Below are 57,671 nucleotides of genomic sequence, written 5' to 3'. Positions count from 1 at the left end.
CTTCTGCTTGGAGTGCTCTTGCTGGCATTTCAGTATGGCTTTGGCTATTTTGATCTGAAAATACCGACCATTCTTATTAAGGACGAATTTCCGAGGGAACATTATGATGTCATGACGATTGCTTCTTTCTTAGGGGAAATAGCCATTATCATTCCAATATTGGTGTACTTATTTATCAGGCTGAATGTTGTTTTCAGCTTAATTTTTAAAAATGAATGGCTTGTTCTCGTAATCAGCAGTCTGCTCTTATTTTCCGAAAAGATCTATTTGACAAGGACGTCAAGGGAGTTATTCGGGATTGATATTAGTTTTTTTCCACAGACGTACTTTGATTTTGGAAACGTCATAACCGGTGAAAAGAATTTCCTGCTGAATACGACGACGATGGACTTTACCAGGGGAATTCTTGTATTGCTGATAACTGTTGTTGTCATGGAAGGGATATTGTTTGTCTTGTCCCGCATTATCAACAAACGTCGCTTTTATTCGAACGGATAAGAGGAGGACGAGGAAGGATACACGTATGATTTGGAAGTACATTCAATTTGAAGGAAAGCTTTTATTGCGGAATAAACTGAATTGGCTGCTCGGTGTAGCTTTCATTTTATTTTTTTCGCTCTATTTTTTCCAATACAGCGCGGGTGATATTGAGAGTCTTCGAGATAGAAAGAGCGCAGAAGCGCTGGAATATAACACTATATTCAATTACTTCCCGGAGGAAATGCGGGACACTCCCAAGGGGCAGGAAATATACAATAATCTTACTGAACAATCATCCTTGATCAACAAACAAAGATATTCGCTTTGGAAAAATGATGATTATGAGGAGTACATTGAAGGCGGGTTAAAGCTGAATGAATTGCGCCTTCGTTTGTATGAATTGGGCAATGAAGGCGTGCATCCAGAGTTTATAATACCGAAGGAAGAAATCAGAAAAGAGGATGCATTGTTACGGTATTATCAAAAGAATCAGTTGCCGCTTGAGGCGGACCCTTTTGCCGCAAGCAATTATATACCGGTTGCATTGGAAAAAGTGGACGGCTTGCTTTTTGTGTTATTTGTTTTATTTCTTGGAGGCAACATGCTCCTGCATGATCAGCAAAAACGATCGGTAATGGGCATCTTTCCGATTTCATTCATGCAGCGGGTATTTGTGAAAACCGGCCTCCATTTCATTCAAGCGCTCGCATTTTTGCTAGCCGGCCTGCTGATAGGCGGATGGTTCGTGTCCATCCGGACGGCATGGGGTAATTTCAAGTCACCTCTGTTATTGTTCCAGAACGGTGATTATGTGGCTGTTGGCACTAGCCGCTATATCTTATATATGGTAGTAGCCATGGCGCTCCTCGCGTTGCTGCTCTTATTGCTATCAATCTTAGTGAACGTCATTACGAAGAATATGTATGCGACTGTGCTGCTGATCGTTGTTGTATTTCTAGCTCCGATGCTGCTTCATTTTGCGGGTATTGACGCAAGCTGGCTGCAACCGCTGAGCGTCATGGAAATCAGCCAGGTGTTAAGCGGTGACACGGCAGTCCAATATGGAAAAGACACGATAGATTACAAATGGGCCTTTGTTTGGCTGGCCGTCTTGAACGTGGCTGTCCTTCTTGTGCTCTTTGGCGGGAATCGTGTGATGTATATGAAGAAACATGCGACTCCTTCGTACCAAGTAGGAAAAGGTGGGGGTAATTAAATGCTGAAATTGACGAATGTAACAATCGCCTATAAGGATAAAGTCGTTCTCGACAATCTGAATTTTAGTGCGGAACGAGGAGAAATCATCGGAGTGGCTGCTCCGAATGGAACCGGTAAAACGACGATGTTCAATATTATCGCAAACTTTGTAAAGCCGGATTCCGGTCAGGTGCTGTTTGACGATAAATTCGAATACCGGAACGAAAAAGAAGAATTGCAGATCCATCGGCAGCTCGTCACATTTCCTGAGCAAAAGGATCTTTTTGAAGAACTATCCGGGGTCGACCATTTAAAACTATATGCCAATCTGTGGACGGGCTCAGCCAAGCGGGTACCGGAAATCATCGAACGCTTGCAGATGGGGCATTACGTAAAAAAGAAAGCCAAGACGTACTCATTGGGAATGCGGCAGCGTTTATGCTTCGCAATGATGATGGCTGCCGATACACCAATCATGCTCATGGATGAAGTGATGAATGGATTGGATATCTCGAATGTCGCTCTCATCTCGGATTGTTTAATGGAAATGAAACAACAGGAAAAACTGATATTTGTCGCTTCACACTTACTGGAGAATCTTGATCTATATGCGGATCGTGTTATTTTCTTGAAAAACGGCGGCATAATTCATGAACAAAAGATGTCCGGCGAGCCGGATCTCTTTTTAAAGATTGAAATGAGTCCGGCCGGATATGAAGCAGTGAAAAAGAGAATGACGTTGCCGAAGGATCATCTATATATCGCAGATCATCTACTCTGTATTCCGCTTGAGGGATTGAGCAAGGCGGAACAGACCGATTGGATCGACCGGATGCTGGAGCACAATGAAAAAGAAATCACTGTAGGACCTTTGGGGACGGTGGAGTATTATGAAAAATATTATGCGACAAGCAAGTAAAGGAAACACTGCAGGGATAGCCGGTACGTTTTGCTTGCTGTTGCTTATGGCGGTTGGCATGGCAGGCTGCAGTGAAGTGCCGAAGTCTCCCGAAATCAATTCGGCATATGAGCAAAATTTTGAGATTATCGGCCCTGAGAAGGAGAAAATGCTCGGAGCTGTCAATCCGGGCATTTATCAGATGGTAGATCGCGAAAATAGGAGTGCCGAACCGGTTTCCATTCCAGTCGTCCCGAAAGAGGGAACGGAAGTGAAACTCAAATCGGGAAGATATATGTTCACTGGCTACCCAACAGGAAATATTTTTGTCTATGATGAAAAAGGGGATTTGATCCTTTCTGAGATCGTGGGGAGTTATGCAGGTTCTGGGAGCCTTACAATCGATATTCAATCCAGCTATACGGTCCGGGCGGATGGAGGATACGATTCGGTTGAAATCACCCCAGTGCCGACCGCTTTGGCAACCGATTTGACTACGGGTCTATGGGATGTCGGCCAGGATATTGAGCCGGGAGATTATGAAATTGCTTTAGATTATGGCTATGGATATTTACATGTGTTCGAGGAAGGAAAGGAACCGCGGGTATTTGAATTGATTGGCGGAGAGATTGCGAAATCAGATGGGCATGTGACACTGGAAGAAGGTCAAGTGATCCGTGTGACTGGTACGTCTCTAATCCGTTTTACACGTGCGAAATCTTAAGAAGTTGTCCATAAAATGAATTTCACCTATTTGGCAGACAGGAAGTGCTCTTTAGAAGGGCGCTTTTTTCTTTTTTGTACTACAATCAGAGATAGCGACTTACTTAGAAAGGAACAGGATTGCATTGCAGCTTACGTTGACATTCCTCATTTTAGGCACGACGGTTATTCTCTTCATGACAAATCGGCTGCGAACCGATCTGGTTGCCGTCTTGGCGCTTCTTGCCATGGTTCTCACTGGCATCCTATCGCCGGCAGAAGCATTAACCGGTTTTTCCAATTCTGTCGTCATCATGATTGCAGGGCTATTCATCATTGGTGCCGGGATTTTACGGACAGGGCTTGCTCAGATGGCAGGGTCATTATTGCTCCGTTATTCAGGAGACAGTGAAAAACGTCTCTTCGTATTGCTGCTGCTCATCGTGGCGGCTGTCGGGGCATTCATGAGCAATACGGGAACGGTTGCTCTGATGATGCCGATTGTCGTAAGCATAGCTATCAGCATTCAAAGCAGTCCGTCCAAATACTTGATTCCACTCTCGTATATGGCAAGCTTCTCGGGACTTTTGACGTTGATTGCATCACCTCCGAATTTGATTATCAGTCAAATGCTTGTCGATAACGGCTTCGAAAAACTAGGCTTTTTTCAAATAACTCCGATTGGCATTATCGGCGTCGTTGTCGGTTTGATCTATATGTTTCTCATTCGGAATACGTTATTGCCAGCCAGCCAAACAAGCAATTCGGGTGCCTCCCAACATAAATTATCACCAAAGCAATTGGCGATCGATTACGAACTGGGCGGCAATCTTTACAAAGTGAAAGTGCCCGCAGACTCAGATCTTGCGGGGAAGCGCTTGGCTCAGTTAAAGATTCCGGCTTCCTTTCATTTATGTGTGCTGAAAATTAGCAGGAAGTCTGTGGAAAGCATGAAGCTGTTGCCGATGACGTACCAAGAGATGGCGGGCCCGGATAGTATCATTCAACCGAAGGACCGTCTGTACGTTCAAGGATCGCTAGCCAATGTAGAGAAGTTTGTTGATGCGTATGGGCTGATCATTGAAGAACAGGAGCCCGAAGCCTCTGAGCTGATCTCAAAACAGTTTGGAATCGCTGAAGTTCTATTAACGCCCCATTCGAGTTTTATCAACGAAACCATCCGGGGAATCGGGTTCCGGGAAAAATATAATGTCAACATTATCGGCCTAAATCGGCAAGGAGACTATGTAGTCCGTGATATGACGAAGCAGCGTCTGCGTTTCGGGGATTCACTGTTAATCCAAGGTGCTTGGGACTCCATTGAACTGCTCGCCAAGGAAACGAAAGATGTCGTAGTCATCGGCCAGCCGAAGGAACATGCAGGTGCTGCTGCTGCGAGCGGAAAAGCGATGATTGCAGGGACGATCATGGTCCTCGTTGTCGGTTTGATGATCTTGGAATTGTTCCCTGCTGTCATTTCGGTTTTAATTGGTGCGGTTCTTATGATTGTGACGGGGTGCGTCCGCAATATGGATGATGCTTACGGGCAAATCAACTGGGAAAGCATCGTTCTCATTGCGGCCATGCTTCCGATGGCGACTGCGCTTGAAAAGACAGGGGGCATGGTGATGCTGGCGGAAGGAATTGTGGATCTGCTTGGCCCAATTGGCCCGGTTGGTGTATTAGGGGGAATTTTCCTGCTGACCATGTTGTTTGGCCAGTTTATCAGCAACACGGCGACAGCGGTTTTATTCGCGCCAATCGGGTTAAGCGCCGCGCTCAGTATGGGAGTCAGTCCCTATCCATACTTGATTGCCGTTGCAGTAGGCGCGAGTATGGCCTTCTCGACTCCTGTCGCTTCACCGACAAATGCGCTCGTCATGACAGCGGGCAATTATCGTTTTAAAGATTTCGTCCGGGCTGGTGTTCCGCTGCAATTGATCATGTTTGTTGTCATGCTGATTGCCATTCCACTTCTCTTTCCGTTATGATGAAATTATATGAAAGGAGTGGCTTATTATGGCAGTCGATATCTATTTGACGTTCAACGGCAATTGCAAGGAAGCAATCGAATTCTATTCTGAAGTGTTCAACACAGAGACACCCCATTTAATGACGTTTGGGGAAGCGCCGCCGAATCCTGAATATCCTTTGCCGGACGAGGCGAAAGACTTGATCATGCATGGCAGATTGATGATTAACGGAAGTACGATCATGTTTTCCGATACGTTTCCGGGTTCTCAAGTGGTGGAAGGATCGAATATCAGCTTAGCAATCGAAAGTAGTGACCAGAATTTCATTCAAGACTCCTTTGAAAAGCTGAAGCAGGGCGGAAACGTGAAAATGGAACTCCAGGAAACTTTCTTCAGCAAATGCTACGGCAGTGTCAAAGATCGTTTCGGTATCGAATGGCAATTAAGCTACGAAGAAAAATAACAAAACGGGCGGCGCAATTAGCGCTTCGCCCGTTTTTTAATGGATCGCCGATTTAAACGTCGCCCCGTGTGTCTCTTGAGTATTCATAATTGTGACGAAGGCAGTCGAATCGACATCGCGAACAATTTGTTTCAATTTGGAAATCTCCAACCTGGTGACCACGACATAAATGACATCCTTTTCGTTATCGCTAATGCCACCTTTACCATGTAGTTTTGTTACACTCCGTCCAAGCCTCTGTACAATCGCATCACTTAACTCCTCGTATTCATCAGAAACAATGATGATCGCTTTTGTTTCATCCAATCCTTGAATGACCATATCGATCATTTTAGACGCGATATAGTAAGTCAAAATGGAATACATCGCTTTTTCCCACGTCAAGACGAAACCAGCCCAGCCGAAAATGAAAATATTTAAGAACATGACAAATTCACCTACCGAGAAAGGTATGCGTCTTGTCAATAAAATGCCGAGAATTTCCGTTCCATCCAGCGCACCGCCGTTTCGTATGACTAACCCTACACCCGCTCCGAGGATTAATCCGCCAAATACAGTAGCGAGCAATGGGTCGGTTACAAACGGGCCGACGGATTTCAACGGAAACTCGATAATGGCCAATAACGCAATGGCGAGTACCGACGATATGAAGAAGCTTTTGCCGATATGTTTAAATCCGAAGAAAAGGAATGGCAAGTTGATGAGGAGAATCAAAATACCGAAGGGAATACCGGTGATGATATTCAATAATAGGGAAATACCGATAATGCCGCCATCGATGACGGAATTCGGTATGAGAAATAGTTCCAATGCAACAGCTGCCAAGGTGGCGCCAATTGTAATCAGTAAATAACGTTTCATTTGGTCACTGAATTTTTCTTTTTTATGCTCCCTTTTCATGTATGGAAACAGCTCCTTTGGACGTCAGGGTATACGGTTTTTCATATAAGAAAAATTTCGTATATTAACTATAACACTGAAATCGCTTTCAATAAAATATTGACAACTTGCCGAATAAAATATAATATCCTATTATTAACGACTATATAACGACATTTTGGAATCATTTGACAACGTAGAATTGGGGGAATGAAGATGGGTAGAAGAAATGATAAGAAAATTGGCTTTTTCATGGCCATCTTGCCGCTTATTATTATGATCGCGGTCATGCTTGTGACGGTCGTCAAATTGGAGCAGGGACCGCATATGCCTCTTATCGTCGGTACGACGGTGGCAGCGCTCGTTGCATGGCGAGCCGGCTATAGCTGGAAAGAAATTGAGGAAATGATGTACAAAGGGATCCGCTTGGCGCTTCCTGCCGTTGTCATCATTATGCTCGTCGGCCTTACGATTGGTTCCTGGATGGGCGGCGGTATTGTTGCTACCATGATTTATTACGGGCTGCAAATCATTTCCCCTTCATGGTTCCTTGTCGCCATCGCCATCATTTGTGCTATCGTTTCACTAGCCATCGGCAGCTCGTGGTCGACTATGGGAACAATTGGTGTGGCAGGTATGGGAATCGGGATGAGCATGGGGATTCCGGCTGGCATGGTCGCTGGAGCCATCATCTCGGGAGCCTACTTTGGAGATAAAATGTCACCGCTTTCAGATACAACCAACTTGGCATCCGGTCTGACAGGGACGGATTTATTCGACCATATTAAACATATGATGTACACGACTATTCCTGGTTTGCTTATCGCATTAGGTGTTTACGGTTTTCTTGGAAGAAAGTTTGCCGATGGGAACATGAAGTTGGATGAGATTGCCCAGACAGCAAGTGTGCTGAAGGAGAGTTTTCTCATTTCTCCTTGGCTATTGCTCGTTCCACTTGCGGTCATCGTTCTTGTCGCTGTCAAAGTACCTGCTGTACCCGCATTGCTCATCGGAATTATTTTAGGCTTCCTGTCTCATATCTTTATACAAGGAGGATCGGTTGCTAGTGCACTTGCTGCGCTGCAAAGTGGTTTCTCCATTGAAACAGGCAACACGATGGTGGACAACCTCTTCAATGGCGGCGGTTTAGATAATATGATGTATACCGTTTCCATGACGATTGTAGCGATGACATTTGGAGGTATCCTTGAGTACTCCGGCATGTTGCAAGCGATCATGAACCAATTATTAAAGGTGATCAAATCGACGTTTAGCCTTGTTTCGTCTACGATTGCCGCTTGTATCCTGACGAATGCGTCTTGTTCGGAGCAATATATTTCAATTGTCGTTCCATCAAGAATGTTTACAAAGGCTTACAAAGAAAAAGGCCTTCATTCCAAAAACTTATCGAGAGCATTGGAAGATGGCGGAACACTCACTTCGGTATTTATTCCATGGAATACTTGCGGTGTCTTCATACTCGGGACTCTTGGAGTAGGAGTGGTGGAATACGGGCCATATGCTATTTTAAACTTCATTGTTCCGATCTTGTCGATCATTTTTGCGGCAACTGGCTTCTCAATAGTTAAATTAACTAAGGAAGAAATAGCGAAAGCAAAAGAAGCAGAAGCTGATTCAGCACTTGAGGAAGAGAAAGAGCTTCAAATGGAAAGGTAATACAACAAATAGAGCATCACTAAAAGAGGAAAGTCCATTACAGGGCTTTCCTCTTTACCATAGCGGGAAGTTCAGCTCATACAGTGCTCGGGGACGTCCTTGTTTATAGGTCATCTCTTCGCCGGCTATCTTTATATATCCGCATTCGCTCATTTTTTTAATAATCCTTTCGGCTGTCCGTCTTGTCACATTCATATAGAGAGCCAGGTCGTTTGCGGAGAATTGCTTGGCATTCCGAAATTTCCCGAACTGCATCACTTTAGATAGGTTGGCGGGACTTAGCTTCGTTTTCTCCGCCATTTCCTGCATGATCGGATTCTGCACTTGCATGTCGATTCGATCATCCATATGATCTGGGAGAGGGCCCCGTAATTGCTTGGATCCATCCAACACATAAAACTCATCAGGACGACGACTTAGAGACAGGGCTTGCTCGGCGTGTTGGGAAGCCTCAATCGTCGATTCTCCAGCTCCAAATGCCAAGTGGGCTTTGGAGGACAGCCTTTGAAAAAGCTTCTGAAAAGCAGTAGTGGAAACAACCTTATCGATGTTGCCTAATGTAGTAAATACACTATGCCCATTCTCGGAGGCAATCGCATGTCCGTGCAGCAAGCCTGCTAATTCTGCCGCTTCTTCCTCAGCAGAGTTCAACATTGTCAAAGGACGGATCAAACCTACCGCGATCTGGGAAGACTTGCTGCGTACGTAAAGTGCTTTCTGCTTTGCTTCTTCAAGCGTTTGTAGAATATTGCTTTCCGGATCAATCATCTTCATAGCGGGCACTTGCTGCTCAACCAGCCGTTCATAGATAGCGTGTATACTTGTGACGGCCATAACTGTTTTACCGTCACGGTATAAAGAAAGATGAAAGTCCGTAATCGTTTCAATGGTTTCCTCAGGATGAATCGGATGAATATAAGGCATAGTAACCGTTTGTCCCAAGTCATTTAATACATGCGTCATGTGAATCGGTTCGCGAATATCAATTGAGATAGCATCCAGCTGTACATGTCTTGTTGTGGATAAATATAGCAGTGTCATCGCAATTGCTGTCTCATTCTGTTTTAAATAAACAGCAGGAATTTGAAGCTTCTCTAGCTCATCCAGCGATACATGGTAAGGCAAGGAACCTGAAAATAGAATGGCATCACAAGGCGTTAATGTCGGGATTATCGATTTTGCCTCTTTTGGATGCTCATATATATAAGAAACCAGGGAAATATCCGAATTCGGATCAAGCAGCCTGGCAGTTCTCTCACAGAAATCCTTTGAGCCAATCATAGCAATTTTTATCATAAATCCTCCTGAAAATATAGCGACTATTTAACGACAATGATACAATATTTAGTAGAGAAAAGCCAACTGGAAAGGAAAATATTTATGAAAATTACAAGTATTGATGTATATGGAATTCAACTTCCGTTATTTGAACCCTTTGTTATTAGCTATGCGTCTTACGACAGTATGCCGTCCATCATTGTGAAAATCACAACTGACAAAGGACATGTCGGCTATGGAGAGGGTGTGGCAGACGAGCATGTCACAGGCGAAAGCTGGGAGAGCACATTTGCCGTTCTGCAGCATACATTGGCTCCAAAATTGATCGGAGAAAATCCTGCGAATTTTGAAAAGATCCATGAGGTTATGGATAAGGAAATCTATGGAGTACCGACAGCTAAAGCGGCTATCGACATCGCTTGCTATGATCTAGTAGGTAAAGCGCTTGGTGTCCCTGTCTATCAACTGCTCGGCGGGCGATACCATGAGGAATTTCCGATTACCCATGTGCTAAGTATTGCTTCTCCAGAAGAGATGGCCAATGAAGCTGAGAATCGAGTATTTGAAGGGTACCGGTCGTTAAAAATGAAAGTCGGCACGGATATGAGGAAGGATGTCGAACGAATTCAAGCGGTGCGTGAGCGGGTAGGAGACGAAATAGCTATCCGCGTCGATGTGAACCAAGGATGGAAGAATAGTTCCACGACCTTGCAAGCTTTAGGAAGGCTGGAGCAATGCGGCTTAGACTGGCTAGAGCAGCCTGTCCTGGCGGATGATATTGATGCAATGGTTGAAATTAAATCTAAGACATCCGTTCCGACTATGATCGATGAAGGATTGCGTGGGCCACGTGAAATGAGAGAGATCATCGCAAAGAGGGCCGCGGATAAAGTAAATATCAAGTTAATGAAGTGCGGAGGAATCTATCCCGCGATGAAATTGGCTCATATGGCTGAAATGGCTGGAATCGAGTGTCAAATCGGTTCGATGGTTGAATCGTCTGTTGGATCGGCCGCTGGTTTCCATGTCGCTTTCTCAAAACGCATTATGACCAGTGTAGAATTGACCGGCCCATTAAAATTTAGCGAGGATATTGGAGATTTGAAATATGACGTGCCATTTATCCGATTAACGGAGCAGCCAGGCCTAGGAGTTACTGTTGATGAAAGGGTGCTGGAAAAATTGACAGTCATGAGGGAGAGGATTGCCAAATGAGACGGGAGCTTACATTACGGAATGGTCAAAGGGTAGAAGTGCGCCAACTCGGGATGGAACAGCTGCCGGAGATTTTATCGCTTCAGGAAAGAGTATATGCCGCCCTTGAAACGAAAGAATTGCTTGAACCGCTCACCGAAGAACAGATTGCCTACATATTCGGAGGAAAAGGCATTATGCTCGGTGTGTATCTGGATGAAAAACTGATCGCGTTTCGTGCCATGATGGAACCGGATGAAAACGAAGAAGAGCATCTTGGATTGGATGTAGGCCTTGCGAAAGAAGAACTTCCAACAGTACTTTATTCCGAAATTACAAATGTCGATCCAGATCAAAGAGGAAATAGTTTGCAGCGGATTCTAGGCAAGATGCTTCTCAATGAAATTGATCAGGAAAAGCACCGGTATATCTGTACGACGGTAGCTCCTTTCAATATTGCGAGCTTGAAGGATAAATTTGATCTAGGGATGCATATCGTATCCTTGAAACAAAAATACGGAACGAAGATGCGTTATATTTTAATGAAAGATTTGACCGCGCGGCCAGTTTATCGTGCCGCAGCAGTCTTCATCAATATGGGGAATATCGAGCGCCAGCAAGAGATGCTGGAGAAGGGCTGGGTTGGAGTCGGCCTCCTGTTGGATGAGGATGAGTGGAAAGTAGAATTTCGGAAAATATAGTAGTAAAGGCTTCCATCGAGTACGGTGGAAGCTTTTTTATGTAGGTAAAAAGTTGATTGGTATTTATGTAATAAAAGTACTATCTAATTATATTAGTCTGAATTATAATAGAACTATATTATACTTCAAAGGGGTTAGGGGTCATGAAACGTTCTGTAGGTAAAAAGATTTGGGGTGGCTTTCTCACAGTATTACTGATCATGGTTGTCATTGGAGCCTCAAGTCTATGGTCGCTGTTTAAAGTGAGCGATGAATATCGTTTTCTCATCGACGATCGGATGAAAAAAATAGTTCTTCTCGAAAAATTGTCTGCTATTCAAAATGAAATATCAAACAACATTCGGGGCTATATGATTTACAAGGAATCGACTTTTTTAGAAAACCGGGATCAATTGAACTCCGAAGCTACTGAGGTCTTGCTGGAACTTGATTCACTTGTGAAAAGTGAAGATGCCCGCAATGTGCTGGCTGATGTGACAGACCGAATCAATACATATGAAAGTATGTCTGGCTTTATCCTGGAGGATTTCCAAAAAGGGAATGAGAAAAATGCGATGGGGCTCGCCTATGAAGCCTCCGGCCAGCTTAAGAAAGCGAAGGATGGCATCGCACAATTAATAGAACATCAGAACAAACAGCGCGATACAACTGAAAAAGCACTTCATAGTTTATTGCAAACAACCCGTATTCTGACGATTGGCCTTATCGCGCTTGCAATTATTGTGAGCATCATTGTGGCACGGGTAATTAGCAATAGCATTGCAAGGCCAGTGGCTTCATTGACAACGATTATTAAACAGATGGCGGAAGGGAATTTTGCTTCCGAGCCGATTCAAATCAAAAATAAAGATGAGATCGGAGAAATGGCTTCTGCCTTTAATGTGATGGCTACTGACATTCGCCAGGTCATCTCCAGCACGAGGGAATCCGCTGTTCAACTCGCCGTTCAAGCGGAAGAACTATCAGCCAGTTCCGAAGAAAGTTTGGCGGCTTCTGAAATGGTCGCTGAAATTGCGGAGAAAAACATTATGGCGAGTGATGCTCAAGTCGCCATCGTACAAGAGTCGAATGCCTCGATGAAAGAAATGGCATCCGGCATTGACCGGATTTCGGCTGTAAATGAAAATATGTTGAAATCGACAGGAGAAGTGACGCATTTGGTTACGGACGGTGCGGCACTGATGACAGAATTCACGGTACAAATGAAATCAATCAACACGACGATGGAAGAATCGGTTGAGGCAATTTCCGAAATGGCATCCCAATCGGAACAGATTCGCAACGTTACTTCGTTGATCACCGCCATTGCAGAGCAAACGAACCTGCTTGCATTGAATGCTGCAATTGAAGCCGCGCGTGCCGGGGAGCATGGAAAAGGCTTTGCGGTCGTAGCAGAAGAGGTGCGCAATTTAGCAGAGCAATCGAAGCGATCCGCTGAGGAAATTGGCAGAATGGTCGAAAATATGATTGATAATGTCCATAATGCCGTAGCAAGAACCGAAGATGGAAGCCGACGGGTTGCGGACGGATTAACGGTGACAGGAAAGACGAACGAAGTGTTTGAGCAGATAGAAAAGGCTGCAGTCGAAGTTGCTGATAAAGTAAATAATGTCTCTGCAGCAATTGTGCAAATGACTTCTATGGTGAATGAAGTGGCGGTAGGAGCATCTGAAGTGGAAAAACTGGCTGTCCAGGGAGCGGCAGAAGCGCAATCCACCAGTGCGGCGACGGAACAGCAACTGGCAGCTAACGAGGAGATTTCATCCAGCGCCCAGCAGCTCGCCATGCTTGCTGAAAAACTTCAAAGTGATTTGTCGCATTTCAATGTGTAATAGGGCGTGACCATAGCAAAAAACAATAGATGGCTTCCTTAGGGGCCATCTATTTTTTGGATAAGTGGAGTTATTTTGAACTAGTAGCTAGTCGATTTTTATAATTAGAAAGAAATAGGTACTATTTAAGTTTAATGACCTTCCTAATCTAAATGATATAGTCTATACTATTTATGGTTTGATAGTATAGGAGGATAATAATGAAATTTTCTGTAAGCAAAAAATTGTGGGCAGGATTCTTAGGATTAGTGTTGTTACTCATTGTCTCTGGCGTGTTGAACTATTTGACCATACCTGATATCAAAGAGCGATATACATACTTAATAGAGGATCGAATGGAAAACGTCATCACTCTTGAGCAGCTGGCAACCAATCAAAACGAACTTTCCAATGATCTGCGGGGTTATTTACTATATAAGCAAGTCAGTTACTTGAAAAATCGCAGAGAGCTGCTTGAGAACCTTGATGGAACGATTGAAAAGTTGTCTACTCAATTAAACGATGAGGCGGCACTGGCTTTATTGGAAGAAATCAAAGTTGCTGCGGCAAGTTATGAAGAGTTAACGACGAAGGCAGTTAACACATTTAATAATGGAAATGATGTAGAAGCGTTGCGATTAGCAGGCGAAGCAGAGCCGTTTCAAACGCTCATTTCAAAGAAAGCGAAAGAATTAACAAAACTCCAGAGGGAACAAGTAGCGTCAACTCAAAAACAGCTGAATGACCGAATGAAAGTGACGGGCCTGTTTATTCTGGGAGTGATCATAGTAGCCGCGCTCCTCAGCATGGTCATAGCAACAATCATCAGCAGAAGTATTACGAGACCTGTAAAGAGAGTGACGTCGTCATTGAAACAGCTTGCTTCCGGCGACTTTTCCATGGAGCCATTGCATATTAAAAACAGGGATGAAATTGGTGAAATGGCGGATGCATTTAATGAAATGGCTTCCGATCTTCGAACCATTATCAGTTCGACGCGCCAGACAGCACATGAGCTGGCAGCGCAGGCAGAGGAATTGTCCGCAAGCTCCGAAGAAAGTTTGGCAGCATCTGAAATGGTCGCGGAAATTGCCGAAAAGAACTTGATTTCCAGTGATACACAAACAAACCTTGTTTCAGAATCAGTTTCGGCCATGTCTGAAATGGCGGACGGCATCGACCAGATTACACACCATAATGAAGCAATGCTGACATCCACTGAAGAGGTAGCTCGTCTAGTGGAAGAAGGAGCATCCCTTATGAAGGATGTGACGGGGCAAATGTCGACCATTTCCTTGTCAATTGAGGAGTCTGCACATGTCATCAGTGAGCTGGCGGAGCACTCCGAAAACATCCGTCAAGTGACACGGCTGATTACAGATATTGCCGAGCAAACGAATCTCTTGGCATTGAACGCGGCAATCGAAGCGGCTCGAGCAGGAGAACACGGAAAAGGCTTCGCCGTTGTCGCAGATGAAGTTCGGAATCTAGCCGAGCAGTCGAAACAATCTGCGACAGATATCGGACGCATGATCGAGACAATAATAAAAAATGTGGCAATGGCAGTTGGCAGTACGGAAGCAGGTACTGAAAAAGTGCAAGAAGGTTTAGGCATTACCGAGCGCACAGGCCGAGTCTTTAAAGACATCGAAGGCGCTGCAACCGAAGTCAAGGAGAAAGTGGAGTCGGTTTCCGCTGCGATTTTGCAAATTCAGCAGATGACCGAGCGCGTGAAAGAAGGGGCTTCCCAAGTACAGCATCTCGCTGTACAAAGCGCGGCAGAGGCACAGTCGACAAGCGCTGCGACCGAAGAGCAGCTCGCTTCCAATGAAGAAATTTCTTCCAGCGCCCAAACCCTTTCTGAAGTAGCCGAACGGCTTCAAAGTGAAATGGCCCGCTTTACAATTTAACAACCCGAGGAATATCGATCAGGAAGAGAAGACAAGTCGTTTTCTCTTCCTGATTTTCATTTGTATTATTGGCACCATAACCGATAAGTTTATGGTTGAGACCGATAACACATGTCATGGGACCGATAAAGTCAGCAGTGACTCAACAACGTGAAAAATTGGTTTTGTACTTTAGGAAACTCCTTCTAATGATAAACACAATCCCCGTCTCAAACCAATCAACCAAAAAAACATATTCATACAAGTTTTCTGTAAAATCGTATTGCCCAAAACATTCCAACATGGTACAATCAAAGTCTTGTTTCATTCCCCAACATCTCAATTACTACATACTGCAGGACGCAAAATATGCAAATTGGAGGATCTGTACTATGCAGAAACACCCTGATTTTGATTTTGAATTAGAGCGTCTCGACTACACGAAGAAATACATGCGAACACTATTGGAAGTGACACAGCGTGATGTGAAATCCTCGCAGGAGCAAATCCGGCATGCTATGGCCGACTTGGATTATTTAGATTCGAGTTTAAGCTACATCAACATTTTGACCAACACCCGATTTTTTGAAATGGCCCGTTCCCAGAAGGAGGGGCTGGAAGCGATCCAGCAGAAGCCTTACTTTGCCCGTATTCACTTCCAGACGGAAGGAGAAAAGGATCAGTTTTTGTATATCGGCAAGACGTCGGTTTTTCATCAGGAAACGCAGGAGCCAATCATCGTAGACTGGCGATCTCCGGTTGCGAATGTCTACTATGATGGCAGACTGGGCGATTTGACGTACCAAGTCCGTGATGAAGAGATCAGCGGACATCTTTTTTCGAAACGACAGTACAAAATCGAAGAAGGCGAACTGCTCGACATTCGAGATATCGACCTGACGACGAATGATGAGTTGCTCCAAGAAGCGCTTTCCGGCAAGGCGGATGTGCGGCTTACTGAAATTGTTTCCACCATTCAGGCGGAGCAGAATGAGATCATCCGCGCCAATTTGCATCAGCCGATCATCGTGCAAGGAGCGGCCGGCAGTGGAAAAACGACGATTGCCCTTCACCGGATTTCGTATTTCCTCTATACAATGACAGATTTTCCTGCGAATAAATTAATGATTTTGGCGCCAAGTAAACTGTTCATGGACTATATCGGAGATGTGTTGCCAGAGTTAGGGGTAGGCAACATCTATCAGTCGACCTTTGACGAATATATTCTCCAGGCAACGGGATTGTCCTTGAAATTGAGTGATCCTAATCGAAAGCTGGAACGATTAACGGCGGCACAGTCCTTGGGAGAAGAATCGTTATTTCTTACCCAGATGAAAGGCTCGTTGCAGTATCGCGAAGTGATGCAGCGCTATATTGAGAAGCTGGAACAGGACACCGCCACTCTGTTTGAAGATGTGTACATTGATAAATACCGGATCATGAGAGCAACGCGATTAAAACGGCTCTTCCTGGAAGATTTCCGCTACATGCCGATCGAGAAACGTCTTGATCGGATTAAACTCGTGATGCAAACCGAAGTGACTCGGAAACGGAAACAGCTATACGCTAACTTATCGGCGAAATATGAGGAGGCACTCGATAAAGCACTCTATGGAATCCGGGATGACGAAAAACGGCGCGCACGGATTACAAGGGTAATGGAAGAGCGGGATACGAGGTTGCCGGCAATTGAGAAGGAAGGCAAATCGAAGGTTGCTTCCTATATGAGGCGATTTAAGAAACAGCATGTGAAGCGGCTGTATCGGAGTTGGCTGACCGACACAGAGTTGCAGGAAGAATTGGCATTTGATTGGAATCCTGAAGAACGCAATCTATTGCTCGAGGCACACCGGAAAGAAACGTGGGAGACGGAGGATTTGGCGGCTCTCTTCTATTTGCATGTCAAAATCAAGGGGCTTGCGGATGAATGGAAAATGCGCGTCGTCTTTATTGACGAGGTGCAAGATTATAGCGAATTTCAGCTGGCAGCTCTGCAAGAGGGACTTGGAACGGATATGTTTACAATGGTAGGCGATCTCGCTCAAGGCATTCATAGCTACCGGGCATTGACCTCTTGGGATCCGATCCGGGACATGTTTCCACGGGCGACGTATACAACATTGCAAAAAAGCTACCGGACGACGATTGAAATTATGGAGTTGGCTAACGAAGTATTGAAGGATATGGAAGAGGAACTTCCACTAGTCGAGCCGGTCGTCCGGCATGGCCGTGAACCTGAATTTTATGATATGAAAGAGTTAGAAGCAGAGAGAATCCAGGCTATTTATGAGGAAATTCAGGGACGCGGACACCGATCAGTTGCTTTGATATGTAAAACAAGAAAGGAAGCACGGGACATTTTCAACGAATTGGAGAATGCCGGCATGCACGTTCAATTGCTGGAGGAGCAGTCCGATATCGATGGCGACCGGATGCTGATCGTTCCAAGCCATTTATCAAAAGGACTAGAGTTCGATGCCGTGATTGTAGCGGCTTTCGATGAGCCATTCCGCGATCAGCCGATTGATCGGAAGCTGATTTATGTGGCGATGACCCGGCCGATGCACGAGTTGCATCTGATCACATCCGCAAGTCCGGAAATCTTGGAAAGCGTAAAAAAGACGAGTCATGTATGATAGAGGAAGAGGTCCTGCAAAGGGCCTCTTTTCTTTAATCTATAAAAATTAACGAAAACGAAAACTTTCTTCGACAAGATTACGAATATAGTTACGAGGGCGGAAAGACTGAGGGAAAGCATGTGGTGAACAAAGATGGATGAACAGCGATGGATTAGGCAAATACAGAAAAAAGCAAGCGAGTCTGCGGCGGACGCACTTGTCTCTAAATACTACAAAGAGATGTACGCGTTTCACTATAAACAGACGATGAATGTGGAGTTGTCGCTCGATTTGACGCAAGAATTGTTTATTGGCGCATTGCAGGCAATCCGCAATTATGACAGTTCCAAAGCCTCCTTCCGTACATGGCTTTATAAACTGGCTTCGAATCGGCTTGTCGATTACTACCGGTCGAAAAGCTACCGGTATGCACAGTTATCGCAGCCGCTTGGCGATTATGAAGTGGAGGATACCCACGATGTGTCAATATCGCTTGAGTATAAGGAGGATGTCGAGCAAGTGATTGGAATTGTGAACAGTTTGGATGCGAAGCTACAGCAAGTCATCCGTTTGAAATTATTCGGTGACTACACGCTGCCTGAAATAGCGGACATGGAATCGATTCCGCTGTCCACAGTCAAAACGAGGTATTATGCCGCGTTGAAGTTCATCCGGAAAGAAATGGAGGCGGTTCACGATGCATAAAGAAAAATTTGAAATTCCAATGCCTGATGAGGAGACAATTCAAAAACAAGTCAATTTGATTGTCTCGCAAGGGGTACAACCAAAAGTCTCTTTTACCTCCTTCTTGCGTGAAATGATGAGCCAAGTGGGATGGCGTCATCTTTTTTCAGATCGTCTTGAATTGGGTTTAATCTTTATGATTGCCCTTTCCATTAACAGTCTGCTCTTTCTAATGCCAGCCGATGTGGACGTTCAAGCCATCTACGGGGCGATTTTCCTAATCTCTCCACTCGTTTTCCTAAGCTTGTCCATCTATGCTTTCGTGAATAAAACGGAGAATGCAACGTACGAAGTGGAGATGGCATGTAAATACAATGTGTATCAGATTGTCGCCTTCCGTATGCTCGTGTTCAGCATTATTGCGATTGTCACCAATACAATTGCAGTCAGTCTAGTCGCTATGCATTTTCCAACCGTCGAGTTCCTGCGTGCTTATATGATATCGACAACATCACTATTTTTATTTTCATTCCTATTCCTTTATGCCTTGATGGGGAGGCATTCGAGGAAGTATGTCATCGGAATGGTCAGTCTTTGGCTCATCGCCAATCTCTCCGTTCAAGTAGTAGATGCGAATTTTTATTCCGCGTTTTTGACAAAAACGCCATTGGTCGTATATGCGCTCGTCAACCTGGGCTGTCTATACGGTTTTGGCAAATCAATGAAGAGATTAGTTCATTTTAAACAAATGGAAGGAGTGTTATTCAAATGATTGTCGTGAAGGATGTCTGCAAACGATATGGGGACTTCACCGCATTGGAAGATATCAGTTTAGAATTCTCCAATGGCCTCTACGGTTTACTTGCGCCGAACGGGGCGGGGAAAACGACGTTGATCAAAATGTTGGCAACGTTAATCAGCCCTTCTTCGGGTGAAATACAGTACAACGGTGAAAATATTGTCGCTATGGATCAACGATACCGTGAGCTGTTAGGATTTTTACCGCAGCAATTCGGTTTTTATAAAAATTACTCACCGGCTCAATATCTCTTCTATTTGGCAGCCTTGAAAGGGATATCAAAGCAACAGGCGCAAGTGAAAATAGACGAGCTCTTGGCAAAGGTGGCCCTCTCTGATGTGAAACATAAAAAAATGAAGAAGTTTTCTGGAGGAATGATTCAACGTGTCGGCATCGCTCAAGCTTTGTTAAACGACCCGAAAATCCTCATTTTAGATGAACCGACAGCAGGACTGGATCCAAAAGAAAGAGCTCGTTTCCGGCATTTGCTTACCGATCTGGCACGAGACCGGCTTGTCATCATTTCGACTCATATCGTTTCAGACATTGAATCGATTGCCAATGAAATCATAATGATTAAAAATAAACGTTTGTTGTATAAAGATTCCGTAGAACAGATTTGCGAAACACTCCGGGATGCTGTCTACGAGACGACCGTGGACTTCAGTCAGTTGGATGAATTCAGAAAGCGATTTGTCCTATTATCTGAAAAGCAGGAGTACGGGAAGATGATCGTCCGTTTTATCCACAAAGGTGAAAAAGAGGAAGGATGGATCCCGGTTCAGCCGCAGCTGGAGGATGTATTTCTGTATGAATATCAAGATGAGATGGTCGAGGAATTGTAATGCGCATTGTCTTGTTAGAGTGTAAAAAGGTCATCATGTCGCCAGTCATCATCGGTTTGTTTTTCCTATTCACCGCTTTCAATTTGCTCGTCATCTTCAATTCATCCGATCACAAAGACGAATTGAAGATTGTGAATGAAATCATAGATACATACGGCAGGGAGATTACGCCATCCTCCTTAGAGCTGTTAAAGAAAGACATTCAAAATGATCTTCTGGAACTAGAGCAGTTGACCGGGAAGCGGTACGACAGTGTGTATGATTTTCTTGAAGGTTTGGATGTGGAAGCGTATGAACGCTATTCCGATAAAGAAAAGACATTCATTACTCAATTGCAGCTGAAGGAAATGTACGAATCGACAGCGAGTTCCATTGACGAGAATTACGCGAAAATCGATGTTGAAAAACTTGGCCACACTTCCTTGGAAATGTATAAAATCAGCGGCCCAGCAGCCAAGACCTATCTTGCGGAAAATGAGAAATTTGCAAAGCGCTTTGATGACATGATTCAAAACGAAGAGCATAAAGAATGGTTTTTCGCAGGAAAGGCGTACAAGATGCATACTTACTTGTTTAATAACATTTTCTTGCAAATGATGATTGAAATCTTGTTACTTGTCGTCCTGTCTACTGCCTTCCTTGCGACTTATGAGTTTGAACAGCGAAGCCATCTTGTCGCATTCTCCACGCGAAGAGGCAGGAAATTGATGAAAGATAAGTTGGCCGCGTCTTTGGCGACGGCAGTTGCTATATCAGCATTGGTCCTCGGCAGTACGCTCGGCGTGTTTTTCATGGTGTTTGATTACTCCCATGTTTGGGAGACTTCCATAAGCAGTGCGTTCAACTGGGAGTATAATTTCCCAAATGTCGCATGGTGGGATATAACAGTCGGCCAATTTTTGCTTGCGTCCATAGGCGTGCTATTCATAGGCGTCCTACTAATCTCTGTGCTGACATTCGCAATCTCCATCCTCATTAAGAATAGTTATGTGACTTTCTTTGTAGTTGCAGCTGGTTTTATCCTGCTCTATATGCTGCCAAGCTTCATGCCACATTCGTCCAATTTGCTTTTTGTTGCCGGGTATACATTGCCGACACTGCTGATGGCGATTTCAGGATTATTCATGGGAAGCAGCGGGATGATCTTTTTCAAAAACTTCGAATGGGTGACAATAGGTGTTTGGACGGCTATTACAATCATTGCTCTATTTATCTCATTTAGACGATTTGCAAAATTGGATATTCAGTAAGGGGGGAGATCATGCGGATTTTATGGAATGAAATGAAGAAGATTTTGACATGGAAGTCGTTGTTGCTGCTTTTAATTATCAATTGCATCCTCTATTTCTTCCTCATCGATTTTTACATTAAACATTTTCCGAATGGACGGCCAGCACTTGATTCTTATCGTATAGGCATCGAGATGATCGAAAAATATGGAACTTCTATGAATGATGAAGAATTTCAGGACTTTAGAAAAGTTTATGAGGCAAGAGTTGAAGAAGCGGACAGATACTTGCAGACGGAAAAAGTGGCCGTGTCAGAAGGAATCGACACGTATGCTAAGTTCAATTCCTATGATTGGAGTAGCGCCTCGAAGGAAGCAGGTGAGCTCCGAGATCGTCTATTTTTCGAGGAAGGTACCGATTTGTTTTGGGAACTGCAGGAAAGGAATCGGCTGATAGGTTTCTATGATGGCAAAAAAATGTATCCGAGTGATATTACGCCTGCTCAAAAACAGCGATATGAGGAATTAGCTAAAGAGGGGATCTTCGGCACCTATCCAGAAGTCGCCATCAGAAATTTTCAAGACTATATTACAAATGTGGCGGTCGCCATTTTGTTCAGCGTCGTGGCTGTCATATCGCCGATGATCTTGGAAGATCGCACAAGACATGTAGTGCCCTTGCAATATACATCGAAAAAAGGAAGAAACGTGCTTAAGACCAAACTGCTTGCCAGCTTCCTATCGACCTTGCTTGTCATCACAAGTTTGCTTGTTATTTATTTGAGCTTATATTCGCTCAATGATACATCCGTGTATTTCAATGTCCGAATCAACTCGTTCATTGGGAATGAATCCTGGTACAATCCGACCTTTTTACAGTACATCTTGTTTACTATAGGAGGCATCTATCTTGTTGGCATCGCCTTTGGGCTGGCCGCAATGGGCTTTTCGACGATTGTGCCTAACACCCTCACATTGCTTGGTGTTCAAATTCCTTTCGTTGCGGGCTTTCTCATTTTCGCCTTGAACCGGATAATCACTTTTCCGATGAATATGTGGTTTCCGAAATGGCAAATGCCAGTCTTCTATGGATTGCTATTATTAAGTAGCATGTTCTTTGTCTGGTATGTAAATCGCCGGGAGAAGAAGATGGATATTACAATATGAAGAAACGAGGGCTTCCCATCGCAGGAGGCCCTCGTTTGTATTACTTCTTATTTGAATCGGCTTGATCCTCATAAAACACACGGAACTTCGGATCCACTGTGCCGATATTCAAGTACCTTGCCTTGTAATCATGCAGCAGGCCGAAGAACTTCTTGCTTAAAATAAGGATAACGACCAAATTGACAAAAGTCGGGATGGCGGTTGTTATGTCCGCGAAATACCAGACAATTTTGCCGGGCAGCTCATAATAAACGGCGTACAGAACCATGAGCAATCCAGGTATCGGATAGAGCCATTTGAAAGCGGTCAATGTGACTTGTTTGATGCGGGAATGGCCTTTGCCGGCAAATAGATGACGAATGATGATTTCATAATACGTATACCAGCCGGTTGTTGTTGTTAAACCGAAAAGGAAGACGGAAATGGTCAACACGATTCGTCCTACTTCACCGACACCCGATTCAAACGCGGCTAGTGTCAATGCAGCACCATCCATACCTGAGGACCAAACGCCTGTAATAATAATCGTTAAGGAAGTCATCGTACAAATGACAATCGTATCAAGAAATACTTCCACAGCTCCCCACATACCTTGCTTAATTGGATGGTCGGTTTTCGCAGTAGAATGAATCATAGGGGAGGTTCCCCAGCCTGCCTCGTTACTGTAGACGGCGCGTGATACACCGATGCGGATGACTTGGGCAATTGCAGCACCAGTAAAACCGCCAACTGCCGCGGTCCCATTGAACGCGCTGTCAAAAATTAAACTGAAAACAGGGAGGATGTCGCTAGCATTCTTGAAAATAATAAACAGGGAGCAGAGTATATAAAAGGCGCCCATAAATGGAATGAGCAGAGCGGCAATTTCTCCGATCCGTTTAATCCCTCCATAAATGATTGCGTAAATCAAAATAACGTAAATGAGCGAAGCGGGAATCATCCCCATTGAAAAGGTGGAACTGACCGCCTCGGAAACTGTATAATTTTGCAACGTGATAATGAAAGTGATGAAGATACCGAAGCCGAAAAGAAAAGCAGGTATTTTCCAGTACTTAAATTTCTTCTCCACGCCAAGGCCTTTTTCCATGTAATATGTAGGACCGCCATATGGATTTCCTTCTTCGTCCGTGTTTCGGTAATGGACGGAGAGTGATACTTCCACCGCTTTTGTAATCATCCCTAATAAGGCCGTAACCCAGAGCCAAAAAACGGCACCCGGCCCGCCAATCGCAATCGCGGTCGCCACCCCTCCAATATTGCCTACACCGATGCTTCCGCCTACCGCTGTACTGACAGCTTGGAAAGGTGTTAAGATTCCTTTAGAGTCTTCCGGCTTGTCCTTTTTTGTGAAAAGTCTTCCGAAGGTAGATTTGAAGATATGAGGCAAGTAGATAATTTGAAAAAACTTGCTTCCGACTGTAAAAAAGACACCGACGAAAAGAACCGTAAAAATAAGCGGCAGTCCCCACAGCCAATCTGCCACACTTTCTAATAATTTCCCCATTAATGCCCCTCCCTTTTATGATATCTTCTTCTGTTCCCTAACTTGCTGACTTGGAAACTACAAAATTATCAAAACAGTCTAAAATGTTACTATTGAACTTAACAAACAATTTACATATTACATTTGTCCTATGCCTTACAATGACATTAGACCAGTTAAGGAGGAGGACACCAGGACATGCGAATGACGATTGGAAGGAAATTGTGGTTTGGCTTTACAGCGATCTTGTTTTTATTATTAATCGCAGGGGGAACCGGCATTTGGGGATTAACGAAAATCAATTCAGAATACGAGTTTCTCATTGAAGATAAAATACGGAAAGTAATCTTGTTTGAGCAATTGCTTTCCGATCAAAATGAAGATGCCAAAAATATTAGAGGATATATTCTGTATGGCGAAGATTCTTATGTGGAGAGAAGAAATGAACTGATGGTTTCCATCAAGGAGAAACTGAAAGAACTAAATCAATTAGTCAAAACGCCGTCAGCCCGAGAATTGCTTGCGGATGTCACCGAAACCTCAAAAAGCTATGAGCAAATCAGCGAACTGATTATCTTGGATGTCCAGCAGGGAAAGATGGACAGTGCCATGAATTTGGCAAAGGAAGGTTCTTATTATCAAGAAGAAATAACGAAGAATCTCTTCTTATTGATTGACCATCAGAAAAGCCAGCAGGCGAAAACAGAGCAGGACGTCAAGCATGTAGTTCAGACGACTCGAATCGTTATCATCCTCTTTATCGTCTTGTCCGTTGCAGTGAGTGCAGTAATTGCTGGTGCAATCAGCCGGTCAATTACAAAACCGGTCAGTACGTTGACAGCAGCTTTTGAAAGAATGGCAACTGGCGATTTCGCAGTAGAACCACTCGATATCCGGAGTAAAGATGAAATGAGTGTCATGGGAAATAGCTTTAACCGGATGATCAAGGATCTGCAACGAATCATTGCAGCTGTCAGAAAGACTTCGACGGAATTATCAATTCAAGCGGAAGAATTATCCGCAAGTGCAGAAGAAAGTCTGGCCGCATCCGAAACCGTCACTTCGATAACAGAGAGGAATTTACATGTGAGCGATAACCAAATCGCAACCGTCGCTGCATCCAATCAAACAATGGAGCAGCTGGCGGAGGGCATTAGCCAGATTACGCAAGATAATGAACGGCTGCAAGCTACTTCCCATTATGTGAAGAACAAAGTGGAGGAAGGGGTCGGCAGTATGGAGTGCTTCCTGAGCCAGATGCAGACGATTCAACAGACTATGGAACAATCTGCTTCCTTCATTACCGAGATGGCAAGCCATTCATCTGAAATCAAAAAAGTAACATCCTTCATTACTTCGATTGCGGAACAGACAAATTTATTAGCGCTAAATGCCGCAATAGAAGCTGCGCGGGCAGGAGAGCACGGAAAAGGATTTGCTGTCGTAGCCGAGGAAGTTCGGCAGTTGGCTGAGCAATCCAAGACATCGGCGGGAGAAATAAGTAGGATTGTAAACAGAATTACGGTTGATATGAACCAAGCAGTAAGCAGGGTGAAAGAGGGCAACAACCATCTGGGGGAAGGGCAGAAAATCGCAGGTCAAACTCAAAAATTGTTAAAACGAATCGAACAAGCAACAGAAGAGATGGAAGACAGGACGGATGCAATTTCGCTTGCAATAAAGCAAACGCATCATTTAAGCGGGCAAGTCATGCAGGCATCAATTACAGTTGGAGATTGGTCGAAACAAGTTGCCGAGGAGGCCCAATCAGCAAGTGCAGCGACAGAGGAGCAGCTTTCAGCAACAGAAGAAATAACAGCGAATGCGCTGCAAGTGGCAGAGCTTGCCGATAGTCTCCAAAGAGAAGTGGAGAAATTTACAATAAAAGATTGCTAGAGCAATGAGTGTATGTGAAGATATTACATTATAGAGAGGAATTCCATTGCGCAGTCGTCACGCATCAATGGACGATGCGCTATCTCCGTAAGGAACGCAGTCTGTCAAATGAAAGCTGGAAGAGCTAGCGGTAGCAATGTACCGTTAGTTTTTTATTTCAACAAAAGGGAGGAAAAGATATGGCACAGTATAAATACTGTTGGGGGTTGCCTGATAAGGAATGGTTAGAGGAAATTCGGCCGCTGCACCAACAGATCTTTCAAAATGCGGATGTGTTTTTTGAAAAAATGAAGGAAAGGGAACATCTGCTGACGATCATTGCTAACGAGGACGACAAAGCGGTCGGTTATAAAGTCGGATATGCCTTATCGGATGAGGCTTATTATAGCTGGTACGGCGGCGTGGAGGAAGCCTACCGGGAGAGAGGAATTGCCGGCAGCTTGATGGATCTCCAGCATGATTTGGTGAAGAAGGCGGGGTATCGGACGATTCAGACGAATACACGCAACAAGTGGAGGGGGATGCTCATCTTGAACATTAAAAAGGGTTTTGACGTGAAAGAAGTGTTTATAGACGATGAAGGGATCCGGCGGATTGTCTTACGAAAACAACTGAACGATAACAAATTCTAATGACTAAAGTTAATAAACATCTAATTTCCTTATGAAGAGAGGGGGCGTATACTAAGGAGAGAAGTAGGGGGTGTTTTCGTTGGATTATATTTTACTCTTTTTCATTGGGATTGCTGCGACGACAATCGGTACATTGGCCGGAGGGGGAGGCTTGATCAGCCTGCCGGCTATGCTGTTATTGGGGGTGCCGATTCATTCAGCGATCGGGGCAAATAAAGTGTCCAATACGGTTAGTTCGTTTTCCAGCTTTTTCGTTCTATTGAAACATAAACGAATCTCTTTGAAGGAATCACTCTGGATTATTCCTGTCAGCTTACTTGGAGGAGTGAGCGGAGGATTTTTAGCGACACGTCTAACGGACCAGCAGCTATCATTTTTTGCTATCGGACTATTGCTCTTTGCGTTTGTAACATCCTTTTTGGGGAAAGGCGACTTTTCCGGAGATAATAAATTGACCATTAATCGGATCAGCGTCCCAGGTCTATATGGAATTGGCATATATGATGGCTTATTTGGCCCAGGACAGGGAACATTAATGCTCTATTTGTTCGGTTATCTCGAAGTTGCCTATATTCGGGCTGTCGGATATGTACGGCTGGCCACGTTTTCCAGCTGTTTTGGAGCAGCCATCACGTATATTGCCGCTGGAAAAATCATCTGGCCGCTTACGATTATGCTATTGCTAGGGTCTGTCACAGGAGCACAACTCGGTGTGCGACTCGCTGAAAAATTGAAACCGGCCTATGTTAAGCCAATTTTGCGTATCGTAACAGTAGCTTTACTTGTACAAATTATGTTGGACAGGTTTTAATGTCAAGCGGTTTTCATAACAAGCAGCTGTTTTTTATTTGATGCCCACAAATATGTGTCGCCAGCCAAAAACATGGCTGGCGATTTGCATTAACGGCGTTTCGTATTCAATGGCTTGATGTTCGCTTCAATTTCAGCGCGCCGGCTCTCCAAAAATGGAGGCAATGCAAGGCTTTCCCCTAATGATTCGATCGGTTCGTCAGTCGTGAAGCCGGGACCGTCCGTAGCAAGTTCAAATAATATCCCGTTCGCTTCTCTAAAATAGAGGGAGCGGAAATAATAACGTTCGACAAATCCGGAGTTCGGCAATCCGGTTTCATTAATCCGTGCGATCCATTGCCTTAACTCATGCTCATCTTTTACCCGAAACGCGACATGATGGACACCGCCATATCCTTGGCGTTCCATCGGCAAGTCTGTTCGCGTTTCTATCCAGATTTCCGCGCCTGTTCCGCCTTCTCCGACTTCCATGACAATCAGATCCTCCTGCCCGGAAACCAAAGGGGCAATTCGTTCTTTCACAGAAAATCCTAAGAATTTCAGTACAGCCATTGTTGATTCAGGACGGCGAACGGTTAATTTTACAGGTCCTAGACCGGTGATCCCGTAGTCAGTTGGAACTGGGCTCCGATCCCAAGGGATTCCTGCTTTCACACCTGTATTGTTTTCATCTGAAATAAGTGCCAATCGCTGTCCTTCCGGATCTTCAAAGAAGAGCACCTGCCTACCTCCAAATTGGGTAATCGGCTCGTAATTTACGCCAAATTTGGTCAGGCGATCTGCCCAGTAGTCCAGTGCCCGGTCATTTTTAACACGAAGGGAGGTAGTTGAAATGCTGCCAACCCCTTTTTGTACTGGGGGAGCGTCTGGGAAATCAAAGAATGTCAGCTCAGTGCCTGGATTGCCAACTTCATCGCCATAAAATAAATGATAAGCCGTCGTATCGTCCTGATTTACAGTCTTCTTAATAAGCCGCATGCCAAGGACCTCTGTATAAAATTGCACATTGTCAGCCGCGTCTTGCGTCATTGCTGTTACGTGATGTATGCCAATTATGTTCATAATAGATGAACCTCTTTTCTTAAGATATCTCGAATTCAAGATAAATTATACGGTAATATTTTTGAATGTCAAGGAAAGGCAAAAACAGTGTACAAATAACGTATATATAGCGAGGAAATGGTATGAGCAAAAGACCTTGAAGGGATTGCCTTCAAGGCCTTTAACAATTAACGTTCAGAGAACATGAAACCGTTCACGCTATTCCTCTTTTAATTCTGAAATGGCAACTTCCGAACGTTCCTCCAATGACTGGCGTAAATGCACAGTGGCCGTCCGATCATCTTCATGCACCTTATCAATCCAGATGGAGACACCATTGTAACTGACTTCAATATCGTCCGGAGAAGAAACGATTTGCCTTGCACGGGTGCTGTCCATATCTATCCCTCCTGTCTTCGACTGTAGTATGGTACGATTATGATTCCAAATACATCACTTGTATGGCAAGCAGATGAATCGGGTATAGGTAAAACAGAAGTATAGGTTCGGAAGTTAAGGTAAAGAAGGTGAAGGCATGATCCGAACAGTAGGTGAAACGTCAGATGGAGAGCTTTTGTTTGATTTTCAATTGGAAGATATGGCGGATCTATCTTTGGAGTGGTATTGGGTGGACTTCGATCAGCCGACAGCTGAGGAAGCTTCCTTGCTGCATTCCCACTTCCACTTCCATCCTCTGGCGATTGAAGACTGTTTAGGCCGATTGCAGCGGCCTAAGCTTGATTATTACGAAGGCTATACGTTTTTTGTGTTGCATTCCATCTGCCACAATGATTTAGTCGCAGAGGAATTAAATCTTTTTCTAGGAGACAGGTTTGTCGTCACCTTCCATTTCGATCGTTTGCAGGAGTTGGACAAGGCACGTGAAATGATCAGCAGAAACCCGAAAAAATGGGAACGGGGCCATGTCTATACGGCATACGAGATTATCGATAAGGTGGTCGACCAATACTTCCCGATTTTATATAATATCGAAGATCATTTGGATGAAATTGAAGATCAATTATCACCTCGGAATGTCCATTTGTCCATGGATTACGTGTTTGAAGTGAGAAGTGATCTGCTGCGTTTGCGGAGAACCATTTTTCCGATGCGAGAGCTGCTGTACCGGATGCTGGATTCGGAACGGCTGGACTTCATTCCACAAGAGCATGCGTACTTCTCTGATATATATGATCATCTAATCCGGCTGGGTGAAATGATTGATTCCAATAGAGAATTGACTGCCGATATTCGTGACAGTCAATTGTCGATCAATTCGAATCGGATGAATAGCATTATGACCACGCTGACTATTATTTCTTCTATTTTCATTCCGCTGACGTTCATCGCCGGAGTATATGGGATGAACTTTGATTATATGCCAGAATTGCATTGGAAATTTGGATATCCGATTGTACTTGTCCTCATGGCGGTCATCGGTTTTTCAATGGGCATCTGGTTCAAGTCAAAAGGTTGGCTTGGATTGGATAAATCATAAAAGGTGATAGTGAGAAAAAGCTGCATTCCGTTTTACACGGTTTGCAGCTTTTTTGCGGTCTCTAGGTAGTGAGCTCAAAATACCCGATTTCCTCATATTTTGGGGATTGTTCAGGATGGATCGTGAAAAGAGAAAATCCATCCACTTGGAAAGGCACCCCTGTAAATTCTTCTTTGACAATTGGTTTTCCTGCTGCCGGTTTTATCTTTTTCGCGATTGTAATATGCGGAGTAAAGCGGTTCGCATCTGTTCGTCCCGTTATGTTTTGGCATTGGGAATAAATCACCTGCTGCAATGAAGACAGTGGTGCTGAGTCGTCCGTTCCTAAGTAGACGACGCGAGGACCTTTTGGCGAGCCGAAGTAGGCAAGATGATTAATTTCAAGCTGGAACTTTTCATGTTGCACGGACAGGGATGACAATATTTTTTTCAGTGGCGTGATATGAGAGTTGGGAAGTGCGCCGATGAAAAGAAGTGTCATATGTAAATCCTCTTCATGTGGCAAGACTTTATACGTATCCAACAGATCCAGCTGCGTTTGAAATGAAGCTGCAATCGGCCGGATTGCTGCCGGCGCTTTAATTCCGATGAAATAATGGGCGGACATAATAGAACCCTCCTTCTTCGTCAATGCCTATTATAACCGTTCCTTTTTCCGATAAACATCGGACAACTATCCACAACCCGGGCGAACGCATATAGTAAGGTAGTGGTTTGTACTACTTGAATGGAAGGGGATTTAGTGGAAAAACCGACAAATAAGAAGCTGCAACAGCTTGCTCCGTATACGGTGAACAACTATGGAACGAGGATGACGACTAACCAAGGCCTGAGAATTTCAAATGATGAGGATTCCTTAAAAGCAGGTGTCAGAGGACCGACGCTGCTTGAAGATTTTCACCTCCGGGAAAAATTAACACATTTCGACCACGAACGGATTCCTGAGAGAGTGGTTCATGCACGAGGGTTCGCTGCACATGGTGAGTTTGAATTGCATCATTCAATGAAAGAATTCTCTAAGGCGGGTTTTCTACAAAAACCGGGTTCGAAAACGCCGGTTTTCATTCGCTTCTCAACAGTTGTAGGAAGTAAAGGTTCAGCTGATACCGTAAGGGATGTCAGAGGTTTTGCAATCAAGTTTTACACAGATGAAGGAAACTTCGATTTAGTCGGCAATAATATTCCAATCTTTTTTATTCAGGACGCGATAAAGTTTCCTGATCTAGTTCACGCCATCAAACCGGAACCGAATAACGAAATTCCGCAAGCCTCATCGGCACACGATACATTTTGGGATTTTGTCGCGAACAATCAAGAAACTGCCCATATGATCATGTGGCTAATGTCAGACCGAGCCATTCCAAGAAGCTTCCGTATGATGCAAGGCTTTGGTGTCCACACGTTCCGACTTGTGAATGAAGAGGGGAAAGGTAGATTTGTAAAATTCCATCTTAAACCGATACTAGGCGTTCATTCACTTGTGTGGGATGAAGCGCAGAAAATTGCAGGGAAGGATCCTGACTTTCACCGGCGTGATTTATGGGAAGCGATCGAGAGAGGCAATGTCGTAGAATACGAAATTGGCGTGCAGATGATTAATGAAGAAGATGAATTCATGTTCGGCTTTGATATTTTAGATGCGACTAAAATATGGCCGGAAGAAATTGTGCCCGTTCAAATGTTCGGCAAAATAACATTAAATCAAAATGTGGAAAATGTCTTTGCCGAAACAGAGCAAGTTGCTTTCCATTTAGGGAATGTAGTCCCGGGCATTGATTTTACAAATGATCCGTTATTGCAAGGAAGATTATTTTCCTATTTGGATACACAGCTGCTGCGGCTTGGCGGACCAAACTTCGTTGAAATCCCGATCAACCGGCCGGTCTGTCCATTCCATAACAATCAACGGGATGGCTTTAGCAGGCAGCGAATCGACGTCGGTCAAGTGAGCTACCATAAGAATTCATTAGCAAACAACACACCGTCCACCTCGCCATGGGAGGAAGGCGGCTATGTCCACTACGCGGAGAAGGTGGATGGACGTGTGATTCAAGGGAGAAGCGAATCGTTTCAAGATCATTTTTCGCAAGCTCGGCTTTTCTGGAACAGCATGACTCCACCTGAGAAACAGCATATTATGAACGCATTCATTTTTGAAGTAAGCAAAGTAAAATCGGAAAGTGTCCGACAGCAAGTGGTCGATATGTTCGTTCAAGTCGATGAAGAGCTGGCAAGGCGCCTTGCTGATGCGGTAGGCGTCAAGCAGCCGACAGGACAGCAAGTAAATGTATCGGCATCTTCTCCGGCCTTAAGCCAGGAAAACACGCCGAAGTATGCATATAGCCTGAAAACGGGAATCCTCATCGGCAATGACTTCAATGGAGCGGAAGTGAAGGCGGTCGTGAAAGAACTGCTTAAATATGGAGTGGTCGTAGATATCATAAGCGAAAAGCTCGGAACCGTGAAAGGGGCGGACGGAGTCGAAGCTGTCGTCAATGCTACCTTCACCACCGCGTCTCCAGTTTTGCTGGATTCCATCTATGTTGTCGGTGGTAAATCGGATGACCAACAGTCATTTGACCGGCATATTATCGACTATATTAATGAGACGTATAGGCATTACAAACCGATCGGTGTAGCCTCTACAGGGATGGAGCTCTTCGAAGAATCTGATGCAAAAGAAGGCCCGGGAGTCGTCTTGGATGGCCATCAGGGGTTTGCAGATCGATTTATCCACGCCATCGCCATGCAGCGGTTTTGGAACCGTAAAATGTAACTGTTTTTGATGGACGGTTCTCATGATCTCCCATGTGGGATTGCGCAGCTGTCGTTGATCGTGATGGTCGCTTCTGAAGTAATGCGGTGGCAGAGTGTTTATGAGTGGGTGCCGAGTGGTTATGCGCGTCTCTGTGATGTTAATGCGCGGGTGTCGAGAGGTTATGCGCGTCTCTGCGATGTTAATGCGCGGGTACCGAGTGTTTATGCGTGTCTCCTGAGATTAATGCGCGGCTGCAAAGTACTTATGCGTGCTTCCGCTAGGGAAAAGCAATTTTGTTCAAGGGAGCCAATGTGCCATCAACCGGGTTAAACGGGCTAGTGTACGATGCTGGATTAGCAATCGATAATATCCAAACGACCATTCCAATTCAAGATGGAACGGTCGTTTTTGTGTATAATCGTAGGAAAGGAGAGATGGCGGATGATTCGTACAGTATTATTTGATTTAGACGATACACTTTTGTGGGATAAAAAAAGTATTGCAACAGCATTTGAGAACACTTGTAACTATGCAGCAGACGTAACGGACGTCGATCCGGCACGTTTGGAGAACTCCGTACGGCAGACAGCCCGGGAGCTCTATTCTTCCTATCGTACATATGATTTCACTCAGCAAATTGGCATCAATCCATTTGAAGGGCTATGGGGAACATTTGATGATCCGGGTGAGATGTTTCAATTAATGAAAGAGTGGATTCCTACATATCAGAAGGAAGCATGGACGAAAGGTTTGTTGATGGAAGGAGTGGAGGACACGGAGCTGGGAGCTAAATTGGCAGAGCGTTTCCGTGAAGAACGTATTCGTTCTCCATTTGTGTATGAAGAGACATTCTCAGTTCTGGATCAATTAAAAGGTTCCTATGAACTTGTTTTGATTACGAATGGTTCACCATCCTTACAGCAGCAGAAGCTGACGATTACACCGGAGCTTGCTCCTTATTTCAATCACATCGTTATTTCGGGCGCTGTCGGCAAGGGTAAGCCGGATCGTGCCATTTTCCAATACGTTTTGGATCAAATCGGCCGAACTCCAAGCGAGTGCATCATGGTTGGGGATAACCACATGACGGATATTCTGGGTGCGAACGGCATCGGCATGAAGTCTGTGTGGATTAATCGTGAAGAGAAGTCCCCTCATCCTGACATCCATGCCACCTATGAAATCGATCATTTGGAGAAATTGCTCCTTATTCTTGACGGATTGAATGCAGTAACAAATTAATGATAAAGGGACCGGTTGATGGGGAGAAAACAATAAAAACACAGCATTTGGGGACACAGTTCGTATATGAATTGGTGTCCCCGTTTTTGTTGTTATAACAACCTTGTAACCAATAATAGCTTCTTACGACTAATTGAGAAAGGAGAGAGGAATGCTTTTATATGAAACGATTGATTATTTTTACACTGTTAATTTTTAGTTTATTTATTTTAGGTTGTGCAAACAGTAGCACTAATAGTGATTTTATTGAAAACTACAAACTGAATATTGCTGATTATAATTCTGTTCAAGTAACAATAGATGGAGTTATGGTCTTAGAATCTAACGACAACTCAAAGATAGAAAAAATTATTAAAGAAATAAATACTAGTAAGAGAGAGATTGCACAAGAAATAGAGTTTGAAGATCCTCCAGAAGGGCTGATTACACTTATAGGTAAAAATGAAGTGAAAATAGCGTTTTTTAAAGAATCTAGCAGAACTCTTTATGGAGATTATTACATTCATACAGACTTTAAATTTCAATAAATTTATTGAGCTAATGAGTTTAGTGCAATAAGGATAATAGGAAATTACGCCAAACAGCACTCAGATTCCTGAGTGCTGTTAGCTGTTTTTATATGGCTATTCCACTGTTGAAATATGAACTAATTAACCTGTCATTTCCGTTGTTAATTGCACATTTTTACCCATCAACCGAACCCGTTACTTCAATGGGCTCACCTTTTCTTACAAATCAATCGCCTTCACTTCGAATATATCCTCCAACGACTCAAGCCGTTCTACTTCATCCGGCTTCACATGATTATCCACTGCCAGCATCATAATGGCGTTCCCGCCAATTGTTTGACGCCCGACTTGCATCGTGGCAATGTTAATATTTTCAGCAGCCAGCAATGTGCCAACCCGTCCGATCGCTCCTGGCTGGTCTTTATGTTTAATGAGTAACAGATGGCCGTCTGGTACAACGTCTACCGCATAGTCTTCCACCTTGACGATTCTTGCTCCAAGTCCATTCAGCAACGTGCCCGCCACTTTATGGGATGTGCCTTTTGCTTTGATTTCAATGGAAATTAAGTGTAGAAATCCTTTTGTTGCTGTCGTTTTGTGTTCAGTTACATGGATGCCGAGCCGTTCTGCATGTAGCCTTGCGTTTACTTCATTCACATGGATGCCGAGATTTCGTTTCAATAGTCCTTTGACGATATTGCGCGTCAGCGGCCGGACATCATACGTAGCAAGTTCTCCTGCATACGCGATGTTCACTTCCTCAATTGCCTGGTCGCATACTCTCGATAGGAAGACGCCAAGCTTTTCTGCCAAACCATAGAATGGTTCGATCTTAGATAAAACCTCTTTCGGTACAGCAGGCAAATTCACTGGATTCTTCACAGGTTCGCCGGAAAAATAACGGAGAACGTCCTGGCTCACATCGACTGCGACACTTTCTTGTGCTTCCACCGTACTTGCACCGAGATGAGGAGTCGCAATTACTTGAGGCAGCGTCAAAAGCTTATGATCGAGGAACGGCTCGGTTTCAAACACATCCAGAGCAGCACCTGCTACTTTGCCCGAAACGATGGCTTCGTACAATACATCCTCATCAATGATCCCGCCTCGTGCACAGTTGATCAGCTGTACACCATCCTTCATTTTGGCGAAGGCTTTTTCGTCTAATAAATGATGAGTTTCCTTCAATAACGGCGTATGGATTGTGATGAAGTCAGCACATGCTAACACCTCATCCAATGTTCCATAACCTATCCCTAACTTTGTCGCTCTTTCCTCTGTTAAAAATGGATCGTATGCAATGACATTCATCCGCTGGCCTTTTGCACGATTGGCTACTTCAATGCCGATGCGTCCTAAACCAATAATGCCAAGCGTTTTATTTTTTAATTCCACACCGACAAACGATTTGCGATCCCAAACGCCATTTTTTAAAGACAGATAGGCTTGAGGTATGTTCCGAGCGAGAGCCGACAGCATGGCGATCGTATGCTCCGCTGCGGAATTCGTATTGCCGTCTGGCGCGTTGACGACGATCATGCCGTTCTCGGTGGCGGCATCCAAATCGATGTTGTCTACACCGACGCCAGCTCGGCCGATGATTTTCAATTGCTTTCCTGCTTCCAGCAACTCCCTAGTCACTTGTGTTTGGCTGCGGACAATGAGTCCATCGAAGTCAGGAATCATTTGCAATAATTCGGAAGCGGTACGATCGGTATCGACCACCACTTCGAATTGTTCATTTTGTCTAAGTGGCTGCAAGCCATCCTCGCTAATTGGGTCGGCAATTAAAATTCTGTATGTCATTATTTCGTTCCCCTTTCCAAGTAGATCTGTTGGGCAGCCGCAACGCCTTTGCCCAATTCAATTTGTTTTCCTGTTTTCATTAACGCAATTTCCACAAGTCCGATCGTTTGAATTACATCTGCTGGAGAGCAATATCCCATATGGCCGATTCGGAAGATTTCCCCTTTCAAGTGTCCCTGGCCACCTGCAATCGACATGCGGAAGTCATTTTTCAATACTTTCCTGAATTCCTCCGCATCAAAGTCCGCTGGACGAATGGCTGTTACAGTTGGAGAGGCGTCTTGATCAGACGTCAGTAACGGAATGTGATGAGCTTTAAATGCTGCCCTTGTCATCTCCATCAGCAATGAATGGCGACGATAGACATTTTCCAATCCTTCCTTCTCTAGCAAATCTAATGCTTGGTTGAGCCCGAATAGTAAGGAGAGTGCTGGTGTAAAAGGTGTCGTATTCTTCTCCAGGTTCGTTCGATATTTAATTAAATCAAAATAGAAACCGCGATTCGGGTTGGCTTGAATTCGTTCAAATGCTCGCTCGCTCATTGCAACAAAAGCGAGACCTGCTGGGAGCATAAGCGCTTTTTGAGAGCCTGTCACCAAAATGTCGATGCCCCAGTCATCCAATTTAGCAGGCACACCGCCAACACAGGAAACGCCGTCTACGATGAAAAGTGCATCAGATACCGAACGAATTCCTTTCGCCAATTCATCAATTGGATTTAAAACGCCAGTGGATGTTTCGCAATAGGTCGCGAAAACAGTGGAAATCTCCTTATGTTGTTCAAGAAAATGAGTGACTTCTTTTGGATCCACTGCTTTTCCCCATTCCACCTGGAGCTGATGAACTCGGATGCCATAGGCTTCGCAAATATCAACAAAGCGTGCACCGAAAGCACCGGTAACAATGACAAGCACTTCATCCAGTGGGCGCACTGCATTGACAACAGCGGCTTCAAGAGCTGCCGTGCCGCTCCCTGCCAGAATGACAACGTCTTGCTTTGTGCCGAAAATAGGCTGCAGTTTCGGTTGAATAGCACGAATTAAATCAGATGTCTCGGAACTGCGATGGCCGACCATCGGTATATTCATGGCCCGTTCCACACTTGGCGGAATCGGAGTTGGTCCTGGGATTCGTAAAATGGTTTGATCTGCTAACATGTCATTTCCTCCTTGTAGTTGACAAAATAAAAAGCCTTCCGCCCCTTACGCTGAAACGTAAAGGGGCGAAAAGCTGCTAAAGCTGGACGCGGTACCACCCTAATTCACTGTGAAATGCACAGTCTCTAATGCGTAACGTGCATGAAGCGGATGAACCTACTGTTAATTCAGTCCATCGATTCAGAAGTGCTATTCTTCAAGGGAAACGCTGATTTCCACCAACCATCAGCTCTCTGTAGATTCCTGCTTGAAGAACGTATCTCCATCACCATCATTTTTCTATAGTGTTGACAAAATAAAAAGCCTTCCACCCCCTGCAAAATTCATTGCAAGGGGCGAAAAGCTGTATTTACGCGGTGCCACCCTTGTTCACTACCACTAGGGCAGTCTTCGTTGCATGCGTAACGTGCATGACCGGGTGTCCCTACTGCAAAAAAAGTTCAGGCCACCTACTCGGAAGTGCTGCTAATACAACGGAACCACTGATTTTCACCACCCATCAGCTCTCTTGAGATCCCAAAATGTATCGCTTGTCTTCGTCATCGTATCTGTGAATTAAATTAAACACATCTTACTCAAAGAAAAAAAGTTTGTCAACGTTTTTTTTCTGGAGCGAATAAAATCACAGTTCCCACACAATATAACATGGACACCAAAGAATTGGAGAAAATGAAACGAAAAGAGGAGAAATATATGGGAATTTTAAGTGGAAATCCAAAAGAAGAGCCAATGCATTACGGCGAAGTCATCGGATGCTGGGCATATGTCGGTGCGAATAAAGGTCTAATCAGCGCCTATGAAGCGTTCATTAATCATGCAGGCGATGAAGAACTGAAAGAACTCTTAAGAGATTCGGTTGAAACAATGAAAGAACAGAATAGGAAAGTCGAGGAAGTATTAAAGGAAAACGGAGTGACCCCGCCTCCAACATTGCCGGAGAGAGCGGTCGCCAATACAGATGACATTCCGGCAGGAGCACGTTTTTCCGATCCTGAAATCGCCGGCGCCATCTCGATTAACGTTGGCCAAGCCCTCGTATCCTGCAGCCAAGTAATCGGTCAATGTTTGCGTGAAGATATTGCCATGATGTTCGCCAAATTTCATGCGGACAAGCTGATGTTCGGTAGCAAACTGCTCCGTTTGAACAAGGAAAAAGGCTGGATCATGCCGCCCCCACCATTGCACAAATCAGGACAATAAAAAGTGAAGCCGGGGAATTTTCCGGCTTTTTTTCGTGGTTCGAAACTTCAGAAGAATATGGTAAAATGAAGGGGAAGTGATGCGAAGGGGGAAAAATAATGACAGTCAAGACAAAAAGAGAGCAGGTTGTGGAAGATTATCATGGCACTTTAGTTGCCGATCCATACCGCTGGCTGGAAAATCCGGAGAATGAAGAAGTAAAACAATGGGTGGATGAACAGAACGAAAAGACACAAAGTTATTTGAGTAATTACCCGAAACGTGAAGAAGTGAAGGAAAAACTCATCAACGTATGGAACTTTCCGAAGTATTCCGTTCCACGAAAAGAGGGAGCGCATTACTATTTCCATAAAAATGACGGTCTCCAAAATCAAGCGGTTTTCTATCGGACAAGCGACTTGCAATCTGAAGATTTGGAAGTTGTTCTTGACCCGAATACGATGAATGAGGAAGGGACTGCAGCCATTACGAATCTGTCGTTTACAAAGGACGGAAAGCGACTCGCTTATGGTATCTCTTTGAACGGCAGCGATTGGCAGGAGATCTATATTCGTAATTTGGAAACTGGCGATAATGAGCCGGATGTAATCAAGTGGTGCAAATTCAGCAGCATTGCTTGGAACGAAGAGGGAACCGGCTTTTATTACAATCGATTCCCAGAGCCCGGCACTGTGCCTGCTGAAGAAGAAAGCTTTTATAACAAAGTATTTTGGCATGAGCTCGGGACTCCGCAGGAAGAGGATATCCTCGTTTTTGAGGACCGTGACAATAAAGAGCATTCATTCAACCCATCTTTCTCGGATGACTATCGTTACCTAATCTTGAATGTCTGGAAAGGGACGGAGAACAAGAGCCGTATTTATTATAAAAAGTTGGATGAGGACGGAGAATTCGTCAAATTGCTCGCCGATGACGACGCTCGGTATGATTTCCTTGGCAATGACGGAACGAAATTTTATTTCGTCACTAATCTGGATGCGCCAAAGGAAAAAATTATTGCCATAGATGTGGAACAGCCAGCGAAGGAGAACTGGATCGATGTCCTTCCAGAACAAGAGGATGTTCTAAATTTTGCAGCTATTATCCATGATCAATTCATCGTTTGCTATTTACACAATGCGCATTATGAGCTGAAAGTATTCCACAAAGACGGCAGCCTGGACAAAGAGATCCCATTGCCAAACTTTGTTTCAATCTCTGGTGTACAGGGCAAGCGGAAGGATGATGTCATGTATATTGGCTACACATCCTATCTCGCGCCTTCAACTGTCTCCCGCTATGATTTTACAACTGGCGCATTGGACCCGGTATTCGGGCAATCTTCCCAGTTTGACACGGAGAATTTTGAAACGACACAGGTATTCTACGAATCAAAAGACGGTACAAAAGTTCCGATGTTCCTGACCCACCGAAAAGGCTTGGAACTGAACAGTCAAAACCCAGTGCTGCTCTACGGTTATGGTGGTTTCAATGTCAGTTTGACGCCAGCCTTTTCTCCAGCACAGCGCATGTGGATTGAGCAAGGCGGCGTGTATGCAGTTGCCAATCTGCGCGGCGGCGGGGAATTCGGGGAAGAATGGTACAAGGCAGGAACGCTGGAGCGGAAGCAAAATGTGTTTGACGACTTCATTTCGGCGGCAGAATGGCTAATTGCCAGCGGCTACACATCGGTCAGCAAACTGGCAATCATGGGTGGAAGCAACGGCGGCCTTCTTGTAGCTGCATGCATAACACAGCGTCCTGATCTGTATGGTGCAGCTATTTGCCAAGTTCCTGTCATCGATATGCTCCGCTATCATAAGTTCACGGTGGGCCGCTATTGGGTGACCGATTATGGCAATGCCGAGGAAAGTGCGGAACAATTCGAGTACATGTACAAGTATTCGCCGCTGCATAATGTGAAAGAAGGCACCGAATATCCACCTACCTTGATCACAACTGCAGATACCGACGATCGCGTTGTACCGTTGCATGCGAAGAAGTTCGCTGCCACATTGCAGGAAGTTCAGCAAGGCGACAATCCGATTTTGCTGCGAGTGGAAAAAAACGCAGGCCACGGTCTTGGCAAGCCAACTGCGAAAATCATTGAAGAACAGACGGATGTCATTTCATTCCTTTTCAAAACATTAGAAGTCTGAACAAAATAAGAAAAAGCGACGGGATTTGGAAATCCGTCGCTTTTTTGCTGCTTTTAATGTCGCTTTTGCCGATCTTGCCGTTCCCAGAGGCTCAGAGAAGGATACGGATCGAATGCCCATTCAGTCCGACCATTGTATTTATATACGCCATAATGCAAGTGAGGCGGGAATTTGCCAGATGTTCCTTCCTTCCCATATCCGGAACTCCCGACGAAACCAATTACAGTTCCCGGTTCGACGACATCTCCTTCTTTAATTTCCTTATTGAAGTAAGCTAAGTGGGCATAATAATGATACGTATTGTGATTATCGCGGATACCGATCCGCCACCCGCCATAATTATTCCAGCCCATCACTTCTATGACTCCGTAGGAAGCTGACATAACCGGCGTGCTATAGCCGGCAAAAATATCGGTTCCTTCGTGGATGCGGCGCCCGCCCCATCCCCGGCTTGCACCCCATGTGCTCCGGTACGTATAATTGTATCCTTTTGGAATAGGGAACCGGTGCTCATCGAGCTCAATGGTTTCAAAACGGGAATACAAGGTGGCAATTGCCATAATTTGATTGACCGTCGATTCTTGTTCATACAATTGTTCCAACGCTATTTTAAAGTCATCTTCGGAGGATCCATATACGCTCAGCGCTGAATGGAGAGTGAGCAGCAAATCATCTGGATTGGATTTGTCGGCTACTCCGTCACCATCTCCATCCATCCCGATTCCGTCGAAATATGTGATGGATTCGTTGGAGTTATTTTGAGCATCCGGATTGACCGCTCCAATCCAGTCTTCATCGGTAAAGCGTATTGCAAGAGGACCGTCATTTTTCTCAATGTCATTCCGTACTTGTTGGATATTCCGTTCGTATTGATCGATGGCAGCTAAATAATACCATGGGACCAATTCGTCGGAATAGCGCAAATATAGATCCATCCGTTCACTGGGTAACAGTTCGATTTGATCGTTTGCCATGATTTTTTGCTTTTGCAAGGCAAAAATGCTCATGAAAACAAATAATCCGATAAAAGCACGACGCATTTACACAAATCCTCCTTTGCCTTGTTAGCGTTCCCGCTTTTCCCTGAACCATGTATGTACTATTGAACAATAATTCTCTCAATAATCACTTGTTTTAAGATAATAAATAAATTACAATATAATAAAATCGGGCAGGGAGGTGACTTGTTATGAAAGTGTTCGATTTACATTCTGATTTATTTACTGATATTGCCATGCGGAGGAGTCAGGGAGAACGTCGTGTATTTGATCGGCTACATTATCCGAAATTGAAAAAGGGACATGTCGATTCAGTTTTGTGCGTCATTTGGGTGGAACGTGAATTCCGTCAAACTTCCCTTGCGCGCTTTCGATTCCTATATGACCACGTAATGGAGGATTTGGCAGAATCTGAACATGCTGCCGTTTGCCGGACTGTTCACGAGATGGAAAACAAAAGAGACACAGATCGAGTGAAGGTGTATTTAGGACTGGAGGGTCTCACATTCATGGAGGCCTGGGAAGGCGCTTCCGTGGAAGAGAGAGTAACCCGTGCCTTTCATGAATTGGACCAGGAAGGTTTTCATCATGCCATCCTCGCTTGGAATGAGCATAATTTTCTTGCCAGTGGAACAGGTGCGGACAATGGGCATGATCCAAAGGGTCTTTCGCCAGATGGTATAGCAGCCATTAAAGAAATGGAGCGGTTGAACTGGTTGATTGATGTCTCCCATATGGATGAAACGTCGTTCTGGGACATTGAGCGTCACGTCAACGGAACACTGATTGCTTCGCATAGCAATGCCAGGGCGATTTGTGATCACGAACGCAATTTGACTGATAGCCAATTGAAAGCGATTGCACAAAAACAAGGCCTCATCGGATTGAACGCTCATTATGAATTTATTGATCCCGAAAAACCGTCCCTTGAACGGCTTGTCGATCATGCGGTGTATATCTCCGATTTAGTCGGCACGGAGCACTTGGCATTCGGCTTTGATTTTCTTGATTTTCTAGCACCTTATGACACGACAGTAGGAGCTGGAGGGAAAACAGCTGGATTTGAATCTGCTCTGCAAGTGCCGCATCTATTGGAGCGAATGGCGCAAAGAGGATTTACACAGCAAGAGATCGAGCGCATCAGTTTTGGGAATGCAATGGAAGTAATGAAGCGGCATATGAAGAAGTAAGAATAGAAAAGGGGAAATAACCGTGGAGAATACACTTATCAAGTCAGATGATTTTATTACGTTATGGGGTATCATTGTCGTTTGGGCAGCAGTAAGTATTTATTTGGAACAGCGATTTACTTGGGCAAGCAAAGTGTCCGGTGCCATCATCGCGCTAGTCGGGGCGATCATTCTATCTAATACTGGCATAATTCCGACGGATTCACCGGTTTATGATTCCATTTGGGCATTCATTATTCCGCTGGCCATTCCGCTTTTATTGTTTCACGTGAACTTTAAAAAGATTTGGCAGGAAAGCGGGCGGATGCTGATCATATTCCTTATTAGCTCCATCGGTACCGTGGCAGGAACCATCATCAGCTTCTTCCTTTTGAAAGACCATATTCCATATTTAGATAAAATCGGAGGCATGATGAGTGCGTCCTACGTTGGAGGCGGGGTCAACTTTGCCGCAATGGCCGGTAAATTTGAAACGCCAGGGGAAATGGTTTCTGCCACGATTGTCGCAGACAATCTTATGATGGCACTGTATTTTGTCGTTCTGATGATAATTCCAACAATGGCGTTTTTCAGAAAACGTTATTCAACTCCGCATGTGCTGGAAGTTGAAAAACAAAGTGGTGAACAGGATGGCAAGACATTGGCAGAAAACTTCTGGTCGAGAAAAGACATTTCATTGAAAGATATGGCATTATCTATCGGGACAGCATTCTTTCTAGTTATCATTGCATTTAAAGTGGCGGCTTTCCTGGATGGCATTATTCCATCAGGAGAAGATGTATCGTTCTTCTTTAACTTACTGAATGGATTGTTCGGAGATAAATATTTGATCCTGACAACAATCACGTTCATCGCTCTGGCGCTATTCCCGAAATATTTTGAAGGAATCAATGGCAGCCAGGAAATGGGTACCTTGCTCATTTATCTATTCTTTGTCGTCATCGGTGTACCGGCATCTATTCCGTTGATCATACAAAATGCGCCACTCTTGCTTGTATTCGTAGCCATTATTGTAATCGTCAACATGCTTGTTTCTTTAACAGCAGGCAAGCTATTAAAATACGATTTAGAAGATATCCTGCTTGTGAGCAATGCAAATATCGGCGGACCGACAACCGCTGCTGCGATGGCCATTGCAAAAGGCTGGAAAAACCTGATCGGACCGATCCTTGTCGTCGGTACCATCGGATATATTATCGGAAACTACATCGGTACAACGTTAGGTTTGTGGTTTGCGACATTGTTGTAATAGATGGACCCGTTAGATACTAACGGGTTTTTCAATTTATCGCAAAATATGGTATGATGGCGAAAATGTAATAGAAGAGGCGGTACTATGTTTGATGGACTGAAAATCAAAACATTGCGCACAGAGCAGCAGCTGTCCTTAAAGGAGTTGGCTGCAAAGTCAGGTGTCAGCATCAGTATGATCAGCCAAATCGAAAGAGGCAACACAGACCCGACGTTGACTACGCTCTATAAATTGTGCAAAGGCTTGGATGTTTCCATTTCCACGTTGTTGGGAGCGGATGAACAAACGACACAAATTGTCCGGAAAGAGGAAAGAAAAACGGTTGATTTCCCTCAATCCAATTCAAAGTATCATTTATTGACCCCGATTAATGAAGGGTCGATTGAAATGATATTAATTCAAATGGAACCTGGACAACAGGATCAGCAATTGGTGGAGCATGCAGGGGAAGAATGCGGATTTATCATGTCTGGTGAAATGACCATTGTTCTGGGGGAAGAGGAATACATTTTGAGGGAAGGGGACAGCATCCGTTTCAAGAGTGCGACGCCCCATCGTTTTGTAAATCATACTGATCGAGTCGCGACCTCCATTTGGGCCATGACGGGAAGGGTGCTGTGAAGCCTCGAACGTAGGAAGTCATCTTGACCCGTGATATACTGAAATGTATAACGATACATACAATCAAAAGGAGTGCAGCGATAATGGAGAAACTGCAGTCGAAAGAACAATTTGAACAACTCAAAAATGGGGAACGGACCATCTTTATGTTTTCAGCAGACTGGTGTCCAGATTGCCGAGTCATCGAACCGATTTTGCCAGGCTTAGAGGCAGATTTCCCGGAATATGAATTTATCTATGTAGATCGGGATGAATTTATTGATATTTGCCAAGAGATGGATATCTTCGGTATTCCGAGTTTTATCGGATTCCATGATGGCCAGGAAGTAGGGCGTTTCGTCAGCAAAGACCGGAAAACACGAGACGAGATTGAGGATTTTATCAATAGTCTTTCAGCCTAATACCATGAGGGGACGAAAAAGTCCCCCAAATAATATTGTCGAGTTTAGGATGCAATAGCATTCCTAAACTCTTTTTTTATAATCGTGCAACGCACTCATTTGCAGTATTTATCGCCAGAATCAGCGCACCCCTACGTTTTCCCTATGTCTGCATTTAGACGTTAAGAAAAGCATAGAGCCTTTCAGGGTAATCCGTAAAAATAGCTTGAACACCGGCCTTTTGCAGTAAACTTGCATAGTTCTCCTCATTTACGGTATACGCTCTTACGGGAATGCCGGCTTCGTATACTTCCCGGTAGGATGGCCGGATGGCAGTGGGAAACAATAAATGAAATGCATCAGCTGGAATGTTCTTCAGGTACTCGAGCGGCTGAACGAGCACTTCCATAGTGAGCGCACCTGTTTCAATATGAGGGGCGAGCCGTTTCGCTTCTTGAATGGCACTGTGATCAAAAGAGGATAGGACGACTCTTGATTCCAAATGATGCGCCTTAATAAGATCCAAAACCTTTGCGGTCATGCCCTCATAAGGAAAGATATCTGATTTTAATTCAATATTTACATGATGATGCGTGGATTGGAAGAGGAGAAGCACTTCTTCTAGCGTTGGAATCTTCTCTCCTGTAAAGTCGGGTGAGAACCAACTGCCGAAATCATATTCTCTCAATTGGGCCAGAGTCAGATCCTTCACGTAGCCCGAACCGTTTGACGTACGGTCAATCGTTTCATCATGTATGACGACAAGCTCTCCGTCATTCGTCAAGTGAACATCGAATTCCACCCCGTGAACCGGGAGCCGGGCAGCCTCCTGGAATGCAGCTAGTGTATTTTCGGGAAAAGTGCCGGACGCTCCCCGGTGTGCATAAATCAACATGGACATCCCTCCAAATTATCTGATGAATTAACTATATCATGAACAAGGAAAAAGACTGTCCATCAGCAATGATGAAACAGTCTTTTTAAAATGGGAAATAGAATACTAGTAAGGAAATTGGCCATTCTTCGGTATATTCAGTTCTAGGCTGCTGGTTGTCATGGCCACTGTGAATAAAAGTGGATGATGCCGTTTGCTCACGTTACCAATCCCTGTTTTCCTTAATCTCTTTCATTAATATTTCCGCGCCTTGGGGACTAATATACATGCCATTGGAAAGCTGTTTATTTTCTGAAGAGATGATGCCTGTAACAACACATGCTTCATCCACCACGTATTTTCGCAAAATGATCATGTCATCATCAACGAATATTTCCATTGGAGCGCCTTTTTCCAACTGCAATGTATTTCTCAATTCTTTTGGAATGACAATTCGTCCTAAATGGTCTACTTTTCTAACAATACCTAAACTACGCATGTTGAATATCCTCCTTTAGTGAATTATCCTATTAATTACGAGTATACCAGTAATTTTGAAGAAAACCAAAAATATGAATATACTCTTCTGCCATTTCCTTATTTACTACTATTCCTTAAATCATTCATTTAAAACTTTCCAGAGGCTTTATTTCTGGTAAAATAATTAAGGCTGTTATGGAAAGGAGGCAGGAAGATGTCAAATCGTTATGTTAAATCGACGTTTTTCGACTATCTATTAATCATTTTGGGCGCTTCGCTTGTCGGATTGTCCTTTAATATCTTTTTATTGCCTTCGCGCATTGCGGCAGGAGGCATATCAGGTGTCAGCACGATTCTGTATGAATTGTTTGGTTTCAATCCCGCGTATGTACAGTGGATTATCAATATCCCGTTAATTATTTTAGGTTTGCTGCTCGCAGGCAAAGAGTTCAGCACCAAAACGTTAGTCGGTACTTTCTTTGTCCCGTTTGTCATCTGGCTGACGGGTGGCATTGAACTTTCGGTTGATAACCCGCTGCTAAGTTCAATCTATGGAGGAATTCTTCTAGGAATCGGCCTAGGCATTGTCTATCGTGGGAATGGTTCAACAGGAGGCACGGCGTTAATCGCCCAATTGCTGAAGAAATACACAGGGATTTCAAGCGGATTTTCACAGCTGATCGTTGACGGGGTTGTTGTAATTACTTCCGCTTTCGTTTTCAACTTTGAATTGGCGTTATATGCTTTGATGTCGATTTATGTGACCAGCAAAGTAATCGACTTCGTTCAGCTTCAGACGTCGCCAACCAAATTGGTCCTCATTATTACAGAAAATGAGAAAAAGGTGCAGGAAATCATACAAAATGAAATCGACCGAGGATTGACGAAAGTTAAATCGACCGGAGGATTTTCAGATAATGAAAAAACAATGATTTTTTGTGTGGTCGAACAATCGGAAGCTGTGTACTTGAAAAAACTGTTGCAGACGGCAGAGCCTTCCTCGTTCGTCATTTTCTTAAATGCATCGGAAATTCTCGGACTTGGGTTTTCAAAAGCGAAGAGATACCAGTGATTGACCGTTAGTAGTTCGGATCATTTTCATGTTTTGGACACATGAATAGTTTCCTACATGTTAGTAATCACAAGAAGTACGCTCCCACTGAAAATGTGGGGGAAGCAGACCATGAAAGTTTAAGAAAAATTTAAAAAAACTTTAGGCAAACTGTCTGAAAAGTGATATACTACTCCGTAATAGAATAATTCTTATCAAGAGAAGCTGAGGGATTTGGCCCGATGAAGCTTCAGCAACCTCTGCGTATGCAGGAAGGTGCTACCTCCAACAAGAAGTTCAACTTGATCTTTTTCACATCGTTCGTAAAACGTCTGTGAAAAAACTGTGCATGCCGTTCGTTGAATGGCCTTGCCGGAGTCAAGTTGATGCCTCGGTGATTGGATGTTTGGAATTCAGAATGCAGTTACAAACCGCCTTAAGCGGATGAATGCATGCGAATCCGAACATCTGGAATACCGTGGGTACTTGATTCTTGAGAGATAAGAACGACCGGAAAATTCAAGCCTCGTTCCTATTTCTTTAGGAGCGGGGGTTTTTTATTTGAATTGCCACGACAGAAGAGGGGGAGATTGTATGCCAATTAACATACCGAAACATTTACCGGCAGGCGAACTATTAAAAGAAGAGAAAATTTTCATCATGGAAGAGGATCGTGCGACCACGCAAGATATCCGGCCATTAAATATCATTATCTTAAATTTAATGCCGGAGAAAGAACGGACAGAGCTACAATTATTACGGTTGCTTGGGAATACACCATTGCAAGTGAATGTAAATTTCCTTAATACCGCTACATATGAATCAAAAAATGTGAGCAAAAATCATTTGGAAGAGTTTTACACCACATTCGAACATATTAAACATCGCCGATTCGACGGAATGATCATTACAGGTGCTCCAATTGAGCATATGCCTTTTGAAGAGGTCATTTATTGGGAAGAACTGAAGCAGATCATGGACTGGTCCAAAACGAATGTCACTTCTGTTTTGCACATTTGCTGGGGAGCACAGGCAGCACTATATCATCATTATGGTATTGATAAATATGACTTGCCGAAGAAATTATCCGGTGTTTACAGCCATAGTTTGACAGATTCGACCGTGAAGCTTGCAAGGGGCTTTAACGATATTTTTGCAGCACCGCACTCAAGATATACATCCGTATCCGTAGAGGAAATTGAACAGGATCCTCGACTCCAACTGCTCGCTGTGTCTGAAGATGCCGGTGCATTTATCGTGTTATCCAAAGATGAAAAGCATATTATGGTGACTGGCCATTTGGAATATGATGCGACAACGTTGGCAGAAGAATATGAACGTGATGTTCAAAAAGGTTTGGATATCGATGTGCCTGCCAATTATTTTCCGAATGATGATCCGGCTAAACAGCCGATGAATACATGGCGATCTCATACGCATCTGCTGTTCTCAAACTGGCTGAACTATTATGTTTATCAAGAAACACCATTTGTATGGGAATAAAGCTAAAAAAGGCGCATTTCTTTTTGGAGATGACGCCTTTTTATTCATTCTTCCTCTTCAAAAAACCTTCCGTATAATTATCAGATGGTAGTGGCACACTCGTATAATGGAGGTGCTGCGTTTTGAACATGAATGAATTTCTTGAATTTGATTTTTGGGAAATGACGATGCGAACACTAGCGTCCTTTATCGTGCTGCTTCTGCTTGCACGATTAATGGGGAAAAAACAGATTTCCCAGCTGACTTTTTTCCACTATGTAACAGGCATCACGATTGGTTCAATTGCTGCTGCCATTGCCAGTGAATCTGAAACCCCATATTTCAACGGATTGTATGCGATGATTTTATGGGCTTTTTTAACTTATTTGATGAACTTCTTAGCATTGAAGTCGAAAAAAGCGAGAATTTTACTCGATGATACGCCGACAATTATTATGCATAAAGGGAAATTGAATGAAGATGCAATGAAGAAGTCCCGCCTGCACTTGAACGATTTGAATATGATGCTGCGAGAGCAGGGAATTTTCTCCATTAAAGACGTGGAATATGCCATATTAGAAACGAACGGGCAGTTAAGTGTAATGAAAAAGGCGGGTCAGGAACCCGCTACCAAAAAAGATGTAAAAGCACCGTCTCCAGAACCGAAATTTGTGCCAACGGAAATTATTTCAGATGGAAAAATTGTTTCCAAAAACTTGACGGAACTTGGATTGACGGAGGAATGGCTGTACGATCAATTGAAAGCTCAGGGAATTGGCAAGGCCGATCAGGTTTTTTATGCGGAAGTCCAAACTGACGGAAGTTTGCATATCGATCAACGCTCCTAAGAATCCCAATTTCGTAGCTCAATAAATTCGATTATTATTGAATGGTATCATGAATTATTTTGTGCAAAATGGATAAATCCAATCTTCCGTGCAAGCCTTTTTCTAAGGCTGTACTGGAGGATTGGATGTTTTTACATAATCAAGGCAGCAAACGCGTTAATTGGTTGGATCAAGCACAGCACTTGTTTTTTACTGTATTTGTAGTAAAATGAATGACAGTCATTCAGTTGGAGGGAGATAAATGGCTCAAAACAAAAAAGAAATGATTGTACGGGCAGCAATTGAAGTTTTCCGCAATAAGGGAATCGAAAAAACCAAAATATCGGATATCGTACAAGTAGCTGGGGTCGCCCAAGGAACTTTTTACTTGTACTTTCCGTCTAAGCTGTCGCTCATGCCTGCAATTGCCGAAGTGATGGTAGAAAAAACGATGGAAATCTTGCGGTCGGCTGTATCGGAAAAAGCTTCTTTTTCAGATCAAATGCAACAGTTCGTTGAAGCCATCTTTAAAATCAATGAAGAGTACCATGAGATTCAGGCTCTTATATATTCCGGACTGGCATCAACAGAGCACCTAAAGGAATGGGAAGCAGTTTATGAACCCATCTATGTTTGGCTTAGTGAAAAACTTGATAAAGCGAAGGACACTGGGGAAATCCGTAACTCAATTCGCTCTGCCCATACGGCGAAATTAATTATTGGCCTTGTCGAATCCGCAGCGGAACAGATTTATCTTTATGATTCACAAGCGGAGAATATGGCGGACACTCAAAAGAAGGAAGTAAAGGAATTCCTAAAACATGCCTTGCAGATGGAATGAACTAATTCCATCCGGCTTCAAGGCAAATCATGCAACAAAATGACTGATAGTCAGTCAGTAGGGAGGCAGCAATGAATAAATCATGGATATATGTAGCAATGACGAGTTTCTTTGAATTGGTCTGGATTTATGGTTTTAATGTGGCAAGCGTTTGGTGGCACTGGATCCCAATTGTATTTTTCATTCTTGTTGATTTTTACTATTTATCAAAGGCTTGTGAGAATTTGCCGACAGGTACAGTGTACGCAGTATTTGCCGCGGTCGGTACAATCGGCACCGCTTTGATGGACGTCTTTCTATTCGGTGAAACATTGAGCGGCGGAAAAATCTTCTTTATCGCCATTCTTGTGGCTGGAGTAATTGGATTGAAGATAGCGGATGGAATCGAAGAGAAAAAAGCAGTTGGTGAGGTGAAATAATGGGCTGGTTATTAGTAACTTTAGCTGCAATCAGTGAATTTGTCGGCGTCATTTATTTGAAAAAATATAGTGAAAAGAAGAGCCTGGGCCGAGGACTGCTCTATATGGCTGGATTCGGAGCGGCATTTCTCTTCTTGTATTATTCGTTCAATTATTTACAAGTGAGCACGGCGTACGCAGTATGGATCGGTGTAGGGACTGCGGGAGCTGTACTCATCAATATGATTTTCTTTAATGAGTCCAAAAGCCCCGGAAGGATATTCAGTGTCTTGCTGATTGTCGTTGGAGTTGTTGGAATCAAGGCATTGTCATGAAAGAGGGATGCGGGAAATCTATCGTATGATTTCCCATTTCTTCTCTAACGCCACAGCTTCCAGTTTTGCATCTGGCCGGACAGCGACCGGATTTCCGACGGATTGAAGGACAGGCAGATCGGAATAGCTGTCTCCATAAGCATAGCTCTTCGACCAATCGACATCCTCATTAGCCAAGCAAGATAATATCTTCTCCGTTTTACGATCCCCTTGGATATGATAAATCGCCCGGCTTGAATCAACGATTTCATTATTAAATGGAACATCTGTGCCGATAATCTGATCAAATTGAAATTCACTTGTCACTTCATGAAGAAACGGTGTGTAAGCGCCAGATACAAGCATTGTGTAATCCCCATTTTTTCGGTGTTCCCGATAACGCTCCACAACATTCTCATTAAAATCTTTTTGAATAGCTGGTTTCATTTCTTGAAAATACTGGTGTATCTCCTCTCGAGATAACTCTTGCAATGCATTTAAATAGATTTGCATAGACCGTTCTTTCATTTTGGATTCAGGGAGCAGTTTTAATTTGTAGCTGATATAAGGCTTAAGAATGGTGCGAAAGAAAGTTTTTACAAAGGGCTGTAGGTCGGGTGGCTTTTTAACTGATCCATTAAGAGCTGGAATGTTTCATTGGCGTAAAATGTTCCGTCAAAGTCAAAAATAGCGATTCGCATATGGGGCTCCTTCTGCAATTGCTGCCAAGTTTCTTTTCTACCGATCATACAGTGTTTGTGTTGGAGAAGCAATTCGAGGATAATATAAAGGACTAAAGGAGGTTCCACATGCAGAAAAAAGGACCAAGGAAAGCACAAACAGCAAGCCCCCATACATCTGTTTTTCATGTAAAGCAAACGCAAGAACTATTGCCGTTTTTATTGGAAGCCCTATCGAAAAACAGCCGAAATTCAGTGAAATCCATTTTGTCCAGAGGGCAGGCAAGTGTGGATGGTGTTGTGATTACAAGGCATGACCATCCATTGCATCCGGGACAAACTGTAGAGATTGTGAAAAATAGGGCAGCAAAAGGAGAAAGTGAACTGGAAGGGATTTCAATCCTTTTCGAAGATGACGATCTGCTTGTCATCGATAAAGAGGCGGGCCTCCTTTCGGTATCCGCTAAGGATAAGAAGGAAATGACGGCTTTTAGTCAAGCTGCCAGCTATGTTAGAAAAATGAATCCGAAAAGCAGAATCTTTGTTGTCCACCGTTTGGATCGGGATACGTCGGGTGTATTGGTTTTCGCAAAAAATGAAAAGATGAAACAAGACTTGCAAAACAATTGGAATGAGCTTGTCCGCAGAAGGGAATATACAGCCCTAGTAGAGGGGAAGGTAAAGAAAGAGGAAGGAACGATAAAGTCGTGGCTTAAGGAGACGAAGACGTTTAAAATCTACTCCAGTCCTGTCGATAACGGTGGGCAGCTCGCCATCACCCATTACCGCAAAATCCGTTCCGCCCAACAATTCACTCTTCTAGAGGTATTGCTCGAAACGGGCCGGAAAAATCAAATTCGTGTCCATATGGAGGAGATTGGGCATCCGATAGTTGGAGATCGAAAATACGGTTCAACGGTTAACCCAATTAAACGGCTCGGCCTACATGCTTCCGCATTGGAAGTCATTCATCCGAAGACCGGAAAAGTGATGCGGTTTGAATCAGAAGTGCCTGCTGAATTTTTTAGGAAAGTAAAATAGAGATAACAAAAAAAGGTGCCCAAATTAAAGGCACCTTTTATTTATTATTGAAGGTTTGTATTGTTTGGATTACCCATTTGAACTTGGGTTGGAGCATAAGCATTTAAGATGGCCTGCATATCCTGCTGCGCCAGCTGAGGAACTTGGTAATAATGATGTTTGTTTTGATAAATGGCCAGCTCATAAGCCATTTCAATGCAGTTTGGAACAGAGTCCGCAAGCACACGTCGCACGACTGGATTTGTTGTTTCCAGTGCAGCCACTGTCTTATGGGAAGCAGATGCTTTTGCGGATGCAAGCAAAAAGCCAGAAATGATTTCATCCGTGATTTCATTTGCGGACTGAATCGGCTTTTTCGGTTGGGACTGCTTCATGCCGTAAATGTAATCGTTGCCTTGTTTCATTTTGTAGCTCTGCGTTGGATGGGATGGATCCTGCCCCGTTTTAAAACATTCCACCGTAATATTGTATTCATCCTGCATGAAACGCAATTGGCGATCCAAAATATCTAGAAGTTCCGGATCTTTAACATGGGGACGCAGCAATACTGCCTGATTCATGGCTCCGACAGCGGCGTTGAGCACTTCGTGGACATCGAATAGTTCATGTCCGCCGTGATTCATCTTTGGGGGCACTTGTCCTGTGTGCATATTTTGGTGTGTTTGGCCAAATGGGTTTTGTGTCAAAGGTATTCCTCCTCCTTCATGATGTGCAATCAGGAGTAGTATGGTATCCGCAAACAGAGTTATGCATGAGAAAATGAGAAGATCGTGCGGTTCATGTCATATTCATCTGTCCTCAAAAATATAGTGAAGAAGATGTTCATACGTATGAGGAAAGGCGGATGATGGATGTGCAAATCCACGTGGTGCAAAAAGGACAAACTTTATATGGTATTGGTCAAGCCTACGGAGTCTCTTACGAAAAGATAGCAGCTGCGAATGAACTGTCCGATCCCTCCAGAATTGTTGTAGGGCAAGCATTGGTCATACCGATAACGGGCAGTTATCATTGGGTGCAGCCAGGGGAATCATTGTGGTTAATAGCCAAAAGATACGGTATGACAGTAGAAGAACTGGCAAGAATAAATGGACTGTCCGTCAACGGTATTTTGCCGGTCGGACTGCGGCTGTACATTCCGCCAATGCCGAAAACAGATATAGATGTGCTTGCCTATGTGGAACCTCGAACTCCTGTCAGTGACTCACTCAAGCAGGAGGTTAGAAGAAGATCGCCGCAGCTTACGTATTTAGCGATGTTCAGCTATGAGCCGCAACGGGATGGCTCACTAAAGGAACCGCCCATTGATGAGATTCCTTCCATAGCGAGTAAAGCGGGCGTTTTGAATACGATGGTTGTCAGTAACTTAGAGAACTTTGAGTTCAGCTCTGAACTGGCGCATGAGCTGTTTGTAAATCAAACGGTGCAAAACCGGTTATTTGAAAATATAGTACAAGTAGCAAGGAAAGTAGGTTACCGGGATATCCATTTTGATTTCGAATTTTTGAGACCGGGCGACCGGGAACTCTACAATGATTTCCTGCGGAAGGCAAAAGCTCGCTTCAAGCCGGCCGGTTTAACCATTTCCACTGCATTGCCGCCAAAGACAAGTGATAGTAAAACAGGTTTGTATGGTGCTATTGATTTTAAAGCACATGGGCAGATCTGTGACTTTGTCACATTGATGACCTACGAATGGGGCTATTCATACAGTGAGCCGCAGCCGGTCAGTCCATTGCCGGAGGTTCGTAAAGTAGTGGAGTATGCAGTAAGCCAAATTCCACCGGAAAAAGTCTTTTTGGGACAAAATCTATATGGTTATGATTGGTCAACCCCATATCCGCCTGAAAGCGGAATACCAGCAAGAGCCCTCAGTCCACAGCAAGCTGTCAATTTGGCAATCAACACGAATACCGCCATTCAATATGACTATAGGGCCCAAGCTCCGCATTTTACGTATACCGACAACAAGGGCGTTCGCCATGAAGTATGGTTTGAAGATGCACGCAGCATCCGTGCCAAATTTAAACTGTTAAAAGAATTCAAATTGAGAGGGATTATGTATTGGAAGTTAGGTCTTTCCTTCCCGCAAAATTGGCTGTTAATGCAAGATATGTTTAATGTGCGTAAACGATAAAGAGAAAAATTGGAACCGTTCATGCAGTCGCTGCATAAACGGTTCCTTTACAATTTATTCTTTTGATATAAAGTTCGATAGGTTTTGGAATAGTTCAAAGTCCGGATTGATCAGTAGAGCAGGTAGGAATGCAAATGTCATGATGATCATCAGATTCGCGCCGATGACAGTCCGTAGGAGTTTGGTGAATTTCATAATGCATCGCCTCTTTCTCTTGATAGGTGTGCTTACAAGGGGCTCTCCAAGTAAGTAGATTTATAATACTCTATCTTCAGAACCTTGTAAATGATTATTTTATTCCCTTGCTGAATGAATTAAAACCTCTTTATTTTGTATGAGATGTTATTAGAAATAAATTTTCTAGAATAAAAATAGTTGTGTCTATTGAAATTTTCAGTAATAATAGCTAAAAACGGAGAAATAATTTCGAAATATCAATTTTGTTGTTTGGATAATTCATTTCTTCGGCACCGATGCAGAAAGGGATGAGGCATATGACAAAATTAGAAGTATTGACAGAGAACCGGAACCGGGCAAACGATTATGTGCATGAAGTATATGAGTTAGTGAAAAAGAGGAATCCGGATGAAAAGGAATTTCTGCAGGCAACTAGAGAGATTTTTGATTCATTGCGGCCTGTCTTTGCCAAACATCCGGAATACATTGCCAATGGCATATTGGAACGGATTACCGAGCCGGAACGCATCATCTCCTTTCGGGTAGCGTGGGAGGATGACAAAGGTAAGGTGCAGGTGAACCGCGGTTTCCGTGTCCAATTCAATAGCGACCTCGGCCCCTATAAGGGCGGCATCCGCTTCCATCCTTCCGTCAACAGCAGTATTATGAAATTCCTCGCTTTCGAACAAATTTTTAAAAATGCACTGACCGGCCAGCCGATCGGTGCCGGGAAAGGTGGCGCCGATTTTGATCCAAAAGGGAAATCAGACCGGGAAATCATGCGCTTCACACAAAGCTTTATGACAGAATTAAGCAAACATATCGGCCCGGACATCGACGTGCCTGCAGGCGATATCGGAGTCGGAAAACGAGAGATCGGCTACATGTTCGGCCAGTACAATCGATTGAAGGGCGGCTACGAAGCAGGCGTCCTGACCGGCAAAGACCCGAATCATGGCGGAAGCTTAGGACGAAAAGAAGCGACCGGATATGGAACTGTCTACTTTGTCGAAGAGATGCTGAATGAAAATGGCCAGTCCATCGAAGGCAAGACGGTCATTGTATCCGGATCAGGGAACGTTTCCACCTATGCGATGGAAAAGGCACAGCAGCTCGGCGCCAAAGTCATCGCCTGCAGTGACTCTAATGGATATATAGTCGATCCGGAAGGAATAGATCTTGATACAGTAAAACGCCTAAAAGAAGTGGAAAACAAAAGGATCGCGGAATATATTAAAGATCACCCGAACGCGGCATACCATCCAGACTGCTCGGATATCTGGTCAGTCGCTTGCGATATCGCCTTGCCATGCGCCACCCAAAATGAGATTGACGAAATTTCGGCACATACACTCATTGGAAACGGTGTCATTGCCATCGGGGAAGGCGCCAACATGCCATGCACCATCGAAGCGATCAACCTATTCCATGAAAACCGCGTTTTATTCGCCCCTGCAAAAGCCGCAAACGCAGGAGGAGTGGCAGTTTCCGCAATGGAAATGTCCCAAAACAGCATGAGGCTCTCCTGGACCGAAGCTGAAGTGGACGAACGCTTGAAAGTCGTCATGCATAATATTTTCGAGAGCTGCAAAAAAGCGGCAGAAAACTACGGCCACCCCGGCAACTTCGCCATGGGCGCCAATATCGCCGGCTTCTTAAAAGTCGCCAACGCTATGGTAGCACACGGCATCAGATAATCTGCCCGTCCAACGGTTAATAAAGTAAACAGGAGGAGAAAACGAGTTTTTCGTTTCTCCTCCTGTTTTTGTTGGCGATTTTTGGAGAGTGCTCGGAAATTGTGGTCGAGTGCTCGAACATGCGAATGAGTACTTGAAAGTGGCTGGAAAGTGCTAGTTTGTGCGGGAGAGTTCTCAAAAGTGGCTGCGGCCTGCACTAATATCCGGGAGTACACGATTGTAAGTACGGATCGCAATGAATGTGGAAAAGAATACAAGAAATTCTCGAGTACTAGCAAGAACCGAACCGCTCGAATAGTACCGAGAACCGCTCGTATCTGTTGGCGAACCTCTCGTATATGCACCTTAACCGCTCGTATCCGTCTGTGACCGCTCGTATATTCCTCTAACAGCTCGTATCTGTTCTGCTACCACTCGTATAAGCTGTCGAACCGTTCGTATCGCATTACATCCTGTATAACTTCCTCTTGTCCACGCCTCTCCTCTAGCCAGCAAGCTTGAGTGTGTATAAAAAATGTTCGTCTTCATCGTGCATTTTACCGAACCGCTCGTATAATACCGTGTACCGCTCGTATCCG

At 44.1% G+C, this 57,671-nt stretch carries 55 protein-coding genes, 1 riboswitch and 2 other annotated features (1 of these 58 running past the window's edge); of the genes, 40 read left to right on the top strand and 15 right to left on the bottom strand.

The genetic code is table 11. The features are described from left to right. The 6 genes from L7D49_RS16570 to L7D49_RS16545 all read left to right on the top strand — a co-directional run. Nucleotides 1-498 carry the 3' end of a hypothetical protein gene (locus L7D49_RS16570; RefSeq protein ID WP_238082928.1) on the top strand. It extends 714 nt beyond the left edge of the window, so 498 of the gene's 1,212 nt are visible here — the last part of the coding sequence; its start codon lies off the left edge, out of view; its stop codon occupies nt 496-498. Nucleotides 499-523: 25 nt separating this feature from the next. Continuing rightward, nucleotides 524-1,696, top strand: coding sequence for a hypothetical protein (locus tag L7D49_RS16565; protein ID WP_238082926.1), 1,173 nt, complete (start codon nt 524-526; stop codon nt 1,694-1,696). After that, on the top strand, nt 1,697-2,596 hold the full coding sequence (locus L7D49_RS16560) for an ABC transporter ATP-binding protein (protein WP_238082924.1): 900 nt from the start codon (nt 1,697-1,699) through the stop codon (nt 2,594-2,596). It abuts the gene before it with no gap. Further along, nucleotides 2,568-3,299: a hypothetical protein gene (locus L7D49_RS16555; RefSeq protein WP_238082922.1), complete on the top strand. Its 732-nt coding sequence runs from the start codon at nt 2,568-2,570 to the stop codon at nt 3,297-3,299. The genes L7D49_RS16560 and L7D49_RS16555 overlap by 29 nt, the downstream gene beginning before the upstream one ends. A 118-nt stretch (nt 3,300-3,417) precedes the next feature. After that, entirely contained in the window at nt 3,418-5,268 is a 1,851-nt protein-coding gene (locus L7D49_RS16550; RefSeq protein WP_238082947.1) for an SLC13 family permease, read from the top strand. Between the two features lie 28 nt (nt 5,269-5,296). Beyond that, complete coding sequence (locus L7D49_RS16545; RefSeq protein WP_238082920.1) at nt 5,297-5,713, top strand: VOC family protein; 417 nt, start codon at nt 5,297-5,299, stop codon at nt 5,711-5,713. Between the two features lie 36 nt (nt 5,714-5,749). Here the strand turns inward: L7D49_RS16545 and L7D49_RS16540 are convergent, their stop codons facing one another. Beyond that, the gene (locus L7D49_RS16540; RefSeq protein WP_238082918.1) at nt 5,750-6,613 is read right to left on the bottom strand and encodes a YitT family protein; all 864 of its coding nucleotides are present in this window, start codon (nt 6,611-6,613) and stop codon (nt 5,750-5,752) included. 195 nt (nt 6,614-6,808) lie between these two features. Here L7D49_RS16540 and nhaC point away from each other — a divergent pair, with 195 nt between their 5' ends. After that, nucleotides 6,809-8,269, top strand: a complete 1,461-nt coding sequence (gene nhaC, locus L7D49_RS16535) for a Na+/H+ antiporter NhaC (protein ID WP_418895898.1) — start codon at nt 6,809-6,811, stop codon at nt 8,267-8,269. A gap of 54 nt (nt 8,270-8,323) precedes the next feature. Here the strand turns inward: nhaC and L7D49_RS16530 are convergent, their stop codons facing one another. Next, nucleotides 8,324-9,565 (bottom strand): HTH domain-containing protein, encoded by a 1,242-nt coding sequence (locus L7D49_RS16530; protein WP_238082914.1) that lies wholly within the window; start codon nt 9,563-9,565, stop codon nt 8,324-8,326. A gap of 84 nt (nt 9,566-9,649) precedes the next feature. Between L7D49_RS16530 and L7D49_RS16525 the strand changes: the two genes are divergently transcribed. The 10 genes from L7D49_RS16525 to L7D49_RS16480 all read left to right on the top strand — a co-directional run bounded on the left by L7D49_RS16525 (nt 9,650) and on the right by L7D49_RS16480 (nt 22,483). Continuing rightward, on the top strand, nt 9,650-10,762 hold the full coding sequence (locus L7D49_RS16525) for a mandelate racemase/muconate lactonizing enzyme family protein (RefSeq protein WP_238082912.1): 1,113 nt from the start codon (nt 9,650-9,652) through the stop codon (nt 10,760-10,762). Beyond that, on the top strand, nt 10,759-11,442 hold the full coding sequence (locus tag L7D49_RS16520) for a GNAT family N-acetyltransferase (protein WP_238082910.1): 684 nt from the start codon (nt 10,759-10,761) through the stop codon (nt 11,440-11,442). The genes L7D49_RS16525 and L7D49_RS16520 overlap by 4 nt, the downstream gene beginning before the upstream one ends. A gap of 143 nt (nt 11,443-11,585) precedes the next feature. Next, nucleotides 11,586-13,274, top strand: coding sequence for a methyl-accepting chemotaxis protein (locus L7D49_RS16515; protein ID WP_238082907.1), 1,689 nt, complete (start codon nt 11,586-11,588; stop codon nt 13,272-13,274). Nucleotides 13,275-13,474: 200 nt separating this feature from the next. After that, the gene (locus L7D49_RS16510; RefSeq protein ID WP_238082905.1) at nt 13,475-15,163 is read left to right on the top strand and encodes a methyl-accepting chemotaxis protein; all 1,689 of its coding nucleotides are present in this window, start codon (nt 13,475-13,477) and stop codon (nt 15,161-15,163) included. 371 nt (nt 15,164-15,534) lie between these two features. Next, nucleotides 15,535-17,778 carry an RNA polymerase recycling motor HelD gene (helD, locus tag L7D49_RS16505; protein ID WP_238082903.1) on the top strand — a complete coding sequence of 748 codons (2,244 nt, stop codon included), beginning with the start codon at nt 15,535-15,537 and terminating at the stop codon, nt 17,776-17,778. A gap of 135 nt (nt 17,779-17,913) precedes the next feature. Next, nucleotides 17,914-18,465: an RNA polymerase sigma factor gene (locus L7D49_RS16500; protein WP_238082901.1), complete on the top strand. Its 552-nt coding sequence runs from the start codon at nt 17,914-17,916 to the stop codon at nt 18,463-18,465. Next, entirely contained in the window at nt 18,458-19,216 is a 759-nt protein-coding gene (locus L7D49_RS16495; RefSeq protein WP_238082899.1) for a hypothetical protein, read from the top strand. Before L7D49_RS16500 ends, L7D49_RS16495 begins: the two co-directional genes overlap by 8 nt. Beyond that, nucleotides 19,213-20,088 carry an ABC transporter ATP-binding protein gene (locus L7D49_RS16490; protein WP_238082898.1) on the top strand — a complete coding sequence of 292 codons (876 nt, stop codon included), beginning with the start codon at nt 19,213-19,215 and terminating at the stop codon, nt 20,086-20,088. Before L7D49_RS16495 ends, L7D49_RS16490 begins: the two co-directional genes overlap by 4 nt. Next, entirely contained in the window at nt 20,088-21,338 is a 1,251-nt protein-coding gene (locus tag L7D49_RS16485) for a hypothetical protein (RefSeq protein ID WP_238082896.1), read from the top strand. Before L7D49_RS16490 ends, L7D49_RS16485 begins: the two co-directional genes overlap by 1 nt. 11 nt (nt 21,339-21,349) lie before the next feature. Continuing rightward, nucleotides 21,350-22,483, top strand: coding sequence for an MFS transporter (locus tag L7D49_RS16480; RefSeq protein ID WP_238082894.1), 1,134 nt, complete (start codon nt 21,350-21,352; stop codon nt 22,481-22,483). A 40-nt stretch (nt 22,484-22,523) separates the two neighbouring features. On the opposite strand, the gene L7D49_RS16475 is transcribed toward L7D49_RS16480, so the two are convergent. Beyond that, on the bottom strand, nt 22,524-23,987 hold the full coding sequence (locus tag L7D49_RS16475) for an alanine/glycine:cation symporter family protein (RefSeq protein ID WP_238082892.1): 1,464 nt from the start codon (nt 23,985-23,987) through the stop codon (nt 22,524-22,526). 177 nt (nt 23,988-24,164) lie between these two features. On the opposite strand from L7D49_RS16475, the gene L7D49_RS16470 reads away from it, so the two are divergent. The 3 genes from L7D49_RS16470 (at nt 24,165) to L7D49_RS16460 (ending at nt 27,305) form a co-directional block, all read left to right on the top strand. After that, nucleotides 24,165-25,862: a methyl-accepting chemotaxis protein gene (locus L7D49_RS16470; protein ID WP_238082890.1), complete on the top strand. Its 1,698-nt coding sequence runs from the start codon at nt 24,165-24,167 to the stop codon at nt 25,860-25,862. Nucleotides 25,863-26,041: 179 nt separating this feature from the next. Beyond that, entirely contained in the window at nt 26,042-26,494 is a 453-nt protein-coding gene (locus L7D49_RS16465) for a GNAT family N-acetyltransferase (protein WP_238082888.1), read from the top strand. A 79-nt stretch (nt 26,495-26,573) separates the two neighbouring features. After that, nucleotides 26,574-27,305: a sulfite exporter TauE/SafE family protein gene (locus tag L7D49_RS16460; protein WP_238082887.1), complete on the top strand. Its 732-nt coding sequence runs from the start codon at nt 26,574-26,576 to the stop codon at nt 27,303-27,305. A gap of 89 nt (nt 27,306-27,394) precedes the next feature. Here the strand turns inward: L7D49_RS16460 and L7D49_RS16455 are convergent, their stop codons facing one another. Next, nucleotides 27,395-28,366, bottom strand: coding sequence for a ring-cleaving dioxygenase (locus L7D49_RS16455; protein ID WP_238082885.1), 972 nt, complete (start codon nt 28,364-28,366; stop codon nt 27,395-27,397). Between the two features lie 198 nt (nt 28,367-28,564). Next, complete coding sequence (locus L7D49_RS16450) at nt 28,565-28,744, bottom strand: H-type small acid-soluble spore protein (RefSeq protein WP_184207652.1); 180 nt, start codon at nt 28,742-28,744, stop codon at nt 28,565-28,567. A 136-nt stretch (nt 28,745-28,880) separates the two neighbouring features. Here L7D49_RS16450 and corA point away from each other — a divergent pair, with 136 nt between their 5' ends. Then, nucleotides 28,881-29,843 carry a magnesium/cobalt transporter CorA gene (gene corA, locus L7D49_RS16445; RefSeq protein ID WP_238082883.1) on the top strand — a complete coding sequence of 321 codons (963 nt, stop codon included), beginning with the start codon at nt 28,881-28,883 and terminating at the stop codon, nt 29,841-29,843. Between the two features lie 61 nt (nt 29,844-29,904). On the opposite strand, the gene thpR is transcribed toward corA, so the two are convergent. Further along, the gene (gene thpR, locus L7D49_RS16440; protein WP_238082881.1) at nt 29,905-30,450 is read right to left on the bottom strand and encodes an RNA 2',3'-cyclic phosphodiesterase; all 546 of its coding nucleotides are present in this window, start codon (nt 30,448-30,450) and stop codon (nt 29,905-29,907) included. 120 nt (nt 30,451-30,570) lie between these two features. Here thpR and L7D49_RS16435 point away from each other — a divergent pair, with 120 nt between their 5' ends. From L7D49_RS16435 to L7D49_RS16420, 4 genes are all read left to right on the top strand, one after another. Continuing rightward, nucleotides 30,571-32,619, top strand: coding sequence for a catalase (locus L7D49_RS16435; protein ID WP_238082879.1), 2,049 nt, complete (start codon nt 30,571-30,573; stop codon nt 32,617-32,619). 293 nt (nt 32,620-32,912) lie between these two features. Then, nucleotides 32,913-33,065 carry a hypothetical protein gene (locus L7D49_RS16430; RefSeq protein WP_238082877.1) on the top strand — a complete coding sequence of 51 codons (153 nt, stop codon included), beginning with the start codon at nt 32,913-32,915 and terminating at the stop codon, nt 33,063-33,065. Beyond that, nucleotides 33,043-33,843, top strand: coding sequence for an HAD family hydrolase (locus tag L7D49_RS16425; protein WP_238082875.1), 801 nt, complete (start codon nt 33,043-33,045; stop codon nt 33,841-33,843). The genes L7D49_RS16430 and L7D49_RS16425 overlap by 23 nt, the downstream gene beginning before the upstream one ends. Nucleotides 33,844-34,004: 161 nt before the next feature. Beyond that, nucleotides 34,005-34,370, top strand: coding sequence for a hypothetical protein (locus L7D49_RS16420; RefSeq protein WP_238082873.1), 366 nt, complete (start codon nt 34,005-34,007; stop codon nt 34,368-34,370). 201 nt (nt 34,371-34,571) lie between these two features. Here L7D49_RS16420 and serA read toward each other — a convergent pair whose 3' ends face one another. Both serA and L7D49_RS16410 read right to left on the bottom strand, forming a co-directional pair. Beyond that, the gene (serA, locus tag L7D49_RS16415; RefSeq protein ID WP_238082871.1) at nt 34,572-36,158 is read right to left on the bottom strand and encodes a phosphoglycerate dehydrogenase; all 1,587 of its coding nucleotides are present in this window, start codon (nt 36,156-36,158) and stop codon (nt 34,572-34,574) included. Then, nucleotides 36,158-37,315, bottom strand: coding sequence for a pyridoxal-phosphate-dependent aminotransferase family protein (locus L7D49_RS16410; protein WP_238082870.1), 1,158 nt, complete (start codon nt 37,313-37,315; stop codon nt 36,158-36,160). Before L7D49_RS16410 ends, serA begins: the two co-directional genes overlap by 1 nt. A gap of 58 nt (nt 37,316-37,373) precedes the next feature. Then, nucleotides 37,374-37,593: a binding site (T-box leader), on the bottom strand. A gap of 50 nt (nt 37,594-37,643) precedes the next feature. Continuing rightward, nucleotides 37,644-37,867: a binding site (T-box leader), on the bottom strand. Nucleotides 37,868-38,008: 141 nt separating this feature from the next. Here L7D49_RS16410 and L7D49_RS16405 point away from each other — a divergent pair. Further along, the gene (locus L7D49_RS16405) at nt 38,009-38,515 is read left to right on the top strand and encodes a DUF3231 family protein (RefSeq protein ID WP_238082868.1); all 507 of its coding nucleotides are present in this window, start codon (nt 38,009-38,011) and stop codon (nt 38,513-38,515) included. A 98-nt stretch (nt 38,516-38,613) separates the two neighbouring features. Beyond that, entirely contained in the window at nt 38,614-40,653 is a 2,040-nt protein-coding gene (locus L7D49_RS16400) for a prolyl oligopeptidase family serine peptidase (protein ID WP_238082867.1), read from the top strand. A gap of 53 nt (nt 40,654-40,706) precedes the next feature. Here the strand turns inward: L7D49_RS16400 and L7D49_RS16395 are convergent, their stop codons facing one another. Continuing rightward, the gene (locus tag L7D49_RS16395; RefSeq protein ID WP_238082865.1) at nt 40,707-41,693 is read right to left on the bottom strand and encodes a M23 family metallopeptidase; all 987 of its coding nucleotides are present in this window, start codon (nt 41,691-41,693) and stop codon (nt 40,707-40,709) included. A gap of 149 nt (nt 41,694-41,842) precedes the next feature. Here L7D49_RS16395 and L7D49_RS16390 point away from each other — a divergent pair, with 149 nt between their 5' ends. The 4 genes from L7D49_RS16390 (at nt 41,843) to L7D49_RS16375 (ending at nt 45,115) form a co-directional block, all read left to right on the top strand. Beyond that, nucleotides 41,843-42,841 carry a dipeptidase gene (locus L7D49_RS16390; protein WP_238082862.1) on the top strand — a complete coding sequence of 333 codons (999 nt, stop codon included), beginning with the start codon at nt 41,843-41,845 and terminating at the stop codon, nt 42,839-42,841. A 22-nt stretch (nt 42,842-42,863) separates the two neighbouring features. After that, on the top strand, nt 42,864-44,090 hold the full coding sequence (locus tag L7D49_RS16385; RefSeq protein ID WP_238082860.1) for a DUF819 family protein: 1,227 nt from the start codon (nt 42,864-42,866) through the stop codon (nt 44,088-44,090). A gap of 87 nt (nt 44,091-44,177) precedes the next feature. Then, nucleotides 44,178-44,714, top strand: a complete 537-nt coding sequence (locus L7D49_RS16380) for a helix-turn-helix domain-containing protein (protein WP_238082858.1) — start codon at nt 44,178-44,180, stop codon at nt 44,712-44,714. 80 nt (nt 44,715-44,794) lie between these two features. Beyond that, nucleotides 44,795-45,115, top strand: a complete 321-nt coding sequence (locus L7D49_RS16375) for a thioredoxin family protein (RefSeq protein WP_472908863.1) — start codon at nt 44,795-44,797, stop codon at nt 45,113-45,115. A 154-nt stretch (nt 45,116-45,269) separates the two neighbouring features. On the opposite strand, the gene L7D49_RS16370 is transcribed toward L7D49_RS16375, so the two are convergent. Both L7D49_RS16370 and L7D49_RS16365 read right to left on the bottom strand, forming a co-directional pair. After that, nucleotides 45,270-45,989 carry a glycerophosphodiester phosphodiesterase gene (locus L7D49_RS16370; protein ID WP_238082854.1) on the bottom strand — a complete coding sequence of 240 codons (720 nt, stop codon included), beginning with the start codon at nt 45,987-45,989 and terminating at the stop codon, nt 45,270-45,272. 202 nt (nt 45,990-46,191) lie between these two features. After that, entirely contained in the window at nt 46,192-46,467 is a 276-nt protein-coding gene (locus L7D49_RS16365) for an AbrB/MazE/SpoVT family DNA-binding domain-containing protein (RefSeq protein WP_238082852.1), read from the bottom strand. A 195-nt stretch (nt 46,468-46,662) separates the two neighbouring features. On the opposite strand from L7D49_RS16365, the gene L7D49_RS16360 reads away from it, so the two are divergent. From L7D49_RS16360 to L7D49_RS16335, 6 genes are all read left to right on the top strand, one after another. Further along, the gene (locus L7D49_RS16360) at nt 46,663-47,520 is read left to right on the top strand and encodes a YitT family protein (RefSeq protein ID WP_238082850.1); all 858 of its coding nucleotides are present in this window, start codon (nt 46,663-46,665) and stop codon (nt 47,518-47,520) included. 188 nt (nt 47,521-47,708) lie between these two features. Next, nucleotides 47,709-47,794, top strand: a riboswitch (SAM riboswitch). A 299-nt stretch (nt 47,795-48,093) separates the two neighbouring features. Further along, nucleotides 48,094-49,002, top strand: coding sequence for a homoserine O-acetyltransferase MetA (gene metA / locus L7D49_RS16355; protein WP_238082849.1), 909 nt, complete (start codon nt 48,094-48,096; stop codon nt 49,000-49,002). 128 nt (nt 49,003-49,130) lie between these two features. Further along, the gene (locus L7D49_RS16350) at nt 49,131-49,829 is read left to right on the top strand and encodes a YetF domain-containing protein (protein ID WP_238082945.1); all 699 of its coding nucleotides are present in this window, start codon (nt 49,131-49,133) and stop codon (nt 49,827-49,829) included. Between the two features lie 241 nt (nt 49,830-50,070). Then, nucleotides 50,071-50,649: a TetR/AcrR family transcriptional regulator gene (locus L7D49_RS16345; RefSeq protein ID WP_238082847.1), complete on the top strand. Its 579-nt coding sequence runs from the start codon at nt 50,071-50,073 to the stop codon at nt 50,647-50,649. Between the two features lie 71 nt (nt 50,650-50,720). Further along, on the top strand, nt 50,721-51,068 hold the full coding sequence (locus tag L7D49_RS16340; RefSeq protein ID WP_238082845.1) for a DMT family transporter: 348 nt from the start codon (nt 50,721-50,723) through the stop codon (nt 51,066-51,068). Then, a complete protein-coding gene (locus L7D49_RS16335; RefSeq protein ID WP_238082843.1) occupies nt 51,068-51,382 on the top strand; it encodes a DMT family transporter in 315 nt (104 codons plus the stop codon). The genes L7D49_RS16340 and L7D49_RS16335 overlap by 1 nt, the downstream gene beginning before the upstream one ends. An 18-nt stretch (nt 51,383-51,400) precedes the next feature. On the opposite strand, the gene L7D49_RS16330 is transcribed toward L7D49_RS16335, so the two are convergent. Further along, on the bottom strand, nt 51,401-51,874 hold the full coding sequence (locus L7D49_RS16330; RefSeq protein WP_238082840.1) for an HAD family hydrolase: 474 nt from the start codon (nt 51,872-51,874) through the stop codon (nt 51,401-51,403). 296 nt (nt 51,875-52,170) lie between these two features. Here L7D49_RS16330 and L7D49_RS16325 point away from each other — a divergent pair, with 296 nt between their 5' ends. After that, nucleotides 52,171-53,082: an RluA family pseudouridine synthase gene (locus tag L7D49_RS16325; protein WP_238082838.1), complete on the top strand. Its 912-nt coding sequence runs from the start codon at nt 52,171-52,173 to the stop codon at nt 53,080-53,082. A 44-nt stretch (nt 53,083-53,126) separates the two neighbouring features. Here L7D49_RS16325 and L7D49_RS16320 read toward each other — a convergent pair whose 3' ends face one another. Then, nucleotides 53,127-53,768, bottom strand: coding sequence for a spore coat protein (locus L7D49_RS16320; protein WP_238082836.1), 642 nt, complete (start codon nt 53,766-53,768; stop codon nt 53,127-53,129). Nucleotides 53,769-53,935: 167 nt separating this feature from the next. Here L7D49_RS16320 and L7D49_RS16315 point away from each other — a divergent pair, with 167 nt between their 5' ends. Then, nucleotides 53,936-55,219, top strand: coding sequence for a glycoside hydrolase family 18 protein (locus L7D49_RS16315; protein ID WP_238082943.1), 1,284 nt, complete (start codon nt 53,936-53,938; stop codon nt 55,217-55,219). 54 nt (nt 55,220-55,273) lie between these two features. On the opposite strand, the gene L7D49_RS16310 is transcribed toward L7D49_RS16315, so the two are convergent. Then, entirely contained in the window at nt 55,274-55,414 is a 141-nt protein-coding gene (locus L7D49_RS16310) for a hypothetical protein (RefSeq protein WP_238082834.1), read from the bottom strand. A 299-nt stretch (nt 55,415-55,713) separates the two neighbouring features. On the opposite strand from L7D49_RS16310, the gene gdhA reads away from it, so the two are divergent. Beyond that, nucleotides 55,714-57,093, top strand: a complete 1,380-nt coding sequence (gdhA, locus tag L7D49_RS16305; protein ID WP_238082833.1) for an NADP-specific glutamate dehydrogenase — start codon at nt 55,714-55,716, stop codon at nt 57,091-57,093. A gap of 345 nt (nt 57,094-57,438) precedes the next feature. Here gdhA and L7D49_RS16300 read toward each other — a convergent pair. Further along, nucleotides 57,439-57,671, bottom strand: a 233-nt coding sequence (locus tag L7D49_RS16300) for a hypothetical protein (RefSeq protein ID WP_238082830.1), incomplete at its 5' end; no start/stop codon positions are given.

The organism is Sporosarcina cyprini, assembly GCF_022048975.1.
Lineage (GTDB): Bacteria > Bacillota > Bacilli > Bacillales_A > Planococcaceae > Sporosarcina > Sporosarcina cyprini.
The sequence above is the reverse complement of the archived record's forward strand: the minus strand, read 5'-3'. Positions and strand labels throughout refer to the sequence as shown.

What these genes read in the sequence shown, in the direction of transcription:
- L7D49_RS16565 (WP_238082926.1), top strand. Translation starts at nt 524, where the DNA reads ATGATTTGGAAGTACATTCAATTTGAAGGAAAGCTTTTATTGCGGAAT.
- L7D49_RS16560 (WP_238082924.1), top strand. Translation starts at nt 1,697, where the DNA reads ATGCTGAAATTGACGAATGTAACAATCGCCTATAAGGATAAAGTCGTT.
- L7D49_RS16555 (WP_238082922.1), top strand. Translation starts at nt 2,568, where the DNA reads ATGAAAAATATTATGCGACAAGCAAGTAAAGGAAACACTGCAGGGATA.
- L7D49_RS16545 (WP_238082920.1), top strand. Translation starts at nt 5,297, where the DNA reads ATGGCAGTCGATATCTATTTGACGTTCAACGGCAATTGCAAGGAAGCA.
- L7D49_RS16540 (WP_238082918.1), bottom strand. Translation starts at nt 6,613, where the DNA reads ATGAAAAGGGAGCATAAAAAAGAAAAATTCAGTGACCAAATGAAACGT.
- nhaC (WP_418895898.1), top strand. Translation starts at nt 6,809, where the DNA reads ATGGGTAGAAGAAATGATAAGAAAATTGGCTTTTTCATGGCCATCTTG.
- L7D49_RS16530 (WP_238082914.1), bottom strand. Translation starts at nt 9,565, where the DNA reads ATGATAAAAATTGCTATGATTGGCTCAAAGGATTTCTGTGAGAGAACT.
- L7D49_RS16525 (WP_238082912.1), top strand. Translation starts at nt 9,650, where the DNA reads ATGAAAATTACAAGTATTGATGTATATGGAATTCAACTTCCGTTATTT.
- L7D49_RS16520 (WP_238082910.1), top strand. Translation starts at nt 10,759, where the DNA reads ATGAGACGGGAGCTTACATTACGGAATGGTCAAAGGGTAGAAGTGCGC.
- L7D49_RS16515 (WP_238082907.1), top strand. Translation starts at nt 11,586, where the DNA reads ATGAAACGTTCTGTAGGTAAAAAGATTTGGGGTGGCTTTCTCACAGTA.
- L7D49_RS16510 (WP_238082905.1), top strand. Translation starts at nt 13,475, where the DNA reads ATGAAATTTTCTGTAAGCAAAAAATTGTGGGCAGGATTCTTAGGATTA.
- helD (WP_238082903.1), top strand. Translation starts at nt 15,535, where the DNA reads ATGCAGAAACACCCTGATTTTGATTTTGAATTAGAGCGTCTCGACTAC.
- L7D49_RS16500 (WP_238082901.1), top strand. Translation starts at nt 17,914, where the DNA reads ATGGATGAACAGCGATGGATTAGGCAAATACAGAAAAAAGCAAGCGAG.
- L7D49_RS16495 (WP_238082899.1), top strand. Translation starts at nt 18,458, where the DNA reads ATGCATAAAGAAAAATTTGAAATTCCAATGCCTGATGAGGAGACAATT.
- L7D49_RS16490 (WP_238082898.1), top strand. Translation starts at nt 19,213, where the DNA reads ATGATTGTCGTGAAGGATGTCTGCAAACGATATGGGGACTTCACCGCA.
- L7D49_RS16485 (WP_238082896.1), top strand. Translation starts at nt 20,088, where the DNA reads ATGCGCATTGTCTTGTTAGAGTGTAAAAAGGTCATCATGTCGCCAGTC.
- L7D49_RS16480 (WP_238082894.1), top strand. Translation starts at nt 21,350, where the DNA reads ATGCGGATTTTATGGAATGAAATGAAGAAGATTTTGACATGGAAGTCG.
- L7D49_RS16475 (WP_238082892.1), bottom strand. Translation starts at nt 23,987, where the DNA reads ATGGGGAAATTATTAGAAAGTGTGGCAGATTGGCTGTGGGGACTGCCG.
- L7D49_RS16470 (WP_238082890.1), top strand. Translation starts at nt 24,165, where the DNA reads ATGCGAATGACGATTGGAAGGAAATTGTGGTTTGGCTTTACAGCGATC.
- L7D49_RS16465 (WP_238082888.1), top strand. Translation starts at nt 26,042, where the DNA reads ATGGCACAGTATAAATACTGTTGGGGGTTGCCTGATAAGGAATGGTTA.
- L7D49_RS16455 (WP_238082885.1), bottom strand. Translation starts at nt 28,366, where the DNA reads ATGAACATAATTGGCATACATCACGTAACAGCAATGACGCAAGACGCG.
- L7D49_RS16450 (WP_184207652.1), bottom strand. Translation starts at nt 28,744, where the DNA reads ATGGACAGCACCCGTGCAAGGCAAATCGTTTCTTCTCCGGACGATATT.
- corA (WP_238082883.1), top strand. Translation starts at nt 28,881, where the DNA reads ATGATCCGAACAGTAGGTGAAACGTCAGATGGAGAGCTTTTGTTTGAT.
- thpR (WP_238082881.1), bottom strand. Translation starts at nt 30,450, where the DNA reads ATGTCCGCCCATTATTTCATCGGAATTAAAGCGCCGGCAGCAATCCGG.
- L7D49_RS16435 (WP_238082879.1), top strand. Translation starts at nt 30,571, where the DNA reads ATGGAAGGGGATTTAGTGGAAAAACCGACAAATAAGAAGCTGCAACAG.
- L7D49_RS16425 (WP_238082875.1), top strand. Translation starts at nt 33,043, where the DNA reads ATGATTCGTACAGTATTATTTGATTTAGACGATACACTTTTGTGGGAT.
- L7D49_RS16420 (WP_238082873.1), top strand. Translation starts at nt 34,005, where the DNA reads ATGAAACGATTGATTATTTTTACACTGTTAATTTTTAGTTTATTTATT.
- serA (WP_238082871.1), bottom strand. Translation starts at nt 36,158, where the DNA reads ATGACATACAGAATTTTAATTGCCGACCCAATTAGCGAGGATGGCTTG.
- L7D49_RS16410 (WP_238082870.1), bottom strand. Translation starts at nt 37,315, where the DNA reads ATGTTAGCAGATCAAACCATTTTACGAATCCCAGGACCAACTCCGATT.
- L7D49_RS16405 (WP_238082868.1), top strand. Translation starts at nt 38,009, where the DNA reads ATGGGAATTTTAAGTGGAAATCCAAAAGAAGAGCCAATGCATTACGGC.
- L7D49_RS16400 (WP_238082867.1), top strand. Translation starts at nt 38,614, where the DNA reads ATGACAGTCAAGACAAAAAGAGAGCAGGTTGTGGAAGATTATCATGGC.
- L7D49_RS16395 (WP_238082865.1), bottom strand. Translation starts at nt 41,693, where the DNA reads ATGCGTCGTGCTTTTATCGGATTATTTGTTTTCATGAGCATTTTTGCC.
- L7D49_RS16390 (WP_238082862.1), top strand. Translation starts at nt 41,843, where the DNA reads ATGAAAGTGTTCGATTTACATTCTGATTTATTTACTGATATTGCCATG.
- L7D49_RS16380 (WP_238082858.1), top strand. Translation starts at nt 44,178, where the DNA reads ATGTTTGATGGACTGAAAATCAAAACATTGCGCACAGAGCAGCAGCTG.
- L7D49_RS16370 (WP_238082854.1), bottom strand. Translation starts at nt 45,989, where the DNA reads ATGTTGATTTATGCACACCGGGGAGCGTCCGGCACTTTTCCCGAAAAT.
- L7D49_RS16365 (WP_238082852.1), bottom strand. Translation starts at nt 46,467, where the DNA reads ATGCGTAGTTTAGGTATTGTTAGAAAAGTAGACCATTTAGGACGAATT.
- L7D49_RS16360 (WP_238082850.1), top strand. Translation starts at nt 46,663, where the DNA reads ATGTCAAATCGTTATGTTAAATCGACGTTTTTCGACTATCTATTAATC.
- metA (WP_238082849.1), top strand. Translation starts at nt 48,094, where the DNA reads ATGCCAATTAACATACCGAAACATTTACCGGCAGGCGAACTATTAAAA.
- L7D49_RS16350 (WP_238082945.1), top strand. Translation starts at nt 49,131, where the DNA reads ATGAATGAATTTCTTGAATTTGATTTTTGGGAAATGACGATGCGAACA.
- L7D49_RS16345 (WP_238082847.1), top strand. Translation starts at nt 50,071, where the DNA reads ATGGCTCAAAACAAAAAAGAAATGATTGTACGGGCAGCAATTGAAGTT.
- L7D49_RS16340 (WP_238082845.1), top strand. Translation starts at nt 50,721, where the DNA reads ATGAATAAATCATGGATATATGTAGCAATGACGAGTTTCTTTGAATTG.
- L7D49_RS16335 (WP_238082843.1), top strand. Translation starts at nt 51,068, where the DNA reads ATGGGCTGGTTATTAGTAACTTTAGCTGCAATCAGTGAATTTGTCGGC.
- L7D49_RS16330 (WP_238082840.1), bottom strand. Translation starts at nt 51,874, where the DNA reads ATGCAAATCTATTTAAATGCATTGCAAGAGTTATCTCGAGAGGAGATA.
- L7D49_RS16325 (WP_238082838.1), top strand. Translation starts at nt 52,171, where the DNA reads ATGCAGAAAAAAGGACCAAGGAAAGCACAAACAGCAAGCCCCCATACA.
- L7D49_RS16310 (WP_238082834.1), bottom strand. Translation starts at nt 55,414, where the DNA reads ATGAAATTCACCAAACTCCTACGGACTGTCATCGGCGCGAATCTGATG.
- gdhA (WP_238082833.1), top strand. Translation starts at nt 55,714, where the DNA reads ATGACAAAATTAGAAGTATTGACAGAGAACCGGAACCGGGCAAACGAT.